Origin of the sequence: Megasphaera elsdenii DSM 20460 (genome assembly GCF_003010495.1) — a bacterium.
Taxonomy (GTDB): domain Bacteria; phylum Bacillota; class Negativicutes; order Veillonellales; family Megasphaeraceae; genus Megasphaera; species Megasphaera elsdenii.
The window spans coordinates 633502-691172 of record NZ_CP027570.1 but is presented as its reverse complement, the minus strand read 5'-3'; the positions used below and the strand labels follow the sequence as shown (position 1 = coordinate 691172).

Here is a 57671-nt window from a genome sequence, read left to right as displayed (position 1 = left end):
CGACAGCTGGCGTGGGGATTCTCGATAAATTGGCTGACTTGCTCAAGCATAATGACGATATGAATCTTCGCATGGAAATTGCGGATGCGGAAAAGCTGCTCCAGTCCCTGGACGATGGCGCCATTGATTTTGCCATTGTCGAAAGTTCTTTTGACCAGGGACGCTATGAATCGCTCTTATTTTCTAATGAACCGATTGTCGCTGTCTGCGGTACGGGCTATGAAGCTCCGGAAGAAATGACGCTGTCAGAACTCATGCGCTATCGGATCATCGTCCGCGAACGCCATGCCGGCGCCCGCCGGATCTTGGAACATAAGCTGGCAGAACAGGGCTACACACTGGACCATTTCCCGGCCCGCTATGAAGTGGGCAGCCTGTCGGCCGTCAAAGGACTGGCCTGCCGTGACTGCGGTATTGCATTTTTATATGAAACATCAGTTCAGAAAGAACTGGCAGACGGGACGCTGCGACGCATCGTCGTCAAGGATTTCTCCGTCATGCACGCATTTTCATTCTTGTGGCGCAAAGGCAGCATGTATCGCGCTTTATTCACACAGATATACGACCAGTTGAAGGACTGAGTCTTATACGTGCTGCTTTTTATTTCTCATACATTTTGAAAGGGTGAAGAGAACATGTTATATTCAACAGAAGTTAAGAATATGTGTCCCGTCACGAAAGGCGCATATCACGGACCGGCCCCGATTCCGGAAGAAGGCGAATGGGTACAGGTAAAGGAAATCAAAGATGTCAGCGGCTTGACCCATGGCGTAGGCTGGTGTGCTCCGCAGCAGGGTGCCTGCAAATTGACACTCAATGTCAAAGACGGCATCATTGAAGAAGCCCTCGTTGAAACCATCGGCTGTTCCGGCATGACTCATTCTGCTGCTATGGCTTCGGAAATCCTTCCGGGCAAAACGCTTCTTGAAGCCCTCAATACAGACTTGGTCTGCGATGCTATCAACGTGGCTATGCGCCAGCTCTTCCTCCAGATTGTATACGGCCGTACCCAGACAGCCTTCTCCGAAGGCGGCCTCCCCATCGGCGCCAGCCTGGACGACCTCGGCAAAGGCCTGCGCAGCCAGACCGGTACCATGTTCGGTACGAAAGCGAAAGGCACGCGGTATCTGGAAATGACCGAAGGCTATGTTACCCGCATGGCACTCGATGAAGATAACCAGGTCATCGGCTATGAATTCATCCACCTCGGCAAAATGATGGAAGCCATCAAGAAGGGCGTCGAACCGGCCAAAGCTATGGAAGACGCAAAAGGCCACTATGGCCGCTTTGAAGAAGCAGCTTCGTATATCGATCCGAGACAGCAATAGGAGGGCAAAACCATGGAATTATTTGAAAGCTACGACAGAAGAATTGATAAGATCCTCGGCGTACTGAAAGAATACGGTATCGGCAGCGTTGAAGAATGTCGCGATATCTGTGCAGCTGCCGGCCTGGATCCCTATAAAATCGTCAAAGACGTACAGCCGATTGCATTTGAAAATGCTGGCTGGGCCTACACCGTTGGCGCTGCCATCGCTATCAAGACCAATGCACGGACGGCTGTAGAAGCGGCTAAAGCCATCGGCATCGGCCTCCAGTCCTTCTGCATTCCCGGCTCCGTCGCTGAAGACCGCAAAGTCGGCCGCGGCCACGGCAACCTGGCAGCTATGCTCTTGCAGGACGAAACGAAATGCTTCTGCTTCCTGGCAGGTCACGAATCCTTCGCCGCTGCTGAAGGCGCTATCGGCATCGTCCGCAATGCCAACAAGGCTCGTAAAGTGCCTCTCCGCGTCATCCTCAATGGTCTCGGCAAAGACGCTGCCCAGATCATTTCCCGTATCAACGGCTTCACCTATGTTCAGACCCAGTTCGATTACAAAACGGGCGAATTGAACATTGTCCGTGAAATCCCCTACTCCAAGAGCGAACGGGCTAACGTTCGCTGCTTCGGTGCCGACGATGTCCGCGAAGGCGTCGCTATCATGCACCACGAAGGCGTCGACGTTTCCATTACGGGGAACTCCACCAACCCGACCCGTTTCCAGCACCCCGTTGCAGGTACATATAAGAAAGAATGCATCGAAATGGGCAAGAAATACTTCTCCGTTGCATCCGGCGGCGGCACAGGCCGTACACTCCATCCGGATAATATGGCTGCCGGCCCTGCTTCTTACGGCATGACCGATACCATGGGCCGTATGCACAGCGATGCTCAGTTCGCTGGCTCTTCGTCCGTACCGGCTCACGTAGAAATGATGGGCTTCCTCGGCATGGGCAACAACCCCATGGTTGGTGCATCCGTAGCCGTAGCTGTCGCCGTAGAAGGCGCTGCTAAAGCTGGCAAATTCTAATATTACGTATGTAAAAAAAGGCGCTGTCGCATGAAGACAGCGCCTTTTTGAGTGAAAGAAATCTCGTATGATGGCAGAAGCCTTTGTATGACAATGGCCCCATACCCTACAAATACAGTCGAAAAAATGATATAATAAAATAATATATTACGATTTTGTGAAAGGGGTATTTCATGGATACGACAAAGAAGATAGCTGTTATGCTGGGCTTGTGTCTGATGACTTCTATATCTTTTGCCGGTGCTACTTTTCATCCCGGTGACAAGGGAAATCAAATCACGACGATTCAGCAGGCCTTAGCCAATTATGGCTATGATATTTCCGTCGATGGCGATTACGGCGCTTCGACGCAGGCTGCAGTCCGCCAATTCCAGGAAGCACAGGGATTGGAAGCAGATGGCATCGTCGGAGCTGCGACATACGAAGCCTTGATGGGAGAAGCGATGCCGGAAAACCATACGGTCCAGGCCGGCGCTTCGGCAGCGATGCCGGCAGCGACGTCGCAAAATGAAATCACGCTCGTCCAGCAGGCTTTGGCTAACAATGGCTATGACGTTGCCGTAGACGGGGCTTTTGGACCCGGTACGGAACGGGCTATCCGCTCTTATCAGGTGGACCATGGACTGGAACCAGACGGCATCGTCGGTCAAGAGACGTTCTATTCCCTGACGGGGCAGTCCTTGCCGACCGGACCGATCCGCCGTTTCGGCAGTGGCGGTTATAACGGGGTATCCCGGGTCGAAAGCCCGGAAGCGACGCATATTCTCGATATTGCCAACCAATATATCGGTGTACCTTACGTCTTTGGTGGTTCTACGCCATCCGGCTTTGACTGCTCGGGCTTTACGCGTTACGTCTATTCGGCGGCCGGTATTGACTTGCCGCGCGGCGCCGATGAACAGTATGGCGTAGGTTATTCCGTTTCCATGGCCAATTTACAGCCTGGCGACCTGGTCTTCTTCTCTACTTATGAATCGGGAATTTCCCACGTCGGCATCTATATCGGCAACCACCAGTTCATCAATGCCGCCAGTGATGGCGTCAGCATCTCCGATATGGACAGCAACTACTGGTCTGCCCGCTACATCGGTGCCAAACGCGTCATGTAAGGCGAGGACGCATCCCTGCGATAAAAAGGGCTTGTCGCACGACGACAAGCCCTTTTTTTCAAAACGTTTTTTCAATAATCGCGATATCTTCGTCGGTGACGATGAGGTCCGGGCCCTTTCTCAAGGCTTCGATGGCCTTCGTATCGACGACCCACAGGGCCGGGGCAAGGTCGTTAGCATGGTCTTTCATCCACGTGGTGATGGCCCGGGCGCCCTGACTGTAGGGCAGGGCCGCTTTGACGTAACGGAAATGGGAGCGGGGAACGGCTTTCATGGGCTGTTTCCACACTTCTTCGATTTCCAGGGTATAGTCACATTCATGATATCCGTTGGATACGGCTTCGCGGCCGATGTCCTCGGTGTTCTTCTGGCCCATGTCGAGGAGCAGGTAGTCGTAGAGCAGGACCTGTTCCCATTTTTCCTTGAAGATATCCCGTTCCGGCAGGATCTGGCACGGGTCTTCGCTGTACAGGCGCAATAAGTCCAGGACGAAGCGGAAGCGATGGCGCTTGAAGGTGAAATTCACGGCGTCGACGTAGATTTCCCGCATGCGGATATATTGTTTCGTCTGATTGCGGAAATCGCTGTCAAAATAGCTGATCGGCGTTTCGTGGCGGATATAGTCGAAAAGCTTTTGTTCCAGGGCCATCCCCTTTTTGAGGGCTGCCCGGCGGTCCGCTGCAGCTGCCAGGGGATCGCGGAAGATGCGGTTCAACCGGTCCAGGTAGTTCAGGCAGGCCGTTTCCAGGGCCAGGGCGCTGAAGGGACCGTTATCGCGCTGATGTGAAAAAATTTCGTTTTTTTCTGCTGCCGATAGCAATGATTTAGACATCGTGATCTACTCCTCTGAAAGGTAAGGATGTTCGGAGGCGGCACTCTGGATGGCCGCATTGGCATCCTTGAAATAATCTTTGAACGACTGTACCCATGTCCGCGATGGGTGCGATAAATAGCCCTTGCTTTTCCATATCAGGGCCAGGGTCCAATAGAGATGGGGCTGGACGAGGGGGACGGAAACGGCAAGGTCCGGTGAAATCCGTTGACAGATGGTGTGCGGCATCAGGGAAATGCCCAGGCGGCCGGCGACCATCTGAGCCAGGAAGTCCCAGTTACTGGAACGGCAGACAATCTTCGGATGGGCCATGATTTCCTGGAAAGCCGAGCGCAGGTAGGGATTCAGGGAGAAGCCATTCGGATAGAAGACGAAGGTTTCATCTTTGATGTCCGACAAGGTCAGCGACGGCCGAGAGGCCAGGGGATGATCCGGCCAGAGAACGACGTCGAGAGGTTCTTCATGGAAAATGAAAAATTCATACGGTATTTCCGTCGTAATCGGCAGGGCGACGAAACCGACCTGGATGAGGCCGTCGTCGATGGCGGATACGACGTCCTGAGAACCGACTTCTTTCATTTCCAGCTCGATTTTAGGATATTTATTGATGAAATGGGCGATGAACGGTGCGATGACCGATGACCCGATCATAGGTGGTACGCCGACGGATAATTTGCCGGCATTGAGCAGCTGGGGCGATTCCATTTCTTCGTTCAGCTGGGTGAATCCCTTGATGAGCTCTTCGATTTTGGGGAGCAAATAGGACCCCGTTTCCGTGAGCTCTACATTTTTTCCCTTGCGGTCGAAGAGCTGGACGCCCCAGTGTTCTTCCAGGGCCTTGATTCCCTTGCTGATCGATGGCTGGCTGATATGCAGTGATTTAGAAGCTTTGGTGAAGCTTTTTTTATGAGCGACTTCGATGAAGTATGTCAATTGGAATAAATCCATAATGTGATATTTCACCTCTCTTTAGTATTCTTATAGTTTACCATATTATGGCATGAAAATCCAATGGTGTACACTTCTTTGTAAGCGGCACTACTAAGCCGTTTTATAGCAATTTGTGTTTCAGCGCATGGATGTATTGTTAACAATATTTTGTATGAAATGACACAAGCCCCTATATTTAGGGACGGCAATCGTTGTATAATATAGTATAGAATGGAGGAGGGATGGCTATGGCACGGCGATGGATCATGCATGTCGATATGGATGCGTTTTATGCGTCTGTAGAACAACGGGATAACCCGGCCCTGAAGGGGCTGCCGGTCATTGTCGGCGGTCTCATGGAACGGGGCGTCGTCGCGACGGCCTCTTATGAGGCGAGGGCTTGCGGTGTCCATTCGGCCATGAGCATGAAACTGGCCCGCCGTCTCTGTCCCAACGGCGTCTTCCTGCCCGTGCGCATGTCCCATTACCGGCGCATTTCCCACCAGATACGCCTGATCTTGTCCCACTACTCGCCGTTTATCGAACCACTGGCCTTAGATGAGGCTTTCCTCGATGTCTCCGGGATGGAACGCCATTATCCGGATATCGTCGACATAGGCAAGGCCGTCAAGGAAGAGATACGGCGGACGACGGGCCTTGTCGCCTCGGCCGGCATTGCGCCCAATAAGTTCCTGGCCAAATTGGCGTCGGACCTTCGCAAACCGGATGGCCTGGTCTGGATCCCCTATGGGACGGAACGTCAGATATTGGCGCCCCTGCCGCTGAGCCGCCTGTGGGGTGTCGGCAAGGTAACAGCCGAAGCCTTGCAAAAAGCGGGCTACCATACCATCGGTGATATTGCGGCAGCCAGTCCCGAAGTACTCCAGCCTGTCGTCGGCAATCAGGCCCGGCGGATTTACTGCCTGGCCCAGGGGCAGGATAACCGGCCGCTGGAAGTGCGGCGGCGGCCTCAGTCCGTCGGCAATGAGCATACGTACAGCCACGATCTGACACAGGAGGCCGAAGTGGATGAACAGTTCCGACTCCTGGCCAATGAAGTGTCCTGGCGGCTCCGGCAGAACCGGCTCATGGGACGGACCATCACTATCAAGATACGCTATGCCTCATTCAAGACCATTACCAGGTCTTTGACGTTGCAGAGCATGGGAACTTGTTCAGAAGAACAATTATATTTTTCGGCAAAAAGATTGTATAATAAGAGCAAAGGCCATGAACCCATCCGCCTCCTGGGACTGACGGTCAGCCAGCTCCAGGCCTATCAGGTGCAGGGCGATTTGTTCTCGGAAGACGAAGAGACGAAGGCCAAAGTGACAGAGGCCATCGACAAGCTGCAGAAGCGCTTTGGCCGGACGGCCATCATGAAGGGATTTCTCTGGGAAATGTCCCATGAAAAAGATACATAGAGAAGGAGTTTTTGTTATGGCAATTTTTAAAGTAGCGGCCCATACGGGTGACAACAACAACGGGTACATCGAATACGATACAGAAACGAAGGAACTCGGCGTCCACCTCAATGATGACGCCATGGATGAAAAGGCTCGTCAGTATTTGACGACAGAAAAGGCCTTGCATCAATATACGGATTTATCGAACTACAAGACCTTGAGTGTCGTGCCGACGTCGAGCCTGGAAGCTTTGAAGCTGGCCCTGTGCTACATCTGGCGGGCTACGGGCATCCACATTGACTGGAGCCGGCCTGTCGATTGAAGTACAACTATCCACAATTCAGGTATACACAATTTATCCACATTTTCTGTGTACAAGAGTGACAGAAATGTGGATATTTTTTTGCCAAGCGCATGGTTATGCCATTTTTTCCAGGTGCATACTTTTAGGAGATGGATGGCTGAAATGTGGATAACTTTCGTGGATAAATGTGTATCTCTAGTGAAAATGGACGAAAAACGGGATAGACAAGCCAATGATACCGGGCGAACAAATGGCACAGAGAATGTGCATAAGTCTTGTGAAAATGTGGATAACCTGTTGCGGCGAGTTTTCCACAATATGTGGATACATTGTGGAAAGGTATGCACAGGTGGACAAAGCATAAAATAGCCATTTTTTAAGGATGTGCACAACTTATCCACTTTACTTATCCACATTTTCACGTCTTGGCGTTTGTGGTATACTTTAAACAGTGAATACGATTAGGAGGAATTTAATATGAAAGCTATCATCGACGGACTCATTGTTCTGCCGAACGAAATCATTAATGGACATGTCATCATGTATGAAAAGGACATCTGGCGCATCGTACCGCGCAAGCAGTTCCGTGCCGGCATGTGTTCGGAATTTATCGACGCTAACGGCGGCTTCGTCGTACCAGGCTTCATCAATGAACACATCCACGGCTGTGCCGGTGCCGACACCATGGATGACGATGACCAGGCCTTGAAGACCATGCAGCAGGCCCTGCCGGCGACGGGCGTTACGTCTTTTGTCCCGACGACGATGACCATGGAACAAGGCCGCATCGAGAAAGCCCTGCAGCGGATACGCCAGGCCCGGAAAGACTATCAGGGCGGAGCCCAGGTATTGGGCGCCCACATGGAAGGCCCTTTCATCAGTCCGGCCTATAAAGGTTCCCAGGCCGAAGAAAATATCCAGACGGCTGATTTTTCCTGGCTCGAATCCTATGCCGATGTCATCAAGATCATCACGCTGGCACCGGAAACGCTGAAGAACAAGAAGTTCCTGAAAGACTGCCAGGACCACGGCATTACCGTATCCATTGGACATACAGCGGCTGATTTCGACCAGGCCATGGAATGTATGGACACCCTCGGCCACTGCCATGTCACCCATTTATATAATGCCATGACGCCCTTTCATCACCGTAAACCCGGCGTCGTCGGGGCGGCACTGCTCAATAAGCACGCCTGCTGCGAATTGATCTGCGACGACCTCCACGTCCATCCGGCAGCGCAGAAACTGGCTTATCAGATGAAAGGCCGCGATGGCCTCATCCTGGTCACTGATTCTTTGCGGGCCTGCCTGCAAGGCGATGGCGAGTCCAGCCTGGGCGGCCAGAAAGTCTTTGTCAAGAACGGCGAAGCCCGCTTGGCCGACGGAACTCTGGCTGCCAGCATTGCCCCCATGAACGAAGTGGCCCTCCACTTCCTGATCAATTCCGGCGCTTCCATTCCCGAAGTCGTCGCCATGGCTACGGTCAACCCGGCCAAGGCCCTCGGCGTCTACGACCGCATCGGTTCCTTAGAAGAAGGGAAACAGGCGGACATCACCATTCTGGACAGCAACGATTTCCACGTAAAACAGACAGTCATCGCCGGGGAGCTGGCATACAATGAAGAAGCGTAATGCCAAGAGCGGGATTTTCCTGGCCCTGGCCGTCCTGGTCCTCGTGCTAGCTGGGGCTTGGTTCTTCTGGAATCGGTCACCGGCAGTACCTTCGCCGTCTTCTCCTGGCGGGACCGTACAGGAAGACGAGGCGGCCAGATTGGTCCACAAGATGTCGCCAGAAGAAAAGATCGGCCAGCTCATGATGATCGGCCTGGCCGGGACGACCATCGACGACCAGGCCCAGCGCCAGCTGGAATACTGCCACGCCGGGAATGTCATCTTATTCGACCGCAATATGGACAGGCCCGACCAGGTCCAGCATCTGACCAAAAAAATAGACACGACGATCCGCAAGAAGAGCGGCGTCATGCCTTTTATTGCCCTCGATCAGGAAGGGGGCCAGGTCCTGCGCATGCGCAAGGCTTTCCCGCCGATTCCTTCGGAACAGGCCATCGGACAGAGCGGCCAGCCGGAGCAGGCCAAACAGTGGGCCCTTACGACGGGGACTGAGTTGAAGAAACTGGGTATCAATGTCAATTTCGCTCCTGTCGTCGACCTAGGCTCCCAGGCCGAACGGTCGTACAGCCTCGACCCCGGCGTCGTGACCCAGTTCGCCCATGAAGCCGTTGCCGGCTATGGACAGGCCGGTATCTGGTGCTCCTTGAAGCATTTCCCGGGCATTGGCAAAGTCAAGACGGATCCTCACATTGACGGGGACAGCGTCAACAGCTCTAAGGATGAACTCTTGAAACAGGATTTGAAGCCCTTTGAGAACCTCATCAAGCGCGAAGACAATCAGAAAATGTTCATCATGGTCTCGAACGTCACCTTCCCCGCTTTGGACCCCAATCTGCCGGCCTGCGTCTCCAAGCCGATCATGACCGACTTGTTGCGCCACACTTTCGGCTACCAGGGTCTCATCGTTTCCGACGATATGGAAATGGGGGCCATGGCCAAACACTATGCCTTTGCCGACATGGGCGTCATGGCTATCAAGGCCGGTGCTGATATAGTCCTGGTCTGCCATGAATATGCCCATGAACGGGAAACCTATGACGGCCTCTTGAAGGAATATAAGAACAATGCAGACTTCCGGGCCTTAGTCGATGAAAAAGTTACCCGCATCGTCCGCACCAAACTGAATCATTAAGGGCTTACTTTTTTTGTTGTAACAGGTACAAAGCGCCGAGCATGCCGGCATCATTCTGTCGCTGAGCGAAAGCCAGGCCTTTCGGCGGCAGCATCATTTTTGGCAATCGTGCCGCTAAGGCTTGTTCCAATCGGGGCCGCAGGATGGCTTCCTGGGCCATGATGCCGCCGCCGAGGACGATGCCGTCGGGATTGCACAGGCAGGCGATGTTGGCCAGGCCGTCAGCCAGATTCTGGCAGAAGGCATCGAGGGCGGCTAAAGCCGATGCATCGCCTTGACGGACGAATTGAAAGACCTTATGGCCGTCGACCTTTTCCGGGTCGGCGGCTTTTTGGCGTGCCGTTTTCCGGCAGAGGTACGTCGCCGAGGCGACATCGTGGAGACGGCCGGCGGGGACGCGCATATAGGCGATTTCTCCGGCCGCCCGGCTGGCACCGTGGAGAATATGACCGTTCTCGATGAAGGCTCCGCCGATACTGGTGCCGACCGTAACGGCAAAGAGGGACGCCATATCCCGACCGGCGCCGAGCCACCATTCCCCCAGGGCGGCGCAGTTGGTATCATTTTCGACGATACAGGGAAGGTGAAATTCCTTTTCCAGGATGCCTTTCCAGTCCGTCCCGGTATAGCCGGGGATGGACAAGGCGTAGTCGATACTTCCTCTTTCTGTATCGACGATGCCGGCTGTCGAGAGGCCGATGCCTTCTAGGGGATGGTCGGTCAGCTGGCGATGGATGAGCGAGCAGACCTTGTGGACGATGCCCGGCCCGCCTTCCGTCTGGGCTTCGGTCGGCAGGCTGCCTTTCTTGCGGAAGCGGCCCGTTTCGTCGATGAGGCCGAATTTGATGGCTGTGCCGCCAATGTCAAAGCAGCTATAAATCATGAGTATACACATCCTTCCTGGGATTATACAAAGATTATACATAGTTTTGACCGTTTCTATGTATAGGAATTTTATACTTACCATGTCGAATATGTTACGAAACTCAGGAGGTCATGATATGAAACGACAATGGTTGAAACGAGCAATTCTTTCTATGGTAGCCTGCGGCTCACTGGCAGGTTTCATTCCCGGTGTACAGGCGGCCGATGTCCGCATCCTTCCCGTCGATAATGCGAAATTCCTGGCAGGTGCCAAATTCGATTTCGACGTCGAAGTATCGAAAGCCAAAAATTTGAAGAATGTCGATATTACCGTCAATGGACAGAAAGCCGATAAATTCTTTGGCCAGGAATTAAAGGGGAAGGCTTTGGGCAACGGCGTCATTTCATATCGTGCCAATCAGGTCAATTTCCCTAAAACCGGTTCCTATACGGTAAAGGCGACGGCCACCGATGCTGACGGCGCTAACTCCGCCGATGCCCGCTATACCGTCGTCCAGGAAAAAGCCCAGCGCCAGGCCAAGAACGTCATCCTCTTCGTCGGCGACGGCATGTCCCTGCAAGCCCGCGAAATGGCCCGCATCATTTCCAAAGGCATGACCAACGGCAAGTACAATGACTTGCTGGCTATGGAAAAGATGCCCCATAACTGCCTGATTACGACCAGCGGTTACGATTCCCTGACGACAGACAGCGCCAACTCGGCGTCGGCTTATGCGACAGGCCATAAATCCGTCGTCAATGCCTTGGGGGTCTATGCAGATTCCACGAAAGATCCCTTCGATGATCCTCGTGTCGAAAATATTTCGGAAATCGTAAAACGCAGCCGCGGCATGTCCGTCGGTATCATCACCCAGGCTGAATCGACAGACGCTACGCCGGCTGCCATGGTCGGTCATACGCGCCGCCGTGCCAACCAGGATTACATCGCTTCGGAATATCTCGAAGATTATCATCGCCCGGACGTCATCATGGGTGGCGGCTCGCGCCGTTATATCCCGCAGTCCGAACAGGGATCGAAGCGCCACGACAACCAGAACGTCATCCAGGAATTTAAGGATAAAGGCTATACCTTCGTCACCAATTCTAAAGAAATGATGGCCGCACCGGACAACAAACCGCTCCTGGGCCTGTTCCATCCGGGGACGATGAACGTCTATATCGATCGGGAAATGCTCAAGAACCCGGAAGTCCTCGGTAAATATACGGATCAGCCGAACCTCATCAACATGACTAAGAAATCCCTGGACATCCTCAGCAAGAATCCGAAAGGCTTCTTTGCCATGATTGAAGGCGCTTCCATCGACAAGCAGCTCCATGCCATGGATTGGCAGCGCGCAACGTATGATACCATCGAGTTCGATAAGGCCATCGAATATGCTCAGAAATGGAATAAAGAACACGGGGACAACACGCTGATCATCGTCGTCGCCGACCACGCTCACGGCGCTTCCATTACCGGCACCTATCATGAACGGGACGGCAAGAAAGGCCTGGCCGCAGTCCGCACCTATGCCGACTCCATCTTCCCGACCTTTAAAGATGCCAACCACGACGGGTTCCCGGATAATCCCGATCCTGATGTCACCCTGGCCGTCCAGTATGCCAACCATCCGGAATATTACGAAAACTTCCACTTCCAGCAGAAACCGACGCTGCCGACTGTTTCCCAGACCGTTACCAAACAGGAAGCCCAGCAGGCTGGCGATAAGACCGAATACCATCAGGTATCGACAGTCGTCGAAAAAGCCAATCCGGCCCGCCATCACGACGGCGATCCTTGGGAACTCGTACCGGCTAATATCCCCGATACTATCGGTGATGAATGCCATGCTGCCGACGACGTACCGCTCAACGCCGAAGGTCCCGGCTCGGAATACTTCCAGGGCGTCATGGATAACACAGAAGTCTTCTTTGGCATCATGAGAGCCCTCGGCATCGACGCCACGAAGAATGTAAAATGATTAGTGGCTAGTGGCTAGTGGCTAGTGGCTAGTGGCTAGTGGCTAGTGGCTCGTCCCAAAGGGCGGCCCGCAAGCTGGTCGCCAAAACGGACATCAGAGGATGGGCGGCCCGCAGTGGCTCTCCTTATAGGAGAGCTGTCAGCGAAGCTGACTGAGAGGTTGCTCTTTCAATATAATTTGTAGTATGGAGTTTGTAGTTTGTAGAAGCTAGCTTTAAATTTAAAAAACTTCACTAAAAACTACGAACTGCAAACTTAATACTCAAAAAGGGCTTGTCGTCGTGCGACAAGCCCTTTTTATTATTTCCCTAACACGCCTTGCAGGAAGGAGGCTGTGTCCGCCATGTAGCTGGCTTCGTAGCCTTCGATGTCACCTTTATCGCAATGGGATGCAAATTCCGGGTCGATCGGCAGTTTTGCCGTATGGGGAATATCGTATTTCTGTGCCGATTCTTCGACATGGCTCTGACCGAAGATGGCTAATTTTTCGTGGCAGTGAGGACATTCGAAATAGCTCATGTTTTCGATGAGGCCCAGGACCGGGACGTGCATCATTTCCGACATGTTCAATGCTTTTTCGACAATCATGGAAACGAGTTCCTGCGGCGATGTGACGACCAGGATGCCGTCCATGGGTAGGGACTGGAAGACTGTCAGCGGAACGTCACCCGTTCCCGGCGGCATGTCGACGAACATGTAGTCGATGTCGCCCCAGATGACGTCAGTCCAGAACTGTTTTACAGCACCGGAAATGACCGGGCCGCGCCATACGACCGGAGCGGCAGCGTCTTCGAGCAAGAGGTTCATGGACATGACTTTGATGCCCGTCTTGGTCGTAACCGGATAGATACCGTTTTCGTCGCCTGTCGCATGGTCCGTCAGGCCGAAGACCTTAGGAATCGACGGGCCTGTGATATCGGCGTCGAGGATAGCCGTCTTGAAGCCGCGGCGCTGCATTTCAACAGCCATAAGGGACGTTACCAGGGATTTACCGACGCCGCCTTTGCCGCTGACAACAGCGATGACATGCTTGATGTGCGAGCCGGCATGGGGGGCAGCCTGCAGGCTCTGGGGCTGGGTGCGTTCAGCGCAGGAGCTGCCGCAGCTGGAACAATCGTGTGTACAATTTTCACTCATTGGGATCATTCTCCTTTGTATTCTTTTTTTCCGGCGTGACAGCAGGCATGACAGCACGTACCGGAACGTTCACAAACTTGGATATGGCCGCCTTCGATGACGAGACGTTTGCCATGGATGAGGGCATCGGCCAGTTTGCGTCGGGCCGAATCATAAATGCCGGTTACCGTCGTGCGCGCCACATTGATCTGAGCGGCGCACTGTTCCTGCGTCAAGCCGACCCAGTCGATGAGGCGGATGACTTCATACTCATCAATGCCCATGATAATGGCATCTGCTGATTGTCCTCCGTCTACAGGTCCAAAGACAGAAGCCGCCGGCAATGAACAAACCCGCCGGCACCGCGGTGGTCTCGGCATAATACCCCCTCCTTTACGCCTTTTATTATAGATATATAGATGACATATGTCAACATTAAAGGCACCACCGGAAATGCTTTTCGTTGAACCTCTCCCGCTTATAGAAGCGGGAGATTCTTGAGAAGATTGCAGTTTAAGTTTCCTCCTGAAATCAGGATAGCCTTATTCTCAAAGGGCTGTCCAAAAGCCCCTTACACAGTCCCTCGAAATCGAAGTTCTGCTTACTTTTGCGGAGTATGTTGGCGGCGCCGTTGATGTCGGCATTAGCTGTCCTGCCGTCGGCGAAACGGTACAGGCCGCGCCGGACTCGTTTCCCGCTGAACGTTCCTGTATAGGGGGCATCCGGCTGGTATACGGGAATATCGTCCAAATCCAGGCAGCTGGCCTGAGAAGTATACGATTCTTCTTGTTCCAGATAGGTTATCCCGTAGCGTTCACACAGGTGTTTCAAGGTATTGCGCAAATAGCTCAAATTGATTTGAGTGAAGTGCTGATTTGTCACTTTACCTAGTTTCAGTCCTCGTTTGAAATCGCGATTATAGCCGCAGACAATGGTCCCTATCTGATGACTGATGCAAAAATCGAGGATATAGCGGGCTGTCTTGCGAAGGATATCCTGCATCCGGCAATTGCGTTTTTTCGCTAACTGACAGAGCTGGTTCGTTGTCTTCTGGCCCTGCTTGGCGGCAATGCTTTGGAGTCTGGCTTTGCGTTTATTCCAATACTGGTTGATAGATTTGAGTTTACGACCGTCCATGAGGAACGACGTCCCTGTATTGGTAATGCAAGCGGCCAGATTGTCCAAGCCTAAATCGATAGCCAGAACCCGATCCAGCGAGGTTTTCACCAGTTCTGGATTCTCCAAGTAACAATACTGAATCTTGAAATACCGTCCGCCATACATGGGACAGATGCGGACTTCCTTGATTTTCTTCTCTTTCAGCCTGTCAGGAACAGGAATCCGAATCCGATGACCGTTATGGCGTTTCATATATTCACGGCTCATCGGCACGGTTAGGAAGCCATTCTTAATGGTAATGGCATTCGTCGACAAGATGAGATTGAAGAGACCCCCTTTTTCACGATAGTACGGCAGGCGGACAGCCTTTGAACCATAGTCACCTGACTTGACTTTCTGCAAAAGCCTGAAAAAAGAACGAAAACTGCGGTCGGCTACTTTCAATATCTGTTGAGAAACACCAGCCTGCAATAATCTGTAATTTTCATTTTCCTTGCAGACATGGCAATTTTTTTCATAGCGCAAGAATTGTTGGGTATCGAAGTAATGTTGCCGAATCGTATAGACCGCTACATTGTACAGGTTGTTGCTGTATTGGCACATTTCCCGGAGCATCGTATACTCTTGTTTCGACAAGCCACGAATGACATTCGATTGCGTCAAGTACATCTGGAATCCACCTCCTCTGTTATCTACCATTATACCGTAGACGAAGTGAAAAGGCTAAGACGGAAAAGACATAGGGTGAATTTCGCAGGCATCGAACCTGCGAAATCCATCGCCATTGATGCTCCTACCTAAGAGGAAGGAGTCTTCTGGCAAAACTACGATAAAAAACGTCGAGATACTTATTGAAAATCAATTATTATTGTGATAAAATTTTATTAGTGAAATAAAGTTATCTTACAGGAGGGTATTTCCATGAACGTAATTGTTTCCCAGAACGCACCGAAAGCTATCGGTCCTTATTCCCAGGCTATGGTATCCAATGGTATGCTGTACATTTCTGGTACGGCCGGCGTCGATCCGCAGACGGGCAAGCTCCAGGAAGGCATCGAAGCCCAGACGGAACAGGCTGTCAAGAACATTGCCGCTATCCTCGAAGCAGCTGGAACGGACTTTTCGAAAGTCGTCAAGACGACGTGCTTCCTCTATGACATGAAGGACTTTGCTGCGTTCAACGCTATTTACGAAAAAGCCTTCATCAGCAAACCGGCCCGCAGCTGCGTAGCCGTCAAAGAACTGCCGGCTCACTTCCTCTGCGAAATCGAAGTCATTGCGGAAGTGTAAGTATTAGTTTGTAGTATGGAGTTTGTAGTTTGCAGAAGCTGGCTTTAAATTTTCAGCCATCCGCTAACTGCTAACAACTAGCCACTAACCACTAAAAAGGGCTTGTCGTCGTGCGACAAGCCCTTTTTCCCTTGCCCTACACATTCTCATTGTGATAAACTTTTCTTATAACAGATAGGGAGAGTGACGTCGTGAGTATTTTAGAGATGTATAAACATATCGTTCCCTTTTTAGGGGCCGCGTTGGGAAAGGATTGTGAAGTCGTCCTTCATGATTTGCGCCATCCTGAAGAGTCGGTCATCGCCATTGCCAATGGTGACATCAGCAGCCGCAAGCTCGGTGCACCGGCGACGGATTTCATTCTGAAACTCATGCAGGTCGGTAAAAAACGGGATCAGGAGTACATGACCAATTACTACGGAAAGAGCATCAATGGCCATACCTTGCGGTCTTCGACGTTCTTCATTCATGATGAGGACGATAACATCATAGGGGCGCTCTGCCTGAACTACGACGTCCAGCACTATTTGGACGTGCGGAAACAGTTGGATGCCTTAATTCTCATGGATACGGAAAAAACGCTGGCCGACGTGGTTCCGCCAGCTTCGAAGAATGGCGATGATCATTTCCTGGGTGTCGAAATCTCAGAGAGCATGTATCCGACCGTAGACGATGCCATTCAGCACCTCATCCAGCGGTCGTTGCAGCCCTATGCCGCCGATGCCAAACGCCTTTCACAAAAAGAACGCCTGGCCGTCGTAGAAGACCTCTACAAGAATGGCCTCTTCGTCCTCAAAGGCAGCGTCTATGCCCTGGCCCAGGTCCTGGGCGTATCAGAACCGACGATTTACCGTTACTTGAACCGTATCAAGAAAGAAAATCAAAATGTACGGGGGTGAGAAACAGGGATTTAGGAAATTGGAGAGACTTCTTTTATGCGGACTATGTGAAAAAGGCCATGCCTGGACTGAATAGCCGCAATCAATATCGAGATTGCATCGTTTACCTGAAAAAAACTCAGCACCTATCCCGAAGGCCTGAACATAGCCCGTAAAATCGCCCAAGAATGGCGGGAAACTTATCGGAACCGCCGGGCCATGAGAGACGAATTGTCCAAAGCCGGCTTCTAAAAAGTGAGGCGAAAGGCTCTCTTCCTAGGAGAGCTGGCCGCCCAAAGGCGGTCTGAGAGGTTGATTTTTCTTTGAGGTTGTCCTTTTACAAGAAACTAAATATAACGAAAATATAAATATCCTGCTAAAATATTTTATTTTTGGCAGGATATTTTTTTGACTTTGTAAGTTCATTACAAAAGAACAATCCATAGTAATCGTTTATTACAAAAAGACAAAATAAGAAATATTGCAAAATAATTATTACTATGATAATATTTTATTGAAAAAAGAGGGGCATACAAGCGTATAGGCAATGACGGTATCTTGTGTGGAATGAAGGGATTACACTATAAAAGGAGATTGATAGAATGGAACAGACAGTTCAGTGTCCTGATAAAGGACAAACTTTGGGGAAAGAAAAGTTGACCCGATGGGAAAAAGCGGGTATGACCAAGGCCCAGTGGAAAGAAGCCGTCAAGTTTGACAGTACCGACTGGGGCTGGGTCATCATGAGTATCGGCATGGCTATCGGTGCAGGCATCGTATTTTTACCGGTACAGGTAGGCTTGGCAGGGATTTGGATTTATCTCTTGTCATCTATTATCGGTTATCCGGCTATGTACCTTTTCCAGCGATTATTCATTAATACTCTGGCAAAATCTGAAAGATGTGAAGATTATCCTAGTGTCATTGGCAACTACTTGGGCAAGAACTGGGGCCTGTTCTTAGGTCTTCTTTACTTCCTGATGCTCATTATCTGGGTATTCGTCTATTCGACGGCCATCAATAATGACAGTGCTTCCTTCTTAGTCACCTTTGGCGTGACGGACCATTCACTGGCTAAAAATCCGTTATACGGGTTGGTCATTATTTGTGCCCTCGTAGCCATTGCTTCTCGTGGCGAAAAAGTACTCTTCAAGATTTCTACGCTAATGGTCTTGACGAAGCTGTGCGTCGTAGCTGTTTTGGGTATGATTATGGTCCAGCATTGGAATTTAGCGAATATAGGTAGTTTTCCCGATTTTGGCTATCTCATCAAGCAGACTATCATCATGCTGCCTTTTACGCTGACATCTATTTTATTTTTACAGAGCTTGAGCCCGATGGTCATTTCCTATCGTTCTCATAATAAGTCGATTGAAGTTGCCCGGTACAAGGCTTTGCGGGCCATGAATATCGCCTTTGGCGTGCTCTTTGTCACCGTATTTTTCTATGCTATTTCGTTCAACTTGGCTATGGGCCATGACCAAGCTGTTATGGCTTATGAAAACAATATTTCTGCTTTAGCATTGGCTGCCCAGGGGATTCCCGGCACATCCATTAAGATCATGAGTTTGATTCTAAATATTTTTGCTGTCGTTACGGCCTTCTTCGGCGTCTTCCTGGGTTTCCGCGAAGCCTGCCGCGGCATTGCCATGAACTGCTTGAAACGCATTATGCCAGAAGATAAGATTAATGCACGTGCCGTTTCCTTGGGTATCCTGGTCTTTGCTGTTCTCGTGTCGTGGGGTGCCATTATCCTCAATGCTCCCGTTTTGAGCTTTACTTCAATTTGCAGCCCTGTCTTTGGCATGATTGGCTGCCTGATTCCGGCTTATCTCGTCTACCGGGTGCCGCGCTTGCATGACTTGAAAGGCGTTTCGTTATATCTCATCATTGCGACGGGCATCTTGTTAATTATCTCACCGTTCCTGGCTTTTTCGTAAGTCTATAACGGATTATTTTATAGATTGATTTTTTTTAGGAGTGATAATAATGGAAACATGTACTATGTGGAATAAAATGATTGAAATCATGAAGCAAGATATCAAACCGGCTACGGGATGTACGGAACCGATTTCCCTGGCTTTTGCAGCGGCTACGGCGGCGAAAGAATTGGGAGAACCCGTACAAGCTGTCAAAGCCTTTGTTTCCGCTAATTTGATGAAAAATGGGATGGGCGTTATGGTTCCAGGCACCGGCATGCCGGGATTGGCTATTGCTGCTGCTGTTGGTGCCCTGGGCGGCGATGCTAACGCAGGTCTCCAGGTCCTGAAATCCTTGACGCCTGATGTGGTAGCCCAAGGCAAACAAATGGTAGCTGACGGCAAAGTCACCGTTGGTGTCAATGAAACGACAAAGCATATCCTTTATTCGGAAGCCAATGTCTATGGAGAAAGCCATCATGTCCGCGCCGTCATCGTCGATAACCATACGAACGTTGTCTTAATCGAAAAAGATGGACAGGTTATTTTTGAAAAAAAAGCGAGCTGTAATGATAGTGAAGCCGATAAAATCACTTTTTTGCAGTCCCTTTCCATCAAAGATATTTTGGAATTTGCTGAAAATATTCCCCTTGCCAATATCCAATTCATCAAGAATGCAGAAAATTTAAATGATGCCTTGTCTAAAGAAGGTCTGACGGGGAAATATGGCCTGCGCATTGGCTGCACCATGGAAAAGAGCATCAAAGAGGGCCTGTTGGCAGGCGATTTGGCTCGTGAAATCCAAGTCCGTACAGTGGCCGCTTCAGACGCTCGCATGGGTGGCGCTGCCTGTCCGGCCATGACCAATTCTGGTTCCGGGAATCAGGGCATCACCGTATCTGAGCCAGTAACAGTTGTCGCTGACCATATCAAAGCCTCTGGCGAAGAACGCGTCCGGGCCCTGGCTTTGGCCAGTATGGTCGCTATCTATGCGCACAGCTATTTACCCAAGTTGTCTGCCTTTTGCGCGACCGTTACGGCTGCCATGGGAGCAGCGGCTGGCATGGCTTGGCTCCTCGACCGAAAGACACCGTATCAGACTATTTGCAAAGCTATTTCATCTATGAATGGCGGCATCGTCGGTATGGTCTGTGATGGTGCCGCCGATAGCTGTGCCATGAAAGTCGCTTCGGCAGCGGAAATCGCTTATCGTTCGGTCCTCATGGCCTTAGCCGGTATCCGCGTAGAAGGTACAGATGGGCTCGTCGCCGATACGGCAGATGAATGTATCCGAAACGTAGGCCTCTTGGCATCTAATGGTATGCAGCAGACAGATTGCGAAGTCTTGCACATCATGTTGAACAAAAATAAAGAAGTTGCCGGAGCATAGTTCCCTGATAAATAAAGAATCCCCTGATGCTGTCCACTATTTCGATAGCATCGGGGGAATTTTTTTAGTCAATGTGATATTCCTTGTATAACGCTTTTCGGGCCTCTTCGTCTTCTATGGCTAAATCCAAATCACGTAAGCGGCCATCAGCCTTCAACAATTTCAGCAGTTTTGCCAGATTATCTTCGCCCTTGCGCTGCCCTTCGACAAGACCTTCTTGACGCTCTTCCATGCTCCATTTCTCTAATTCTCTAATTCTCGGCACATTTTAGCCATCTCTATTACCTGGTTACATAAATCTTCTTCCCGCAGAATGAGATACCGTATTTCAGGACTGAGGGTATCTGCTTCTGCTTGAATTCAGCGATATATTGCTGCTTTTCGATTTGCTGAAGGGCTCTAAGTTGAGGATTTCGCTTTGGAAGACATGTGTCAATTCTTCATTGGGAATCCTGAGCTGGCAAAGACGTCCATTGGGGACAGTCGTATTCTGGACGGCTGTCAGATAGCCTGTCATCAGTAAAAGGGTATAGAGTCCATCTTTATTTTGGGTAATATCTTTATAAATCAAGCCTTCTCGGATGATGGCGGCGACAGTTCCGCCATGCAGGAGGGTCGGCAGGTTCTTTTCCTGGCTTTTTGCATTTCCCTGCATCATATGCTGGATGATGTCATTCGAGGACGTATTGACCCAATAATCGTCGGCTGTCCGTTCAGCAAAGAAGTTGATGATCGACCAGGGATTATATATGTCGATGTTCCCGAACCGATAACCATCATACCACTTCTTTAAGGTCGGCAGGGTCTGTTCTTCCCCCGTATCCTTAGCTATTTGAGTTACTTCTTCTTCCGTAAATCCCATGACATCGGCATAGGCATTATCAAGAATCGAGCAGACACGGAGATTGTTCAGGCCACTGAAGATGCTCTTTTTTGCAATGCGCAGGACACCGGTGAGAATAGCGAAATTCAGGAACTCATTCCCTTTTAAGGTGTTATTGTAAAAGGTACGGAAATAGGAGATAGCCGTATTATAGAAGTCATGGTTATAGGCGTTCTGGATGGGCGCGTCGTACTCATCAATCAGAATAATTGGCCGAATTTTATAGTACCGGTAGAGATATTCGCATAAGTAGAGCAGGCTGATTTGGTATTCTGCAAGCGTGGCCGTATTATCGAGGAAACGGCTATAGAGTTGTTTTTCTTCAGGAGCCAATTCCGGAGTGTCCAACAAATAACGATGCCGCTGGAATTCCTTTTGGATGACCAGCTGGAAGGCATTGAAAGCTAAATCCCAGGTATCATTCTGGATGCCTTTGAAGTTCATGAAGAGGACAGGGTACTGGCCTCGATGCTTCATATAATCGATTCCCGCTCTGGCAATCTGCAAACCATCAAACAGGTGAAGGCTTTCCGGCTCTCTTTCTAAGGAAAAGAAGTAATCGAGCATACTCATCGTCAGGGTTTTCCCAAAACGACGGGGCCGGGTCAATAAGGTCACTTTACTGTGGCCATCAATGAGGGATTGGATGAAATGGGTTTTATCGACAAAATAATAATTCTCCCGGACTTCCTTGAAGTCATCTACGCCGATGGGCATTTGAGTATTCATGGTTTCACCTGCTTTAGACAATAATTATGACGGACTACGGATTGACTCTATTGTAGCAAAACCAGCCGGATTGCACAAAGCATTTACGGTTGCTTTCCGATGTAGGCTAGGATACCGCCGTCGACGTATAAAATGTGTCCGTTTACGAAGTCCGAAGCATGGGAAGCTAAGAAAACAGCCGGGCCTTCGAGGTCTTCTGTCGTTCCCCAGCGGCCAGCTGGCGTCTTAGAGACGATGAACTGGTCGAAAGGATGGCGGGAGCCATCAGGCTGTTTCTCACGCAGCGGGGCCGTTTGGGGCGTTGCGATGTAGCCAGGGCCAATGCCATTGCACTGGATATTGGCGCCGCCGAATTCGGAACAGATATTACGGGTCAACATTTTCAGACCGCCTTTGGCTGCGGCGTAAGCCGACACGGTTTCACGTCCTAATTCGCTCATCATAGAGCAGATATTGATGATTTTGCCGTGGCCTTTTTTTATCATACCGGGAATGACTGCCTTGGATACGATGAACGAACCGACTAAGTCGATATCGACGACCTGGCGGAATTCTTCCGTCGTCATGTCACACATGGGGATACGTTTGATGATACCGGCGTTATTGACGAGGATGTCGATAGTCCCCAACGTCTTTTCTATTTCACTGACCAATTTTTGCACGTGGAGCTCATCAGTGACATCGCAAAGATAGCCGTGAGCTTCAATGTCTTCTTTTTCATAATCCTTCATGGCCTGATCCAGATGTTCCTGACTGCGGCAGTTGAAGGCAATCACGGCGCCAGCACGGGCTAACGCTTTGGCAATGGCAAAACCGATGCCGTAAGAACCGCCCGTAATGAGGGCGACATTACCTTTCAAAGAAAACATATTGCTTAAATAATCCATGATAAAACCTCCTAAAAGGGGAATGGCATACAAGGCAAAAAGTCAAATTGTATAGACTATTGATTGCCTTTATTTTAGCAAAATTGGGTAGATTTGCATATTTGAGGCAATATGTCGAGATAGTGTTTAAAGTTTCTTGGGATTGTTATTTTATTTTTTGTAAAATATTAGACGATATGTGTTGCAAATCAGGAATGCCTGTTATTGTCATAGCATCTTGTAATTCTTGCTTTAAGGTATCGAGGAGCAATGTAACGCCTTCTGCGTATCCACCTATATTTGCAATAGCAGCAGGTCGACCGATTAATACTGCGTCAGCTCCTAGGGCCAATGCTTTTAGGACGTCTTCACCGTGTCGGATTCCGCCATCTATGAAAATTGTTAATCTGTTTTTTACAACGGCAGAAATTTCGGGCAGGACAGATAAAGGACTAGCCATACCATCGAGTATGCGGCCTCCGTGATTGCTGATAACAATTCCTTTGGCGCCTGCTTCTAGGCAAAGCAAGGCTTCATCAGGGGACATAATGCCTTTTACAATGAAAGGGAGATGAATGGAACTAATAATGTATTTTAGATTTTTTAGCCGCTCTACTTCTAAGGGCTGGCCAAAAAATCGCATATTCGCGGAGGTTACGGCATCAACGTCGTTTGCCACTGCGAATGCGTCTGATTGTTCAGCTAGTCGTGCTTTCTCAATGATTTTTTGATTTTTTCGCGGCTTTATTGTCGGAATTACGTGTTTTGGATATTTCTTTGAAGCGGCAATCCCAGCTTCATACATATAAGCATGGCCACTATCGCCGGTAAATACCAGTGTTCCTGCTTTTGCAGCTCCTTCAGTCATAGAAAAGAGATATTCATATTCTTTTTCTTCCGGATTTCCTTCTATTTTTCCATTATGGACATAGCCGCTGACTGGGGCGATAAGAATGGGCATGGATAACGTTTTTCCAAAAATAGAACACGTCGTATCTGGGTTTTTGCTAGCCGATAAGAGATGAGATAGGAGACCATATTTTTGGAAGGACAATCGATTATTACGAAAAGATTGGCCTGTCCGCATACCGCCATAACCAGGAATCATCCCGGAACAGGCATTACCATCACAATCAGGACAGACATAACAACCTTTCATTTTAGCACGGGCTTTTTTACGGATTTCTTCCAGAGTTGTCATATTGCTCACATCCTTTCAGGGTCCGTATTGTTTTGCTGATATTGCTTGCGTTTCCGTACAAAGGTAGAAGGTGTGAGTCCCAAATTTTTGGCAGCATCGCGCACGTTGCCAAAGAATTTATAGGCTTGGACCATGTAGGTATACTCTATTTTTTCGAGAGTATTTTTTAAATTTATCGGAAATTCGGGGGAGGGCGGTAAAGAATTTTTTGTATTATCGCTAAAATCATTTTCTTTTATAATTACGATTGGTTTACTAGCAGAATGTATATGGAGATCTTCCGGCTTTATTGCATCTGAAGGACTTATAATAATTGCTCTTTCGACGATGTTCTTTAATTCGCGGATGTTACCAGGCCAGTCGTATTCGTGGAGAAGCTGCATGGATAAGTCGGTAAAATACTTTTTCAGTTGATATTTTTGATTCAGCTTTTCCAGGAAAGAGAGCGCCAAGGGGATGATATCCTTTTTTCGCATCCGCAATGGCGGAATGGAAATGGGAAAGACAGTGAGCCTGTAATATAAATCCTCACGGAAAGTACCGTCTTTTACCATTTCTTCTAAATTTCGGTTCGTAGCGGCAATGATGCGGACATCAATTTTTACGGGCTTCGTACCACCGACGCGCAAGATTTCTTGTTCTTGAAGAACACGTAGCAATTTTACTTGCATGTCTTTGGGAAGTTCCCCAATTTCATCGAGAAATAAGGTGCCTTTATTAGCCAATTCAAAGAGACCGATTTTTCCGTTTTTATTGGCGCCTGTAAAAGCGCCACCTTCATACCCGAAGAGTTCACTTTCAATCAGATTTTCTGGGATAGCCCCACAGTTTACTTTAATGAAACTATTTTTTGCGCGATGGCTGTGCTGGAAAATATATCGGGCCATCACTTCTTTCCCGACACCCGTTTCTCCTAGTAGAATAACCGTCGTGTCCATGGATGCTACGCGGTTGGCAAGCAGCATGGCTGCTAAGGTTGTTTCATCCTTAGCGATGATTTCCTGATTGTCTTCTGACGTTGTTTGTAAATGTTCCAGTTCCATAGCTAGGCGATCCATGGCAGCCGTTTTTTCTTGGACGACAGCTTTTAAATTATAAATTTCTGTCAAATCCCGAACATTGGTGACAATCATAATGAAATTGCCGTCGGCGTCAAAAATAGGAGAACTAGTTACTAACGCTTCCTTTCCTGAACGAAAGCATTGTTGCAGTGTTACTGGTTGTTTCGTTTTAATAACTTGCAGGGAGCCTGATTCTGAGATTAATTTATTGCGCACGAGATCAGCCATGTTTTTTCCGAGGACTTCTTCTTTCTTTAAGCCGGTAATGACTTCGTAGGCATGATTGATACGGATAACATTGGCCTTTGCATCGGTAATGAAAATGCCATCAAAAGAATGTTCAATAATGGCATTGAGCCGTTCGCTGGCCTCGGACAGTGTCGAAAAAATTTTTGTTACATTCGTCATAAAGATGGTCCTCCTTTACGACAAAGAAGCAATGAGGCCCTGACGGGCCTCTGCGAAATAAATATTACATATATGCATATGTAAAAAATTATAACAATTTTTAATTATGTAAACAAGAATATCGCAAGGTGTATGTTAAATATATAAAAAACACATGCTTTATCCGTAGCGTTCATAGGAGTTGGGAATATGCAATTGTATCCGATATTTCTGGATAAGACGACGGGAAAAACTTCGACCAAATTGGGTTGAAAGGATGTTTGTCAGTTGAGCATCACTATAGGGATGCTTCGTGTCTTCTGATTTTATCAGGCAACACAATTCTTTTTTTAATGCTTCTTTAGAAATATCTTTTCCCGTCTTGGGAAAAGGGCGTTGGAATAAATTTTTAAAAGAAAGTGTCGTGTATGGCGTTTGTAAATATTTGTTCTTTATAGACCGACTAATTGTTGAAGGATGCACTCCGATTTCCTTAGCAATATCTGCCAGTGTCATTGGAGCTAAAGGGCCATGATTTTGCAGGTAGGCTTGCTGATGATGGCAAATCACATCGGTCAGATTGTACAGTGTTTGGCGTCGGCGTTCTATATTATAAAATAACAAGCGACAGCGGGTGTATTTTGTCTTGAAATATTTTTTTACGCTTTCATCTGTTGTTGTATGCATCATGCGGACATAATAATCGCTCATGGAGTAAGAGGCAACCCAAGCGTCATTTAAAATGATTTCATGTCCTGTAGGCATGAACCTAATAATTACGTCAGGGACGATATAGGTTGAATTTGTTTCAAATAATCCTTCTAAAGGAGCTGGATTTAAGCGCTTAATCAGTCGGATAGCGGCCAAAATTTGTTTTTTGGGCGTTTTTAATGATTGACAGATGTGAGATATATCTTGTGCACCTATTTCATTTAAATGGTTTTCAATTAAGTTTTCTAATAAAGGGGTAAGCTGTTTTTTTCGTTGCAGTTGTAATTTTAAACAGTTTGTCAAAGATGTAGCTCCAATTCCGGCAGGATCTAAGTTTTGGAGTATTCGTAAACAAGAAGCAAAAAGGCCGTCGGGTAAAGGAATCTTTTTTTTGAGTTCTTCTTCTGTAATAGTTAAATAGCCCCGTGTATCGACATAATCGGTTAAATAGGAGAAAAGAGCCCACTGGGGAGTCGTGAAATTAGATAGATTTACTTGCTCTAAAATAAATTGCTTCACACTTCTTTCTTCAGGAGCAGCTATAAAGTTTAAAAACGAAGTAGAGCCATCAGAGGAAATATTATTGCTTGTGCTAGGGCTATAATCCATAAAAGGATTCTCTTCAGACTCTTTTTGCAATAAATCGCGTAGGGATTCAGCTGAGAGAGAAAGAATATGCAAGGATTGAATTTGATTTATGGAAAGTTTTTGTAATTGTTCTTGTGAAATGGTGATACCTGCATCCATTTTTATCACCCCTGTTTTTCGGCCAAGGCCTTTAATTCAGGATACTGTGTTTTGCCAGAAGTGTTTTTAGGAATTTGTTTAATGTGATGGATTGTAAAACAACGGAGATGCAAACCTGTCTTTTCTATAAGGAAGTCTTCAACTTCAGATTGATGGGTATTATTGGTCATAAATACGTGCAGATCATCATCTTGACCCACACAGGCGAAATCACTGAAATCAAAAGCACTTTTTAGCAGTTCTTCCATTTCATCCATATTCACACGCTTACCCATTACTTTGATGAAGCGCTTTTTGCGTCCCGCAATATAGTAGTATCCATCTTCATCGAAATAGGCCATATCACCCGTATATAATCGGCCATGACGCATGTCGCCTAAGGCCAAATCTTCAGCACAATGGGCATAACCTAATGTAACATTGGGTCCTTCATAGCAAAGTTCGCCCGTAACATGTGGCTGGGTGATTTCCGTTTTTTCATCTTCCATAATATGGAAGGTCCCGCCGGGAATGGCAATGCCGATACTGCCTATTTTTTTCAGTCCCATATCAAAGGGCAGATAAGACATGCGTGCAGTGGCTTCTGTTTGACCATACATGACGATAAAGCGTTTCTCTGTCTTATGGGCAAATTCCAGGTATTCTTTTTGCAGGCGTGTTGATAAATGGCCACCGGCTTGAATCATCAGCGTTAATTTCGGTAAATCCATGGCCATGAAGCCGATGCGCTTTAGACATTCATAAGTGAAGGGGACACCGGCAATAGAGGTGATTTCGTCATTTTGACAAATATTCCAAAATTCTTTATCGAATACAGTTGCTTCTGTCAGACATTCACAGGCTCCGCATAGTACATGACTATTGATGACAGAAAGGCCAAACGTGTAATGCATGGGCAAGGAAGAAATAGGATGGTCTTGTGCCGTAATTTTTAAATATTGTGCGATAGACGCTGCATTGGATTGAATATTTGTATAACTTTGACGGACCAATTTGGGACTGCCTGTACTGCCAGACGTTGTCAGAAGTAACGCCAAATCGGAATGAATATTATGAGCTATATCATTTGCTTGATATACGCCATATCCATTTAATGTATAAAGAGGTTCGACTTCATCGTCTACAGGCTTGAATATATAATTAGGCTTATAAATGGACAGCAGGCGTTGACGCAATTCTATGTCCATGTCGTGATCGATGAGTAAGGGGACGATTCGATTTTGCAAGCAACAGAGATAAGATAAGGCAGACCCTATGGTATTATGACAGATGATAGCTGCTAACTGTCTTGTTGGGGATGAAAGCTTTTCCTCTAAGTTTCTGCTATGGGTATACCAGTCTTTGTAGGTTAAAGAGTGGCCTGCCCCATTGGTGAATAATACGTGATTTTCATATGCCGGATTTTCATCAAAAAAGTTCAACATAAGTATCCCTCCTAACGAATGATACGGGTCAACGCGTCCAATAAATTACGGCCATCCCAGATTATATCCATATCCATAGCCTGTCCAAAGGGAACCACTCGATCGACACCGGTAATTCCCGCTTCGATTAACTGAGCACGAAACGCCTGTATATCTACATGTAAAGTTGTAATCGTCTGCACTTTAGCTGTCATATAAGGAATGATGTCTTTTAGATTTTTTATAGGATATTGAAAAAATTGTCCAAAGGAACCTGCTAGTTGAGTAATGTCTTTGGGAAGTGAATCAAGGGTGTATACATAAAGCCGGTTGCTTGCATATGAAAAGTCACTGATTTCAGGGGTGTGCATGGCAAACGTCCAAGCTTCTGCATATTTTCGACTTACTTTTATAGCTGCCAAGTCGTACTTTTGGATTTCAATCGTAACAGCCCGCCACCAGCGATCTTGAGCTATTGCAAAGAAGCCATATTTTTTTTCGAGCCAAAAGAGCAGGCGCGGTGAGGAACAAGCATTTTGATCGGCTTCGTAGGTATCCAGATAAAAGTGGTGGACTGCATTTTTTAATTCGTCTTCTGAGCAATTAGCGACATATTCGCTGTCGACGATTGCCAATGAATAACGGTCCGCGAAAGGAATATCGATGGCCATGGGAGATAGCGGTGACTTTCTGATTTCAAGAATTGTCTTATCGCCGCCCCAGATGATGCGGCTGTTGCACTGTTTGGAGAAGCAATCCGTTATTTTCCGGTCGTGACCATACGTTAGTATAACATTCATGTTTTTAATAGAACGATATGTCTGTGTATTCAATATAGTGTTGAGTAATTCGCAAACGGGCTGTACCTTGGGAAGCAACCGGGGGGATAACCGGACGATATTAGCATTTCCAGCTAATAAGGAAATGAATAAACTATATAAAAACATGGTAGGCATATTCGCTGGCGCTATATGAAAGGTCAATCCTCGGCCTAATCTTTTTTCAGGAAAAGTGAGTAGTTTTCTATAACTTTCTAATTTTCGCGGGCGCAGCCAAAAACTGAAAGCGGCCCAGTCAGGCTCTTCTTTGGCGATAGGCCGTTGTTGTAATTGGTGCGCGAAATCTTGGCAAAACTGCAAGGTTAGCGGAGAAAAAGGTTGTTGGGGCATAATTTTTTCTGGAATCGAACCGGCAAGTATCGTGAAGCTTTTAGTTGTGCGCATCACTACACCCCCTTATTTCGGCTTTTGCCATGCGGCCATCAATGCGGAAATATTTTCCTAAACGGCCACAAGGGCAGTCATCGATTCCTAACAGGGTGCCCATATCTTCTGTCAGGATAGAATGACCCGGATAGGACGTGGCCAGTGGAGTCAATACTTGGACAATGCCCGTTTCTCCTACGGGACAGACTGAAAAGTTTTCTGGATTGCGAATGATAATATCGGAGAATATGCTGGCATGAAGATGGCCTTGTTCACATTCCATATAAATACATCCTGTTTGTTCAGCCATGCCATAATAATTGTGGACTTTATGGATCTGGAACTGTTCATATAGCCGTTTCTTATACTCGTGAGGTGAAACCGCGCGGTCCTGCATTTTTTTCCAGCCTCCGCCGTGGATTAAAATTGCATTGGATAAATCAATTAAACCTGGATAGTTTGCCAGCGCTTCACAAAGATACTGCCAAATCATAAAAGTAAAGCCAAAGATTAAGACCGGTTGATTACGATATGTCTGAATGAATGTGCGGATGCTTTCCAAATCAACGGATAGATCTGGTTTTAATGCGTAATATTTTCGTTTAGCAAAGATGGAAAAGCCCAAGACCGCTGCCCCGCGGGCATTAAAGGCGTCTCGATTTTTTAATATATCCGGCGTATCGACAATCAACATGGGGAGTCGCGAGGAGCCAATAAAGTCTTTCACGATGTTATATAAGGCCAATTGTTGATTTTGTGCGTTAAAGGCGTCGAGGTATAAATGAGATGCCACTCCCGATGTTCCCGACGAAGTGATTACTTTAAAAATTTCGGAATCAGGGATGCTTTTTAGTTCTTCTGTTTTAAATAAAGAAATAGGAAGCATTGGGATTTGGTTGGAAGAGTCATATCTTTTATTTTTCTCATACAGCGTTTGTATCGCTTGACCATAAGGTTGACAGCAATGACAGTGGTGAGAAGTCAATTCGAATAAGAGAGGCACGTAATGGGCTTCTTTTTCGTCCTGTGTCCAATGGTAAGGCGGTTGCATCAACCAATTACTATAGTCCATATTTTTTTTTCACCTCCTGTGTCAATATAAATGGTTCACCATGGCCCGGATAAGTTAATATCGGTGTTGGCAGACAACGCAAAGTGGCTTTTCCTTGTTGCTCATAAGTTTCTTCGTCTCCACCAGGAAGACGGGTGATGACTTCTTCGCCAGGAATAAAGTAGTCGCCAGAAAATAACATCTTTTCATCTATGATGATGCAGGTGCTGCCTGGAGTATGGCCGGGTGCTGTAATACAAAAGATAGTATGGTTTTGCCAAGTAGCTAAGTAAGTATTGTCAAAAATGATATCGGCAGCTTGGCAAGTAAAAGGGGGATAGGAGACCTGGAGCTCCCCTTGGCTCTTAAAGTATAAATAGGTCTCCATGATACGGGTCATATTTAGTGTCGTGCTTTGAATCCCTTGACTGCATGCCGCACTACAAAGTACTTTTAAGCTATAATACTTACGCATATCATTGAGCGCTGCGATGTGATCGCAGTGCTCATGCGTCAAAATGATATACTCGGGAACAAGTTGATGAGTCGTAAGATAGGAATGGATTTCTTGGTAACAGTTTGGATCAATGATAAGTGTGCGGGATTTTTCTGAGAGAATGTAACAATTACTATGGGTCAGTGGATCTGTGATGCAGTGAAGGTGTATATCCACAGGCATATTAGATATCAACTCCGTATTTCCGCAAAATATCCATTCCTTTTTCATAAGAGCTGAATGCTAAGACATCAGGGGTATCAATAGAGATATCGAAAGTATCTTCCATTTCTTCCATCAAATTCATATGGCCCATTGAATCCCACAACTTTATGCTGCGATATTTTAAACCGGGAAGATCTTCTTTTTTCAATTTGAAGCTGTTCATAAAAAGGTTGTCGTATTTTTCTAAATTTGTCATGATAATACTCCTATTCTAATGATTGATTATTTTGAATGTTTCTACAGTATGTGAATAAGGTCTTCATCATTAATTGGTGAATCGTACCTTCTACAGCTACTGTTCCATCTGACTTTTTGCAGGTGCCTGTGAATTTTCCGATGTACCAGCGTTTTTTTTCTTCGACATGGACTAGTTTTATAGAAGCTGTGATGGTGTCACCTGCATAAACCGGGGCTGTAAATGTCAATTGTTCATCCATTAAAATGGTTCCGGCTCCTGGCAAAGTGGTGCCCATAATCGAAGATAGTAAACTTCCTGTCAAAATGCCGTGGACGACAGGACGACCAAATCCATATTTTGCAGCAAATGCGGCATCTGTATGTAGTTTTCCATAATCACCGGTTAGCTTTGCAAATTGTTGGATATCTTCTTCTGTGAAAGTCTTTTCCATGGTAGCAACAGCTCCCAAGTAAATAGACTTCTTCGTATCAGGCATTTCTTGAGGTGCGTCTTTTAATTCTTTGGCGAAAGCCGCAAATTGTTGTGGTGTACAAAGTTTTTTGAATTTTCGAGCGGCAAGCCCTGTTTCCTCGGCACAGGCCGTCATGCAGCCACAGACGAGGAGGCAGATGTCGCAAACTGTATTTTCTATTTCATAGGTAAACGTGTGTTGGGGGAATCTTTTTTTTAGTTTGTCTACTTCATGGCTGCGATCATAGCGTGGATTACAGCCGCCGCAGTATTTTATCCCTATTTTCATAGATTCACCTCTGTGTATGGCGTTCTCTTAAAATGGCTTTAGCCTGTGCAATCAGTGTATCGCTGACGCCACTGACGAGAATGACATCATGGACGTCTTCGATGGCTTCGCGGACTTTTGCACTGATTAATTCTTCTGTCGTCAGCTGTGCTGAAGGACAGCCGCTGCATTGACCGGTTAAACGGATTCGTAAAATGTGATCAGCATAATCGACAATGACGACGTCGCCTTGATGTTCTGCAAGCGAAGGGCGGACATCTTTTTCTAAGACTTTTTCGATTTGTTCTCGAATTGATAGAGTCATGGTAATTCACATCCTTACTTATAGTAGTTAATTATATATATGAAATTATCGTGCCAAAATTGGAAGAAATGCCTGAATTTATTTGTTCTGTTATTCACAAATTAAACTGTGATGAAAGACGAAAGTGCTACATAAACGTTTTAAATATAAAGAGTTGGGGTAAAAGGATAAATGAAATAATATTTTTAAATATATTGATTTACGAATATTTTTTATCAAGAAACGAGATGGAATAAAGAAAATATCCCCGAATATAAGGATGTATACTGTTTTAAAAATGAAACAAATGGTAATTTGTTTCATATATGGAACGAAAAACCAAAATATTTGAGCCAAAAATGGAACGGGAAAACGTTATAAACATAACAAAAATAACGTGAAATATAGCACAAAATAAGGGAGAAAATTTTTTTAAGTTTCAAAGATGGGATAGTTGCTATGCTTTTCACGGAAGAAATTAAAATAAAAATATTAAAGGCACTACTTGGCATGATTTTTGCTCTTACTATAGGCAAAACACACTAACGTGTGAACCTACTGTCAAAACTTTATTATATGATAAGAAGAAAGGATGATTCATTATGGCATTAATGACAGGCGAACAGTACATCGAAAGCATGAGAAAGAAAAATTTACAAGTCTACATGTTTGGTAAAAAAGTTCCGTGTCCGGCAGATGATCCGATTCTCCGTCCGTCCATGAACTCCGTCCGCATGACGTATGATCTGGCTCAGCAGCCTGAATATCAGGACCTGATGACAGCAATCTCTCCGTACACTGGCGAACGTGTTAACCGCTTCACCCATATTCATCAGAGCACGACGGACTTGATGAATAAAGTAAAAATGCAGCGTCTGTGTGGTCAGAAAACGGCTTCCTGCTTCCAGCGTTGCGTTGGCATGGATGCTTTTAATGCGGTATTCTCCACGACGTATGATACGGATAAAAAATATGGCACGAAATACCATGAAAACTTCATGAAATTCCTCAAACGGGTACAGATGGAAGACCTTACCGTTGACGGCGCTATGACAGACCCGAAAGGTGACCGTGGTTTGGCTCCGCATGCACAGGCAGATCCGGACCTCTATCTCCATGTTGTAGAACGTCGTCCGGACGGCATCGTAGTCCGTGGGGCAAAAGCTCACCAAACTGGTTTCATTAACTCTCATGAAGTCATCGTCATGCCGACCATCTCTATGGGCGAAGATGACAAAGACTACGCAGTCTGCTTCTCCTGCTCGACAGATGCTGAAGGTATTTTCATGATTGTTGGCCGTCAGTCTTGCGATACTCGTAAAATGGAAGGCGCTCCGATGGATACGGGCAACCCTGAATTTGGTGGTACGGAAGCTCTGGTTATCTTTGATAATGTCTTCATCCCGAACGAAAATATTTATCTGAATGGAGAATATGAATTTGCCGGCGTCCTCGTTGAACGCTTCGCGGGTTATCATCGTCAGTCCTATGGCGGCTGCAAAGTTGGCGTAGGTGACGTCCTTATCGGTGCTGCTGCGGTTGCTGCTGACTATAATGGCTGTCCGAAAGCTTCCCATATTAAAGATAAAATCATTGAAATGCAGCACCTCAACGAAACCCTGTATGCTTGCGGTATTGCTTGCTCGGCATTGGGTACGAAAACGGAATCAGGCAACTATCTCATCGATTTGCTCCTGGCAAACGTCTGCAAACAGAATGTTACGCGCTTCCCCTATGAAATCGTCCGTTTAGCCGAAGATATTGCTGGTGGCTTGATGGTTACAGCACCGTCTGAAAAAGACCTCCGTGATCCGAAGATTGGGCCGTACATTGATAAATACCTCCGCGGCGTTAATAATGTATCGACAGAAAATCGTCTCAAAATCTTACGCCTCATCGAAAACCTCAGCCTCGGCACGGCAGCTGTTGGTTATCGTACAGAATCCATGCACGGTGCAGGTTCGCCGCAGGCACAGCGTATCATGATTTCCCGTCAGGGCAACTTGCGTATGAAGAAAGCCTTGGCTAAAGCTATTGCACACATTGAAGAATAAGTTGATATTACACTGGGAATCACTATCCTTCACGTAATGAAATAGAGCAGAGTAAATATAGTATGAGTATATAGACGTGATTTTGACTGATGCCTGCAACTAGGCTGCTCCTCCTCCGTTGCAGGCCGTCAGTCAGTTATACGAAAGTAGGTGTGTGTAATGGATTGGAGAAAAGAATATGCAGAAAAAATTGTATCTGTTGAAGAAGCTGTAAGCCATGTCCAATCCGGCAATCGTATTGTTTTCACCCATGCTTGTGGTGAAGCGCAGGCTTTGACAGATGAATTAGTTCGCCAGGCAGATCGCCTTGAAAATGTTGAAATTGTTCATATGGTTGCTATGGGGAAAGCTCCTTATTGCCAACCGGGGATGGAAAAACATTTTCGCCATAATGCCCTGTTCGTAGGTGGCTCAACTCGCAAAGCCGTAGAAGAAGGCCGTGGAGATTATACACCGTGCTTCTTCCATGAAATTCCCAAGCTCTTTACAGATGGTACCTTACCTGTTGACGTCGCTTTTTTACAGCTCAGTGAACCCGATGAAAATGGCATTTGCTCTTATGGGGTTTCTGTTGACTATACACAGCCGGCTGCAGAAGCTGCCAAGCTGGTTATTGCACAGATTAACAAAAATATGCCCTATACCTATGGGAATGGCATTAATTTAAAAGATATCGATTATATCGTCGAAAAAGATGAACCCCTTATTGAATTGCAACCGCCTAAAATTGGGGAAACGGAACATAAAATTGGGGAATATGTAGCATCACTGATTCATGATGGTGATACGCTGCAGCTTGGTATCGGTGCTATTCCGGATGCTGTCTTGTCCTTCCTCGGAGATAAAAAGGATTTAGGGATTCATTCCGAAATGTTCTCTGATGGCGTTGTCGACTTGGCTCGTAAAGGCGTTATCACGAACAAGAAAAAGACGATTGACCAGGGGAAATTTGTCTCTTGCTTCCTTATGGGGACAAAGAAACTGTATGATTTTGTAAATAACAATCCCGATGTATTAATGGAACGTGTCGATTACACTAATGATCCCTTTGTCGTAGCTAAAATTGACAATATCATCTCTATCAACTCGGCTATGCAAGTCGATTTGATGGGACAGGTCAATGCCGAAATGATTGGCTATAAACAATTCAGCGGCGTCGGCGGTCAGGTTGACTTCGTTCGTGGTGCATCTCGTGCAAAGGGTGGTAAAGCCATTATTGCTATGCCTTCGACTGCTGGTCATGGTAAGATTTCTAAGATTGTGCCGCTCTTAGATGAAGGGGCTGCTGTTACGACCTCCCGCAATGATGTAGACTATATTATTACGGAATTTGGTATCGCTCCTCTTAAAGGACGTACTTTGCGGCAGCGTGCTATTGCTCTCATTAAGATTGCCCATCCTGATTTTAGAGAAGGATTGATTGCAGAATTTGAAAAACGCTTCCATTGTAAGTTTGAAGGATAAAAATAGCGGTTTTTAATACGCATGCGCCATGGCGGCTGTTCTATTCGTAGATAATTACATATCGAATAGCTTGGCCATGGCGCTATTTTTATCTAAATTTTCTGTTGATTTTTAAATTCATAAAGAAAGAGGGGACAAAATATGTTTGGTCCTGTTTATAAACGAAAAGAAGGCGAAATACAACCGGGGATTAATTTACACGTATTTAACTTAGTCCTGCGTTTACCTTTCATTCATTATCGCTTTGAATGGCCTGATTATGTTCAAGGGCTGCTGTTATGTGCCGTTTGTCTCGGCATCATCCCAGTATTGCAAGAATATTTAGGGATGCCTTTTGAAATCGCTATTACTATTGTTATCATGAACGGGTTCTTATATACTTGGCATGCTCACTTAGGGGACCCTGTTGTCCCTGGCTGGATCACTCCGGCTATTCCGCTGTTATTGCTGTGGTTGGGAGAATTTCCTAATGATACAGCAGAACGTATGCATGCACTTATCGCTTTTGAATTTGAACTCGGGTTACTCACGTTCTTATTAGGTGCTACGGGTCTTGCTAAACGCGTTGTCGATTTAGTTCCTGATGCTTTGAAATCCGGGATTCTTATCGGCGCCGGTATTGCTGCTGTACGCCTGGTATTCAATACGGGCGGTAACTTTGATAAATATCCATTTACCATCGCTATTGCTGTAGGCTTTGCTTTTTATTGCTCTTTTAGTAACCATTTCAAGAGTATCATGAATAAAAATAAAGTTTTTCAGGTTATTTCTGACTTGGGGTTATTGCCGGCGATGGTTCTGGCCGTCATTATTGCTCCGTTGGTGGGCGAATTGCCTTGGCCGACTATTGAAATGGGCTTTACTCATCCCCACTTCATTGAAGTCTTTACCCAGTGGAGTCCTTTTGCTGAACGCATTGGCTTCCCAGGTATGACTTATTATATCCAAGCTGCTCCGTTGGTCATTGCAACTTACGTTGTACTCTTTGGTGAATTGATTCAGGCCGACGCCTTGATCGATGAAGCTCGTGAATTCCGTCATGGTGATGAAAATATCCATTTCGATGCTAACAGAAATAACGTTATTGTTGGTGTCCGTAATATGGTTATGTCCTTGTTAGGCCCTGACCTTTCCATGTGCGGTCCGTTATGGGCAGCTATGCAGGTCGTTATTTGTGAACGTTATAAACATGGTCGTGAAGCGATGGATAGCCTGATTGGCGGCGTTGCATCTTTCCGTTTAGGTACATTCACTGGCTATTGGTTATCTCCTATCGTAAGCTTTGTTAAGCCGGTTCTGCCGATTGCTTTGGCATTGACCATGTTGATTCAAGGCTATGTTGCCGTTCGTGTCGGTGTACTCCGTTCCAAGACTTTTAATGACCTCGGCGTTGCCGGTGTTATTGGTGGCGTCCTCGTATCTCGTGGGGCTGCTATGGCTCTGGGTGTTGGCATTGTCCTTTGCCTGCTCGTATTTGGTAAAAACTTCTTTAAACGTAAAATGTCTCTGTACAATACGAAATCTGACCCGATTTTCAATGTTGCAGCTTTAAAAGAACTGAATGCTGAAAAGGAAGGCGCAGAAAAATAAACAGAGAAGACTCTTGACAACCGGAGGTTGAGCTATGCAGTATTATGGTGATTTATTGCGCAAACTGACAAAATCGAATACGACAGAGGTCTGCGAATTCTTCGTAAAAAAATGCTTGATGAATGCGAAAAGCAAGTCGACGAATGAATCAATGAAGCGTTTTTTCATGATTTGCGGGGTATCGGCCAATGATGGAATCAAAGAGTTTTTGGAAAAGAATGATTTGACTTTTGATGGCTATTGGTCGCATCGCCGGTATTTTGCTAAGGTTAAGGATCATATCCCACTGGTCGTAAAATCTTATTTATCATGCATGCTGCTTTTATTAGCTTCTCAAAAGACTTTGATTTCTCAAAAAACGGGTATGAATGAAGAAGAGTTGTTAAGCCGTTGGTGTACTATTTTTAAATATGATGATGAAGATAAACTCTACTTTAATGATCTTTTACGGATTGTCCGCAAAGGAGAAGAGGGCGTCATGGAAATTTTTGAAGACCTGAACAGTATTTGTCATGATAACCTGAATGGTGGGGAGGAATCGAATATTCCCTGTACCGACGAAAATCGTGATTTACTCGTTTATCGGGTCGGAGAAGATGTATACACATTGGTTTGCCGTCTTCAAGAAATGCCTGATTTCTGTTCATAGGTATTACTAATTGTGTGGAACCTCTCTTGGTAAGGGTAGCCTAGTACCCCGGCTGGGAGAGGTTTTTTTAGAAAGGTGGTATTGAGTCATGACGATTGGAATTAAAGCCCCGGGATATTATGTGCAAGGCAATGGAGAGTTGGATAAATTAGGGAAGTATGTTAAGAAAATGGGCAATAGCTTTTTAGTCTTGCTGTCACCTAATAATAAGCGAAGAATTGGTGAACGCATTGACAAGGCTCTGAATAGTGCGAATAAATCCGTATTTTATGCTGAATTTCAAGGTGAATGTTCTAAAAAGGCAATCGCTGATGCACAAGATATAGCTTATCAGCACGGCTGTGATGCTATCATTGGCGTAGGTGGAGGTAAAGCTCTGGATACGGCTAAAGCCGTGGCTACTAATTTAGGTGATTTGCCGACGATTATTATCCCTACTATTGCTTCTAATGATGCACCGTGCAGCAGTGTAGCTGTTATTTACAATGAACAGGGCGTCGTTATCAAGGCTTTAATGATGAAACATAATCCGGATCTCGTTTTAGTCGATACTGGGATTATCGCTCAAGCGCCTAAAAAATATTTGGTCTCTGGTATGGGGGATGCCTTATCTACCTATTTTGAAGCACGTGCTTGCCAACGTAGTGGGGCTAAAACCATGGCTCGTGGAGCTTGTTCAGCAACGGCATTAGCCTTGGCTGCATTATGTTATAAAACTTTATTAAATGATTCACTGGAAGCGCTCAATGCCGTTGAAAAACAGGAGGTAAATTCTGCTTTGGAACGGGTCATTGAAGCCTGCGTCTATCTTAGTGGTGTCGGGTTTGAGTCGGGAGGCCTTGCGGCAGCTCATGCTATCAATGATGGTTTTGCCCATGTCCCACAGGCCCACGGAGCTTCCCATGGTGAAAAAGTTGCTTTTGGATTACTCGCGCAGCTTATTTTAGAAAAAGCACCAAAAGATGAGTGGGACACAGTATTACACTATATAAAATCGGTAGGACTTCCTTCATGCTTAGCTGATTTAGGGATTAAGGATGTAAAAGAAGAAGAAATCCGTCTGGTTGCGGAAGCAGCTACTGTACCAACTCAGTTTACAAAAAATGTGCGTGCTGACATTACAGCAGATGAAGTGTATGATGCCATTATGAAGGCTGATGCATTAGGAAAATAAAGTGAGGGAAACAAGATGTTTACTATCACGGAACAAGCAAAACAATATATTCAGTCTCATGGTGGAAATGTCATCGTTACCTTGGCCTTTGAACCATCTGGAGGGAGTTGTTGAAAAGGTGATTTAATCTGGGGCAGTTACGTTCCAGAAATCGGCTTAGGTAAGCCGGGTCAACAAATGGAATATCCTTTTGAGCTAGTTGATGATATTATTATTTGGTATCATCCTAAATTACAGATTCAACAAGGATATCAATCTATTGTTATCCATGTGAAGCGATTTTTATTCCATCAATGGCTGACAATAGAAGGAGCTCAGGGAATGGCCATAACGCGTGAAAAAGGTTTTGAATAACAAAAGATAAGCTGTCTTATGAAGATACCCTTTGTAAGACAGCTTATCTTTTATATATTTCCTGTATACAATTTCGTTTTTTATGGACGGACGATAGATATATTATATTTTGGCGACATAATTTTCCTACCCGCGCGCCTTCATTGACAGCCTGCCTGGATAAGGGTATCATGAAGTCATGTAAGGAAGTAATGGTATTATAGGGGGAATGACGATGTTTGGCTTAGGTGCACCGGAATTACTGCTCATTTTAATTATTGCCCTAATTGTGTTTGGACCGGGGAAACTGCCGACGATCGGCCGGGCTTTGGGCAAGAGTCTCCGTGAATTCAAGGAAGCTGTCAATACCGATGAAACGAAGGAGATAGCAGACAAGACGGATGAAAAATCAAGTAAGAATGTTTGATGTATGATGTTTGAGACAATGGCTTTTAAATTTTTTCCCATCCACATCAAACTTTCAACTTCAAACTTAAAACTCAAAAAGGCGCTGTCTTCGTGTGACAGCGCCTTTTTTTGGCGGGGAAGTGTGGGAATCGAACCCACCTGAGAAGCTCTTAACCCCTCATGCTGGTTTTGAAGACCAGAGGGAACACCAGAACCCATCCTCCCCCAGGACAGGTTTATTATATCACGGTCAACCGGGCTCTTGCAAAAATGTTTCGGTCTTTGTTACACTAGAGGCGATGAATCCATTAACCAACAGAAAGGGGTATCTACATGATTGAATTACAGTTGAAACCGACGATTTACTCTTATGATACATGCCGGGAGTTTGTGGAAGATTTGCAGGTTGGGGCGGATGATTTGATTATTACCAATCAGTACATCTTCGACCCGAATTTTAAGGACTTAGGCCTTACGTGCCACGTCTTGTTCCAGGAAAAGTATGGTATGGGTGAACCGTCTGATGAAATGGCCGAAGCCATTTATAAAGATATGCCGAAAGATGTGAAGCGCATCATCGGTATCGGCGGCGGCACGGTCATGGACTTGTGCAAGTTGTTCGTCTTGAAGCAGGTCAGCCCGGTCCTCGATTTATTCGATGGCAAGATTCCTGTGGAAAAAGAAAAGGAACTCATCCTCATCCCGACGACATGCGGGACGGGCAGCGAAGTCACCAATGTATCGGTCATGGCCCTGGTCAGCCGCAATACGAAGAAGGGCCTTGCCGACAACGCCCTGTATGCCGACAAGGCTGTCCTCATTTCGCAGCTCTTGAAGACCCTGCCGTTCAAGGTCTTTGCGACCAGCTCCATCGACGCCCTGGTTCACGCTGTCGAATCGGCCTTGTCTCCGGATTCCAGCGCCAGCTTCCGCGTCTTCAGTTATAACGCCATCGAACTCATCCTCAAAGGGTACTTGCAGATCCGCGACCACGGTCCGGAAGCCCGTATTCCGCTCATGAAAGATTTTCTCCTGGCCAGCAACTGGGCCGGCATCGCCTTCAGCGTCCCGGGTTGCGCTGCGGTTCACGCCATGAGCTATCCCTTAGGGGCGAAATATCATGTTCCTCATGGGGAATCGAACTACGCCATGTTCACAGGCGTCATGAACTGCTACATGTCCATCAAATCAGATGGGGAAATCGCTAAGTTGAATCGCTTCATTGCCGATATCCTGGGCTGCGAACCGGAAAATGTCTATGCAGAACTGGAAAAACTGCTCAACGTCATCCTGCCCAAAAAAGCGCTCCATGAATACGGCGTCAAAGAAGAAGAATTGCCGGAATTTGCTAAGTCGGTCATCGAAAATCAGCAGCGTCTCATGAAGCACAGTTTTGTGCCCCTCGATTACGATAAGGTGTACGGCATTTATAAGAAGTTGTATTAGTGGCTCGTGGCTCGTCGTAGGGGCCGCACGTGGGCGGCCCGTCCCGGGCCATGCGGGAATCCCGGAGAGCCATTAGCCGCTAGCTGCTGCCTGCTAAAAAAAGCGCTGTCGCATCGCGACAGCGCTTTTTTTGTAAGGGTTCGTGGCTCACGGCCCGTTGGCTCTCCTATCAGGAGAGCTGTCAGCAAAGGTGACTGAGGGGTTCAACCTCTTCGGCCCTGCGGGGCACCTCTCCTATCAGGAGAGGCTTACCTGCGGTCTGCGGTTTTACCATTAGAACCAGACGGCCTGGTCGCCGGCTTTTACGTTGCCTTCGGCTGCCAGGTGTACTTCTTTGCCTTCTTCGAGGTCGGTGAAGATGCACAGGCAGGCGTCGGACGGGGCGTTGGCTTTGATGTATTCGTCGTCGAATTCCATCAGTTTATCGCCTTTCTTGACGTCCTGGCCGTTTTCGACAAAGACTTTGAAGCCCTTGCCTTCGAGCTTGACCGTATCGATGCCGATGTGCAGGAGGTATTCTACGCCGTCGGCTGTGGTCATGCCCATGGCATGTTTTGTGTCGAAGACGAAGGTGACCGTCCCGTCTTCCGGTGCATAGACCGTGCCGTCGGTCGGGGTGACGAAGAAGCCGTCGCCGGTCATCTTGCTGGCAAAAGCTTCGTCCGGGGCTTCCGTAATGGGATGGAGGCTGCCCGTGAAGGGAGAATTGAAGTAGTGTTTTTCTGCGGCTGTTTCCGGTTCAGCTGGCGTTTCCGAAGCGTTCAGGGTTTCAGCTGCTGGAGACGGTTCTGCAGCCGGTGCGGCTTCGATGGGGCCGTCTGCCGGGTTGGTTGCCAGATAGCTTTCCAGGTTGGCTTTGATGACGGCGACTTGCGGGCCATAGACGACCTGGACACCCTGGCCTTTCTTGATGACGCCGACAGCACCGGTCGCTTTCAAGGCGGCATCGTTGACTAAGGCCGAATCGGCTACGGAGCAGCGCAGGCGCGTAGCACAGCAGTCGACGGAGGTGATGTTCCGGGTACCGCCGAGGGCGCGGGTGATGGCCTGGCTGACGACGTCGGTAGTAGCTTCGCCGTCGCCGGCTTTGGCAGCGGCATCGCGGGCTTTGACGTCGGCTTTGGTGTAGAGTTTCGTTTCTACGTCATCGTCTTCACGGCCCGGTGTCTTGAGGTCGAACTTCTTGATGAGGAAGGTGAAGATGAAGTAGTAGAGGAAGAAATAGATGATGCCGACCGGGATGATGTACATCCAGTTGGTCTTGGCTTCCCCTTGCAGGATGCCGAAGATGAACAAGTCCAGGAGGCCGCCAGAGAAGGTCAGGCCGACGGCGATGTTCAGCATGTGGGCAATCATGTAAGCCGCACCGGCCAGGATGACCTGGACGTAGAAAAGCATCGGAGCGACGAAGAGGAAGGAAAATTCAATCGGTTCCGTGATTCCTGTGAACATGGAAGTCAGGGCTGCCGACAAGAGCAGGCCACCGGCGACTTTCCGTTTTTCCGGTTTAGCCGTGCGGTACATGGCCAGGGCAGCGCCGGGCAGGCCGAAGATCATGAAGATAAATTCACCCGAGAAATACCGGGTGGCATCGGCACTGAAGTGGGTGACGTTAGGCGATGCAAGCTGGGCGAAGAAGATGTTCTGGCCGCCCTGGACGAGGTTGCCGTCGATCATCATCGAGCCGCCGACGCCGGTCTGCCAGAATGGCAGGTAGAAGACGTGATGCAGGCCGAAGGGGATGAGGGCCCGCTTGATGATACCGAAAATCAACGTGCCGATATAGCCCGTCCCCGTGACCAGGCCGCCGAGGGCGAAGATACCATTCTGGACGACTGGCCAGACGAAGTACATGGCGATGCCGACGAACATGTAGACGACGGTGGAAATGATGGGGATGAAACGCGACCCGCCGAAGAAAGACAGGGCGTTGGGCAAGACGATTTTATGATAGCGGTTGTGCAGGTAGGCGACGCCGATGCCGACGATGATACCGCCGAAGACGCCTTCCTGAAGGGACATGATGCCGCAGACGTTGGCAATCGTACCTTCCAGGACATCGGGAGCTACGGTATTGTTGGCCAATACTTTGCCTGTCAATTTGAGGACGGCGTTGGTCGAGGCGTGCATGACGAAAAAGGCAATCATGGCCGATAAGGCAGCGACTTCTTTTTCCTGCTTGGCCATGCCGATAGCGACGCCGACGGCGAAGATAATCGGTAAGTTGCCGAAGATGATATTGCCGGCATCGCTCATGATGGTGAGCAGTGAATGGAGCATCGTGCCGCTTCCGAGGATGCTTTCCAGTCCATAGGTCTGGATGGTCGTCGCATTGGTGAAGGAAGCCCCGATGCCGAGGAGTAAGCCGGCAATCGGCAGAATGGCGACGGGCAGCATGAAACTGCGGCCGACAGCCTGCAAAATCGAAAAGACTTGGTCTTTCATACAAAATCCTCCTTTAGGATTAGAAAAAAAATAAGGATGAAATAGTACGTTCCTATTTTAACATACCCTAGGCAAATGAGAAGGATGAGAGTTATGCTTAATCGTGCCTATATAGCATATATACTTGATAGAAAGTAAACGCAGGTCGTTCATCGTCGAAATACGAGCCCTTTTAAGCCGTCAGCAGCTAGCCACTAGCTACTAACCACGTAAAAGGGCTTGTCGTCGTGCGACAAGCCCTTTTATTAAGAGGAGAATGAATGTGAAGTTGTTTTCTGATTTTTATGCTTTCGCAGCGGCTTCGCCCAATTCTTTGCATTCCGGGGCGTTATCCGGCATTTCGTTGACGATAGCCGTACCGATGACCGTGGCGCCGGTATCTTCCGTGCGCTGCTTCCAGGCATCCATCCATTCGCCGGAGCCCCAGCCGTATGAGCCGAAGAGGCCGACTTTTTTGCCCTTTAATTTCGGAGCCAGGTCGGTAAAGAACGGTTCGACGACGGAGTCTTCCAATTCTTCCGAACCCATAGCCGGGCAGCCGAGCAAGATGACGTCTTTGCTGGCTACGTCATCGACGTTAGTATCTTCAAAGCGGACTGATTCTACATCAGCACCGGCCGCTTTGACGGCGGCTTCGATTTCATTAGCCATTGCTTCTGTATTACCTGTACCACTCCAATAAACGATTTCTACCATGATAAATCCTCCTTATGCTACGATGAGCGAGTCTAATGTTGTCCCAACGGCAAAGCGGTCCAAATAGTCTTGCCGGCAGCACGTATAGCGATGGAAAGTGCGGGCGGCAGCATGAGCGTCGCCGTATACTTTCCATTCGCCACAGAGCTTGGCGTGGTTTCCCTTGTTGGCGATGAACCCGCACACGTCCTCCAGGGGATAGCCGAGGAAAATGCCCGATTCATGAGGGAAACAGCCGCCTTCTGCAAAGCGTGCGGCAAGACGGTCCAGCAGGGCCGATATGTCCTGGCAGTCTTGATAACCGAATTGCTGCAAAAATGAAGAAATGTCCCGTTGCTGTACATAAGTCCGAACCCTGGCCGGCCGGTATACATACAGCAGGGTGCGTTGGGGACAGGCATATAAGATGCGGAAATACAAGCCTTTAGGGTTGTATTTATGATTATATTTTTCAATTATTTTATCATAAGTGCAGCCGTTGCCTAAGCGGGGCAGACAGAGAAGGGATGCCTGTTTAAGCCCTGCAAGAGTAGGCGAACAATGGGTTATTAAGACGTAATCCAGGTTCATATCCAATTGCCGCTCCTTTCGCTTTGATACTGTAAGTATAGCTTATTTGATATTGATTGTCAATGATAATATGATAATTAATTTCAAATACATAGGAGGGCTTGCCAAGTATAGTATAATAAGGATAGAACGAAGAATATACGGAGGGTGATGTTATGGAAACTGCGTATGAAACCAATCATTGTTTTGGCTGCGGCCGCGATAACCCGATTGGCCTGAAGCTGGACATGAAGCTGGACGGCAATCGCTGCGTCGCTTATTTTACGCCGAAAGTCGAACATGAAAGTTACGGAGACCGCATGCATGGCGGCCTGACGAGTACCCTGTTAGATGAAGTCATGGGGGACTACGTGTTCCGCAAGGCTGGGAAACCGGCATATACGGCGCGGCTGGAAATCCGTTTCCGCAGTGCTATCCGCATCGGGGAAACGGTCAAAGTCGAAGGCTGGCCGGAAGTCCATCGCGGCCGCCTGTTCATCATGAAAGGGAAAATCACCCATGCCGATGGTACGCCGGCTGCCGAAGCGAAGGCAGAAATGATGCTGGCAAAGTAAAGGAGGAGTTATTATGGATAGAACAGATATGATGCACCGCATGTATGACATCAAGGGGCCCTTAGTGGCCAAGAAATTCGCAGCCCGCGGCTTTGAAGCCGTGTACTGTCCGACCAAGGAAGAAGCCTTGAAACAGGCCATTTCGTATATTCCCGAAACGGATGTCGTGTCCTGGGGCGGTTCCGTATCCATCAATGAAATCGGCTTGCGGCCCTACGTATTGGAACACAATCCGGTCATCGACCGCGATTCGGCCAAGACGCCGGAAGAACGGGTCGAACTGATGCGCAAGGCCCTGCTCTGCGATACGTTCCTCATGGGGACCAACGCCGCTGTCCAGGACGGGCAGCTCATCAATATCGATGGCAACGGCAACCGCGTCGCCGCCCTTTGCTATGGGCCGAAACAGGTCATCGCCATCGTCGGTATGAATAAAGTCGTCCCGACCGTCGAAGCGGGCATCGAACGGGCGCATACCGTCGCTTCGCCGCAGAATATCGGACGCTTCCCCGGCGTCGGCACGCCTTGTGCCAAAACCGGCATGTGTGGCCACTGCATCCGACCGGACAGCGTCTGTGCCCAAGTCGTCCGGACGCGGATCTGTAAGCCCCAGGGCCGTATCAAGGTCATCTTGGTTGGGGAAAATCTGGGCTTTTAGTCCTGAAAAAAGAGAGGTACTTTATTATGAGAACAGGAACGGGCGTCGTCGAAGAAGTATGCCCGAACGGGCTGGTCAAGATACAGACCAACCGCAATAATCTATATTCGCCCTGCAGCGACAGCATGTGTGCCGACAATGTCGTCATCGACGCTGTGAACCCCATCGGGGCCCAAAAAGGGCAATACGTACAGTTCAACATCCCCGATGCCGGCATGGGCGTCAAAGGTATCATCTGCTTCGGCGTGCCGCTGCTGCTGGTCATCGTCTGCGGCATCCTCGGCTACCTGCTGGGTGGTTCGTGGCAGGTAGCACCGGAAATGACGGCCTTCGCCGGCATGATCGTCGGCGGCATCCTGGGATGCCTGATTTTGAAAGGCTACGAAAAGAAAATCAACAATAACCAGACCAAAGCCGAAATCACAGGGATTATCAGTGGGTAGTAAAAAAGGGCTTGTCGCACATGCGACAAGCCCTTTTTTTCATAGGATATCGATTTGGCAGGCTTTCATGGCCTGTAATGCTTTTTCGTGGTTTTCTGGTGTCGAGCCGGCACAACAGGTGCTGTCGACGATGATTTCTTTTTCCGGATAAAAGGATTTTAGCATCATGGCATTGGCGATGACGCAAATGTCGGTGCACAAGCCCATGAGGACCAGCCGGTCGTAGTCACGGACTTCGTCGACCAGGGTCGGGCAGCCGAAGGATGGCTTTTCCAGTATCGTTGCCCACATGGTGTAGGGCAGGAGCTGTTTGCAGATGCGCCAGCCCCGCGTGTCTTTGATACAGTGCGGAATCGGGAGTTTTCGGCCTTCCTGGGTTTCGCTGTAATCTTCGCCGTGTGTATCTTGCGTGAAGATGAGGTCCGTTTCCTGGTCTTCATCTTTCTTGCTGGCGACGATCTTCGCTTCTACCTTCGGGACGATGGCCTGTGCCTGGGCGTTGCCGAGGGCGCCATCGATGAAATCATTCTGCATATCGATGATGATATAAGCCTGGGTCATTGCGGTCATCCCTCCTGCTTAGGCACGTAATTCCTTCAGGTATTCCGGTACGTCCGGGCAGGTCATGAGTCCTGACATGAGGGCTACGCCCTTGATGGGGACGTCCTGGAGCTGGGAGATGGTCTTAGGCGTGACGCCGCCTAAGGCGTAGACGGGAATCTTGACGGCCTTGCAGATGGCTTCGACCGTATCGACGCCGATGGGCGGGTCCGACGGCTTGCAGGCTGTCGGGAAGACATGGCTGGCCATGAGGTATGTAGCACCGAGCTGTTCGGCCTTGATGGCTTCTTCAACGGTGTGGACGGATACGCCCAGGGTCGTCATGTAGTAGAGCAGGGACGAATGGGTTTCCAGATAAGGCAGAGAGCACTGGAAACGGGGAATGTGGAGACGGATGGCAGCCTTGCCGAAATGTTGGAGGACACATGTTTTCTGGTGGATGCTGCAGAGGCGCAGCGCCCGTTTGGCATAATCTGTGTACTCTTCTTCGGTAAGGTTCTTTTCACGAAGGACGATGAAATCTACGTCGGAAGCGGCGATTTGTTCGAGCTGATCCCAGTAGTTCGTCGAGGCTAATTCGTGATTTGTAATTGCAGCTACTTTTAACACGATTTATCACCTGAATATTTAGAGTATTTTATACCTATAACTATACATGAATCTCATACTAACGTCAACAATTATACTAATAGAATATAATAGATGCTCTGTATGACTAAAACGCTGTAAAACATGAGGATTTATAACAAAAACGGTTCGGGGTGGATTGGGTCCCGGACCGTTTTTGTCGGTACTACATGTATAGGATTATAGTGATGGATAGCAAAGTTAGTGGTTACAAATAGATGTACTCACTCGTAAGCGGCTGCAGGCCCATGCTCTTGATGTCAGAATACATCTGGTCGAAGGAACGGCCGTCTGTGATTTCGAACTGTTCGTCGCCCATTTCGGAGCCATCGTTTTCCAAGTGGCCGCCGATGCCGACGCAGACACTGGCCGAGACTTTCGTAGCGGCAATCTTCATGATGGCGTTACGATAGCGGGCGCTTTCGCGGCTCGATACGACGATGCTGGCATAGGGCATGAACAAGCGGTAGGCACAGATAATCTGCGTCAATTTCCGTTCGTCTACGTCCTTCGGGTTGATCTTATCGTTGTTGATGATCGGGCACAGGCGCGGACAGGACAGGGAAATTTCGGCGTGCGGGTATTTGCGCTGCATGAGCCATGCGTGCATGCCCGTAGCCAAAGCGTCTTTCTGATAATCGTCCAGGCCTAAGAGGGCTGCGAAGCCGACGCCGCGCATGCCGCCGAGGATAGCCCGTTCCTGGGAATAGAAACGGTATGGGAAGATGCGCTTGTGGCCGGCCAGATGGAGGGTAGCATACTTGTCGGAATTGTATGTTTCCTGGAAGACCGTGACATAGTCGGCGCCACATTCGTGGAGATATTTATAGTCTTCCGAATTGACCGGATAGATTTCCATGTTGATGACCCGGAAGTACTGGCGGGCAATCTTGACGGCGTTGCCGATATATTTGATATCGCTCATCTTCGGGCTTTCACCGGTGAGCATGATGACTTCTTCGATGCCCGTGTCGGCGATGTTCTTACATTCGCGGTGGAGTTCTTCGTCGGTCAGGCGGGCGCGCTTGATCTTGTTGTGCGAATTGAAGCCGCAGTAGATGCAGTAGTTATCGCAGTAGTTGGCGAAGTAGATCGGCGTCAGGATGGTGATGTTGTTGCCGAAGTGGCGCCGTGTGACTAAATGGGCTTTCTGAGCCATTTCTTCCAGGAAAGGAGCGGCAGCTGTCGATAAGAGGGCCATGAAGTCCCGCGGGTCCAGATGTTCTTTGGACAAGGCCAGGCGGACATCTTTTTCGGTGAAATCGTCGTTGTTGAAGGAATCGTGGATAGCGACGACCTGGTCGAGCATGTCCGAATCGATGACTTCCATGCCCGGCAGATATTTCATATGATCGATGAGTTTGCTTTGGTCGATGGTTTTGGTTTCTTCCGTCATGTTCATTCCTCCTTAATCGCCTAAGAAGCCTGTCAGCGGATCCGATGCCGAAGCCGTTTCACGGACGCGGCCCAGGCCGGCGAGGTAGGCATTGCGGCCGGCGCGGATGGCTTCACCAAAGGCTTTGGCCATGAGCGGCAGGTCCCCGGCCGTAGCGATAGCCGTATTGGCCATGATGGCAGCGGCACCCATTTCCATGGCTTCGCAAGCCTGGGACGGACGGCCGATACCGGCGTCGACGATGACCGGCAGGTCGACTTCGTCGATGAGGATCTGGATGAAATCTTTTGTCGACAAGCCTTTGTTGGTGCCGATCGGCGAAGCTAAGGGCATGATGGCAGCGGCGCCGGCGTCAGCCAGGGCACGGGCTGCATAGAGGTCCGGATACATATAGGGCAGGACGACGAAGCCTTCTTTGGCCAGGATTTCCGTGGCTTTGATGGTTTCGTTGTTGTCCGGCAGGAGATATTTGGAGTCGCGCATGACTTCGATCTTGATGAAGTCGCCACAGCCGATTTCACGGGACAAGTGGGCGATGCGGACGGCTTCGTCTGCCGTGCGGGCGCTCGACGTGTTCGGGAGCAGGGTGACGTTTTTCGGGATATAATCGAGGATGTTATCTTTCTGACCGGCTTCGACGCGGCGCAGGGCCATGGTTACGATCTGGGCACCGCCTTGTTCGACAGCGGCCTTGATGAGGTCGACAGAAAACTTACCGGAACCTAAGATGAAGCGCGATGTAAATTCGTGGCCGCCGAGGACCAGGGTATCTTTTTTTTCCATTGGGAAAACACTCCTTTTATGATGATTGATAGGTCTGTCTGTTTCGCTTGGTCAGCAGGAATCAGCCCCCGCCGACGAAGTGGACGATTTCCATAGAATCGCCGTCTTTCAAGGTCACTTTGTCATAATCCCTGCGCGGTATGATGGTGCCGTTCAGTTCGATGGCAATGCGGTCTGTACGATATTCTTGATCGGTCAGGTAAGCGAGCAGGTTCTGGCCGGCTGCTGCGATGTCTTTGCCGTTGATCCGTACCATGGATGGCCCTCCTTTCTCTCTAAATGAAAAAAAGGGTCGCACGAAGAATTACACCCAAGGTGGTGTACCCCTTCGTGCGACCCTTATGATTCGGTCTCACTCTGCCTATGATTATAGCCTATTGTCACAAAAAGTCAACCGTTGACAATCGACGTATATCATAGAAATCATGGAGGAACGACGACAAAGGCTGGCAGATTATAGTATAATAGATTTACGATTTTACAAGAGGTGATCACTGCCATGAAAGAACGGATGGACTGGATGAATATTGCCCGCTATTTTTATTTGACCGACGAACGGCTGCAGCAGATTTCCCGTGATTTTGCTGCCGATATAGAGCGGGCCCTGGAGGGACAGGACGAGGCGACGGTATCGGCGGAAAAATCCTACGTGTCCCTGCCTGGCGGTGACGAAAGCGGCGTCTATCTGGCCCTGGATTTTGGCGGTACGAACGTGCGGGCTTCACGGGTCCGATTATTAGGCCGCCATTGCTATATCATCGAGAAGAAGGTGTGCCAGCCGCTGCGGCTGCCCGGGCAATACGACTACCTGTCTCCCGCGGCGACGGCTGAAGGGCTCTTCGATTTCCTGGCCCGCCTCGTCGGCCAGGTCGCCGGCAAGGATACGATTTATAAGCTGGGCCATACTTTTTCCTTTGCCATGCAGCAGGAATGCCTGAAAGATGCCCGGCTCCTGTCGTGGTCTAAAGAAATCGCCGTTCCCGGAGTCGAAGGGCAGCTCATCAATCAGCTGTTGGAACAAGCCTTGGCACGGCAGGGGTTGACAAATATCGAGCCGTCAGCCCTGGTCAATGATACGACGGCCCTCTTGCTGTCGGCGGCGTATACGATGGAACGCGTCCGTATGGGAGTCGTCTGCGGTACGGGCTTCAACGCCTGCTATTATGAACCGGCCTGGGATATGGTCGTCAATCTGGAAGCCGGTGATTATGGCGGCCTCGTGCGCAATCGCTGGGATAAAGCCGTTGATGCCTTATCGACCCAGCCGGGACAGCATTTGCTGGAAAAGACGGTCAGCGGGGCCTATGCGGCAGAAATTTTCCGGCAGACCTTGTTATCTTATTTCAAGGCTCAGGATTTGCCGCACTTTTCGACAGCCGTCATGAATGAACTCATCAGCCATGACGATGACCACCAGGGTCAGCTGGCGATGGGCCGGGTATGGGACCGCATCGTCCGCATCGATGAGGTGCGGCCTATCCGTAACATCGGTGCGGCCATCTTCGTCCGCGCTGCCCAGCTGGCCGGGGCCGTCAGCTGCGGCATCCTGCGCCATCTCTATGGCGAGGGGCCCGTCCCGGCCCAGTCTGTCGCCGTCGACGGCAGCCTTTTGGAACACGTCCGCGGTGCTCTGTTCATGATGGAAGACGCCATGCAGGCTTGTCAGAATGAAGGCGTGAGCCGGGACAATCAGATTCCCGTCGAACCGGTCCTGGTCCAAGACGGCCCCTTAGTCGGCGCTGCCATCGCAGCGGCCATGGCGCAGTAACCACTAGCCACTAGCCACGACGCCCTTTTTTCGGTACAATATAATATTGCAGAGATATTTCCACCATGTCTGTAGTTCAAGGAAAGGAGACGGCGCCAGGTCACGATGCTGCAACTCGATAAATCTATCAGCAAACCTTATTATGTACAAATCTATGAGTATTATCGCCGGGAAATCGAGGAACGCCGGATGGTAGCCGGTATGCGCCTCGATTCGGTCCGCGAACTGGCTCAGGCAGCGGGTATCAGCAAGATGACCGTCGAAAAGGCTTACTACCAGCTGGCCAGCGAAGGTTATATCCTGCGCCGTCATAAGGCTCGCTATGAAGTGGCTTCCCTGGGAGGCTTGGAGCCGCGGCCAGCGGATGCAGCGGCGCCGGTCTTGTGCGAGGCCAGCCGTCGTCCCGTCTATGCTTATGATTTTGCCAGCGGCGATATGGCCCTGGAACGCTTCCCCCTCGACATCTGGCGGAAATATATGAATCGGATTTTATCAGAACCAGACCGCCTGCTGGCGGCCAACGATGACCAGGGCGTCCCCGATTTGCGCCGGGCTTTGAGCCGCTACGTCTACGAAACGCGTGGCGTCCATGCCGATCCGTCGCAGATCATCATCGGCGCCGGGACGATTTCCCTCCTCGGAGTCCTGACCAACCTGCTCCATGATAAATATACCTGCATCGGCGTCGAAGACCCGGGCTTCCGCCTGGGACGGGAGATTTTCCGCAACAGCGGCTATTCCATCGTGCCCATTCCCATCAGCGGCGGCCTGCTCCACGTCGATGCCCTGGAAGCCAGCGGCGTCCGCCTGGTCTACGTCAGCCCGTCCCATCAGTTCCCGACGGGGACTGTCATGCCGGCCGGTATCCGCCACCGCCTGCTGCGCTGGGCGGAAAAGACGGACGGCCTGATCATCGAAGACGATTATGACAGCGAATTGCGCTACTATGGCCGGCCTGTCCCGGCCCTGCAAGGACTGGACCGTCAGGGCCGCGTCGTCTACATGGGCGCCTTGTCCAAGGTACTGCCCTTTTTTATCCGTCTCAGCTATATGGTCCTGCCGCCACCGCTCATGCCCCTCTATGAGCAGCGGCGCGGCCTGTTCCGCCAGGGCGCTTCGGTGCCGGAACAATGCGTACTGGCTGAATATATCGACAGCGGGGAACTCTCCCGCCAGGTCCGGCGATTGCGCAAGGAGTATCAGGAAAAAGGGGAACTGTTAGGGAAACTCCTGGTCGAAGCCTTTGGCAGCGACATCGTCGTAGGGCGCCTGGTTTCCGGCGTGTACTGCCATATCCGCCTGCACAGCCCTCTTCCGGAAGAAGAATTGCGCCGCCGGGCGGAACAGCAAGGCTGTCGTGTCTTATCCATGAAGTCTTTTTACGAAACACCGTCGCAGGAAACGGATAAAGAATTTCTCCTGTCATTTTCAAAAATTCCCAGCTGCAAGCTCCGCGATGCCGTTGCGGCATTGCATGGGGCATGGTCAGAGAAAGAAGGATACTAATGGCGAAAAGTTTGCGTTTTATTCAATGCGGTGATCTTCATTTAGGGAGTCCCTTCCATAACCTTGCCGCCATTGATGAACGGTGGCAGCGTATCGTCGGGAAAGCGCCTGTCCGGGCCTTCCAGAAAATCGTCCAGATGGCCATTGATAAACGAGTCCACGCTGTCCTCATCACGGGTGATGTCTACACCAGTGCCGATCACAACTTGACGGCACAGCTCGATTACGTGCGCCTCTTGCATAAATTGGCACAAAATAATATACAAGTCTTTGCCGTCCTGGGCAATCACGACCCTCTGGAAGCGTGGAAGGCGAAGATTCCCTTTCCGCCCAATGTCCATATCTTCCCGACGGAATCGGTTGAACGGGTGCCCCTCGTCGTCGATGGCGAAGAAGTGGCGGCTATTTATGGCCAGAGTTATGCTAAGAGCGAACAGCGGGAAAACCTGGCCTGGAAATTCAACCGTGCCGCTGGTGACCGTTTTTCTATCGGTATGCTCCATACTCAGGTCGGCAGCCGGGAATCGACGTATGCGCCATGTACCTTGGAAGATTTAAAGGAGTGCGGCATGGATTACTGGGCCTTGGGACACATCCATAAGCATGAAATCCTTTGTGAAAAGCCATATATCGTCTATGCCGGCAACCCGCAGGGCCTGGATTGTACCGAAACGGGGCCGCGGGGCTGCTATTACGTCGAAGTCGGCCCTTATGGGACGACGGACCTGGAATTTATCGATACGAGCATCGTCCGCTGGGAAAGCATTGACCTTGCTATCGACGGCATCGAATCGGTGTCGGAATTGCGCGAGTCTGTCCGCTTTGCCAAGGAAAAAGTGCGCCGCAATATCGGCAAGCCGACCTTCCTGACAGTCAATTTCACCGGCTCCGGCAGCATGTACCACGTCCTCAACAATCCCGAAGCGACGCAGTACTGGCTGGACAGCTGGCGCGAAGAAGAACAGGGGAAATACGCTTTTGTCATGGTCGAACGCCTGCGCAACCTGGCCCGGCCCAAGATGAACCTGGGTGAACGGAGCAAATTGCCAGACTCCGTCGGCGACTATCTGAACGTCTTCGACAAACTGGAAAAGCTGGCTCCTGAAGAGAAAGTCAGGGCTTTGCGGGATATCCTTATGAGCCGTCCGGAATTTGAGCGCCTCGGCACGTATGGCCGGGCATTGACGGATGAGCGACTGCTGGAAACGTTCGAGAAAGCCAAATGGCTTGGCGTACAGAAATTGCTGGAACATAGAAGAGGTTAAGCAGTATGAAGATTACAGAGATGCATTTGGATGATTTCGGGATTTACCATGGTGTGAGCTGGAATCCGCCGGAACACGGCCTGATCGTCATGCACGGCCGCAACGAAAGCGGCAAGACGACGCTCATGAAATATGTCCGGTCCATGTTCTTCGGTTATTTGCGCGGAGACTGGAAAGGCTATTTCGGCAGCATGGGTATCCGCCGGGAAGACGGGAAAGAATACCGGATCGTCCGCAATGAAAAAGAATATTTCCTGTCTGACGGCAGCCAGAAGGTTCAGGACGAACCGGCAGACCTGTGGTGGCACGGACTGGACCGCCAGACGTATGATAAAATTTTTGCCATGGGCCTGGAAGACTTGCAGGGCTTTAAAATCCTATCCAATGAAGCCGTGCGCAGCCATTTCTTCAGCATCGAAGGTGGCGTCAGCATGGGGATGGCCCGCAGTGAAGTGACCAAGCACATGGGGAATCTCCTGGTCGCTTCGCCGCAGGGCAAGAAGCCCATCAACTCCCTGCTCAATGAACAGAAAGATTTCGACCGCCGCATCAACGGCATGGCTTACGATGAAGATGAATTTGCCAGCTTGCAGGAAACGGAACAGACGACCCACGAAATCGAAAACCGCATCCGCCTGGACATCGAAGAATCGAAGCAGCAGATTGAACGGATTTCCATGCCCATTGCCGCCTGGGATGTCTATAAGCGCGGCCAGGATGCCTTGCAGCACATGCAGGCCCTGGCAGACGTTTCCCAGTTCCCCGCTGATGGCGCTCAAAAGTGGGCCGAACTGGAACAAAATATCAAAGCCATCGACGACCAGGTCCGCAAACTCAAGGCGACGAGCCGCAAAGGCCCGGCTTTCCAGAAATCGTGGAACCGCTGGCTGGCCTGCGGCCCCCAGCTCGATGAGATGTATCATCACGTCGGCGAATGGAAACAAGGCCTGGCCGAACTCTCGGACCATGAAGATAAGGAAATGGACTGGGAGTTTGAAGGCACGAAACAAGCCGATTTGCTCAAAACCTGGACCGATGGTAAGGATATTCCGACCGCCGTCAACTGGACCCAGGGGATTTCGGCAGCCGCCGCCCTCGACCACAGCCGGCAGGATCTAGAAAAATGGAAGGCCGATAAGCCGAAGAACGTCTCGTCCCAAGACGGGGAAGACGGAGCGGCTGAAAAGACTAAAGACGAATGGGAAGTCATCGGGACCGCTGTGGCGACAATCCAGAATGTCGTCATGGAACGCCAGAAGATACAGGAACAGCTGGAATGGCTGAAAACGGAACCGGCCAGTTCGTCGAAGGCCTTTACCTTCGTCGGCGTCGCCTTCCTGGTCTTGGCCGCCCTGTGCGTCGCTGCCGTCTACATGGGTCACTTCGATTCGACTGTAGGCCTCGGCGGAGCGGCAGCCTGCGTCGTCATCTCCGTCATTTCTTTAGTCCGCCAGAGTACGGGCGCCGACCGGATTCCCCGTAAAATCGCGGAAATCGAAGGCCGGCTGGCCAGCGTCAACGGGAAAATCGGCGACCTGGCCAAGGAAGCGGAAATTACCCTCAGCACGGATGAATCGAATGAACGCTGGCTCCAGGAACTGGATGCCGTCCGCAAACAGTACCTGGATTGGCAGACCCGGGAAACGAAGAACGCCTGGCAGAAAGAACAGAAAGTCATGTATGACGCCATCTATGAAAAATGGCAGGCCGATGGCAATACCTGCAAGAAACAGCTCCTGGCCTGTGAAAGTGCCTGGGACGGCTGGCGCCAAAAATCCAGTTTCAGCAAGCTCGATACGACGGATGTGGCCAAGGCGAAAGAAGCCTGGGATACGTGGCATGACGTGACGACGGCTGCATCGGACTGGAAACGGCGCAAGATGGAATTAAAAGGAGCCATTTCCCGCTGGAGCGATACGGCAGAACAGATTTTCCGCGAAGTCGGCGTCAAACAGACCGTGTCACCGGATGCCGTCGAAGCCATTTATAAACAGTGGCAGGATATCCGCGTCCAGGCCGAAGTGGCGAAAGAACAGGACCGCCAGCAGAAAGAACGGGAAAGCCAGATTGTCAGCCTTGGTGAAGAACGGCAGCAGCGCATCCAGCAGCAGCAGGAACTGCTCAAGGCGACGGGAGCCCAGTCGGAAGGGGAATTTCGCAGCAAAGTCCTGCGCTTCCGTCAGTTCCATCAGTATAAAGAAGTCTATGACCAGACCGAAGCCCATATCCGCCTCATCGCCAAGACGCCGAAGAACCTGTCCGAACTGCGCCATGAATTGAAGATACACACTTTGAAGACTTGGACGGACGAACGCGATTACTACCAGAAAAAGATTGCCGATGCCGAAAAGAAACTGGCTGAAGTCGCTGAAAAACGGGGCAGCATCATCGAACGCCTGAGCCAGATGGCCAAGACCGACGAATACGGTAAGCTCCTGCAGGCCAAACAGAACCGCAAGGCTGAACTGGATCGGGCTGTCGACGACTGGCTGACCAATATGTATACCCAGTACATGCTGGAACAAGCCCAGGAATATTACGAACGGGTCCGTCAGCCCGTCGTCATCCGCCAGGCCGGCGAATACCTGAACCTCATGACCCAGGGCCGCTATACGTTGCAGGCCAGCCTGGATGGCAAACAGCTCTTTGCCGTCGACGGCAGCCAGCGCCGCGTCCCGGAAAAACAGTGGAGCAGCGGCTTGGGCGACCAGATTTACCTGGCCATCCGCATCAGTCTGGCCATGGCCTTCTCCAAACAAATCGAGCCGATGCCGCTCATCCTCGACGACATCTTAGTCCGCTTCGACGAACAACGCCAGAAAGAAGCCATCCAGTTCCTGGC

Annotated in this window: 55 protein-coding genes and 1 tRNA gene (2 of these 56 only partly in view); 28 read left to right on the top strand and 28 right to left on the bottom strand. The window is 49.0% G+C overall.

Annotated elements, in window-relative coordinates; genetic code table 11:
- The 4 genes from C6362_RS03285 to C6362_RS03270 form a co-directional block, all read left to right on the top strand.
- A protein-coding gene (locus C6362_RS03285; RefSeq protein ID WP_014015342.1) for a LysR family transcriptional regulator crosses the window boundary here: on the top strand, positions 1-581 show its 3' portion. 289 nt of this gene lie to the left of the window's left edge; 581 of the gene's 870 nt are visible here — the last part of the coding sequence; its start codon lies off the left edge, out of view; its stop codon occupies positions 579-581.
- Between the two features lie 54 nt (positions 582-635).
- On the top strand, positions 636-1328 hold the full coding sequence (locus C6362_RS03280) for an iron-sulfur cluster assembly scaffold protein (protein WP_014015341.1): 693 nt from the start codon (positions 636-638) through the stop codon (positions 1326-1328).
- Between the two features lie 12 nt (positions 1329-1340).
- Positions 1341-2351: a GGGtGRT protein gene (locus C6362_RS03275; RefSeq protein WP_014015340.1), complete on the top strand. Its 1011-nt coding sequence runs from the start codon at positions 1341-1343 to the stop codon at positions 2349-2351.
- Between the two features lie 218 nt (positions 2352-2569).
- On the top strand, positions 2570-3460 hold the full coding sequence (locus C6362_RS03270; protein ID WP_232501476.1) for a C40 family peptidase: 891 nt from the start codon (positions 2570-2572) through the stop codon (positions 3458-3460).
- Positions 3461-3518: 58 nt separating this feature from the next.
- Here the strand turns inward: C6362_RS03270 and C6362_RS03265 are convergent, their stop codons facing one another.
- Both C6362_RS03265 and C6362_RS03260 read right to left on the bottom strand, forming a co-directional pair.
- Entirely contained in the window at positions 3519-4292 is a 774-nt protein-coding gene (locus tag C6362_RS03265) for a hypothetical protein (RefSeq protein WP_014015338.1), read from the bottom strand.
- 6 nt (positions 4293-4298) lie between these two features.
- On the bottom strand, positions 4299-5240 hold the full coding sequence (locus C6362_RS03260; protein ID WP_014015337.1) for a LysR substrate-binding domain-containing protein: 942 nt from the start codon (positions 5238-5240) through the stop codon (positions 4299-4301).
- A 230-nt stretch (positions 5241-5470) separates the two neighbouring features.
- On the opposite strand from C6362_RS03260, the gene C6362_RS03255 reads away from it, so the two are divergent.
- The 4 genes from C6362_RS03255 to nagZ all read left to right on the top strand — a co-directional run bounded on the left by C6362_RS03255 (position 5471) and on the right by nagZ (position 9696).
- Complete coding sequence (locus C6362_RS03255; RefSeq protein ID WP_014015336.1) at positions 5471-6646, top strand: DNA polymerase IV; 1176 nt, start codon at positions 5471-5473, stop codon at positions 6644-6646.
- Positions 6647-6662: 16 nt separating this feature from the next.
- Positions 6663-6950 carry a hypothetical protein gene (locus C6362_RS03250; RefSeq protein WP_014015335.1) on the top strand — a complete coding sequence of 96 codons (288 nt, stop codon included), beginning with the start codon at positions 6663-6665 and terminating at the stop codon, positions 6948-6950.
- Between the two features lie 459 nt (positions 6951-7409).
- Positions 7410-8564 carry an N-acetylglucosamine-6-phosphate deacetylase gene (gene nagA / locus C6362_RS03245; protein ID WP_014015334.1) on the top strand — a complete coding sequence of 385 codons (1155 nt, stop codon included), beginning with the start codon at positions 7410-7412 and terminating at the stop codon, positions 8562-8564.
- The gene (gene nagZ / locus C6362_RS03240; RefSeq protein ID WP_014015333.1) at positions 8551-9696 is read left to right on the top strand and encodes a beta-N-acetylhexosaminidase; all 1146 of its coding nucleotides are present in this window, start codon (positions 8551-8553) and stop codon (positions 9694-9696) included. The genes nagA and nagZ overlap by 14 nt, the downstream gene beginning before the upstream one ends.
- A gap of 4 nt (positions 9697-9700) precedes the next feature.
- Here nagZ and C6362_RS03235 read toward each other — a convergent pair whose 3' ends face one another.
- Positions 9701-10579, bottom strand: coding sequence for an ROK family protein (locus C6362_RS03235; protein ID WP_014015332.1), 879 nt, complete (start codon positions 10577-10579; stop codon positions 9701-9703).
- Between the two features lie 118 nt (positions 10580-10697).
- Here C6362_RS03235 and C6362_RS03230 point away from each other — a divergent pair, with 118 nt between their 5' ends.
- The gene (locus C6362_RS03230; RefSeq protein WP_014015331.1) at positions 10698-12542 is read left to right on the top strand and encodes an alkaline phosphatase; all 1845 of its coding nucleotides are present in this window, start codon (positions 10698-10700) and stop codon (positions 12540-12542) included.
- 299 nt (positions 12543-12841) lie between these two features.
- Here the strand turns inward: C6362_RS03230 and C6362_RS03225 are convergent, their stop codons facing one another.
- The 3 genes from C6362_RS03225 to C6362_RS03215 all read right to left on the bottom strand — a co-directional run bounded on the left by C6362_RS03225 (position 12842) and on the right by C6362_RS03215 (position 15445).
- Positions 12842-13678: an Mrp/NBP35 family ATP-binding protein gene (locus tag C6362_RS03225; RefSeq protein WP_014015330.1), complete on the bottom strand. Its 837-nt coding sequence runs from the start codon at positions 13676-13678 to the stop codon at positions 12842-12844.
- A 5-nt stretch (positions 13679-13683) separates the two neighbouring features.
- Complete coding sequence (locus C6362_RS03220) at positions 13684-14037, bottom strand: DUF134 domain-containing protein (protein WP_014015329.1); 354 nt, start codon at positions 14035-14037, stop codon at positions 13684-13686.
- Between the two features lie 151 nt (positions 14038-14188).
- Entirely contained in the window at positions 14189-15445 is a 1257-nt protein-coding gene (locus tag C6362_RS03215; protein WP_014015328.1) for an RNA-guided endonuclease InsQ/TnpB family protein, read from the bottom strand.
- Between the two features lie 252 nt (positions 15446-15697).
- Here C6362_RS03215 and C6362_RS03210 point away from each other — a divergent pair, with 252 nt between their 5' ends.
- The 4 genes from C6362_RS03210 to C6362_RS03190 all read left to right on the top strand — a co-directional run bounded on the left by C6362_RS03210 (position 15698) and on the right by C6362_RS03190 (position 20253).
- Positions 15698-16066, top strand: coding sequence for a Rid family detoxifying hydrolase (locus C6362_RS03210; protein ID WP_014015327.1), 369 nt, complete (start codon positions 15698-15700; stop codon positions 16064-16066).
- A 206-nt stretch (positions 16067-16272) separates the two neighbouring features.
- Positions 16273-16965 carry a helix-turn-helix transcriptional regulator gene (locus tag C6362_RS03205; protein WP_041647071.1) on the top strand — a complete coding sequence of 231 codons (693 nt, stop codon included), beginning with the start codon at positions 16273-16275 and terminating at the stop codon, positions 16963-16965.
- 659 nt (positions 16966-17624) lie between these two features.
- Positions 17625-18884, top strand: a complete 1260-nt coding sequence (locus C6362_RS03195; RefSeq protein ID WP_051014209.1) for an SLC5/6 family protein — start codon at positions 17625-17627, stop codon at positions 18882-18884.
- Between the two features lie 49 nt (positions 18885-18933).
- Positions 18934-20253 (top strand): L-cysteine desulfidase family protein, encoded by a 1320-nt coding sequence (locus C6362_RS03190; RefSeq protein ID WP_014015324.1) that lies wholly within the window; start codon positions 18934-18936, stop codon positions 20251-20253.
- 64 nt (positions 20254-20317) lie between these two features.
- Here the strand turns inward: C6362_RS03190 and C6362_RS11910 are convergent, their stop codons facing one another.
- From C6362_RS11910 to C6362_RS03130, 13 genes are all read right to left on the bottom strand, one after another.
- Positions 20318-20485, bottom strand: coding sequence for a hypothetical protein (locus C6362_RS11910; RefSeq protein WP_014015323.1), 168 nt, complete (start codon positions 20483-20485; stop codon positions 20318-20320).
- A gap of 96 nt (positions 20486-20581) precedes the next feature.
- Positions 20582-21865 carry an AAA family ATPase gene (locus C6362_RS03185; protein WP_014015322.1) on the bottom strand — a complete coding sequence of 428 codons (1284 nt, stop codon included), beginning with the start codon at positions 21863-21865 and terminating at the stop codon, positions 20582-20584.
- An 83-nt stretch (positions 21866-21948) separates the two neighbouring features.
- A complete protein-coding gene (locus tag C6362_RS03180; RefSeq protein ID WP_014015321.1) occupies positions 21949-22752 on the bottom strand; it encodes a gluconate 5-dehydrogenase in 804 nt (267 codons plus the stop codon).
- 145 nt (positions 22753-22897) lie between these two features.
- On the bottom strand, positions 22898-23932 hold the full coding sequence (locus C6362_RS03175; RefSeq protein WP_014015320.1) for an alpha-hydroxy-acid oxidizing protein: 1035 nt from the start codon (positions 23930-23932) through the stop codon (positions 22898-22900).
- 5 nt (positions 23933-23937) lie between these two features.
- Positions 23938-25401, bottom strand: coding sequence for a sigma-54 interaction domain-containing protein (locus C6362_RS03170; RefSeq protein ID WP_014015319.1), 1464 nt, complete (start codon positions 25399-25401; stop codon positions 23938-23940).
- Between the two features lie 159 nt (positions 25402-25560).
- Positions 25561-26838: an RNA polymerase factor sigma-54 gene (gene rpoN / locus C6362_RS03165; RefSeq protein WP_014015318.1), complete on the bottom strand. Its 1278-nt coding sequence runs from the start codon at positions 26836-26838 to the stop codon at positions 25561-25563.
- Between the two features lie 5 nt (positions 26839-26843).
- Positions 26844-28262, bottom strand: coding sequence for an AMP-binding protein (locus C6362_RS03160; protein ID WP_014015317.1), 1419 nt, complete (start codon positions 28260-28262; stop codon positions 26844-26846).
- An 11-nt stretch (positions 28263-28273) separates the two neighbouring features.
- A complete protein-coding gene (locus C6362_RS03155) occupies positions 28274-29464 on the bottom strand; it encodes an acyl-CoA reductase (RefSeq protein WP_014015316.1) in 1191 nt (396 codons plus the stop codon).
- Complete coding sequence (locus C6362_RS03150; protein ID WP_014015315.1) at positions 29451-30518, bottom strand: LuxE/PaaK family acyltransferase; 1068 nt, start codon at positions 30516-30518, stop codon at positions 29451-29453. Before C6362_RS03150 ends, C6362_RS03155 begins: the two co-directional genes overlap by 14 nt.
- Positions 30508-31224: an MBL fold metallo-hydrolase gene (locus C6362_RS03145; RefSeq protein WP_230579085.1), complete on the bottom strand. Its 717-nt coding sequence runs from the start codon at positions 31222-31224 to the stop codon at positions 30508-30510. Before C6362_RS03145 ends, C6362_RS03150 begins: the two co-directional genes overlap by 11 nt.
- Positions 31178-31414, bottom strand: coding sequence for a hypothetical protein (locus tag C6362_RS03140; RefSeq protein ID WP_014015313.1), 237 nt, complete (start codon positions 31412-31414; stop codon positions 31178-31180). The genes C6362_RS03145 and C6362_RS03140 overlap by 47 nt, the downstream gene beginning before the upstream one ends.
- Before the next feature lie 10 nt (positions 31415-31424).
- On the bottom strand, positions 31425-32156 hold the full coding sequence (locus tag C6362_RS03135; protein WP_014015312.1) for a MaoC family dehydratase: 732 nt from the start codon (positions 32154-32156) through the stop codon (positions 31425-31427).
- Between the two features lie 4 nt (positions 32157-32160).
- On the bottom strand, positions 32161-32460 hold the full coding sequence (locus C6362_RS03130; RefSeq protein WP_014015311.1) for a NifU family protein: 300 nt from the start codon (positions 32458-32460) through the stop codon (positions 32161-32163).
- A 581-nt stretch (positions 32461-33041) separates the two neighbouring features.
- On the opposite strand from C6362_RS03130, the gene C6362_RS03125 reads away from it, so the two are divergent.
- The 7 genes from C6362_RS03125 (at position 33042) to tatA (ending at position 40130) form a co-directional block, all read left to right on the top strand.
- Positions 33042-34493: a 4-hydroxyphenylacetate 3-hydroxylase family protein gene (locus tag C6362_RS03125; protein ID WP_014015310.1), complete on the top strand. Its 1452-nt coding sequence runs from the start codon at positions 33042-33044 to the stop codon at positions 34491-34493.
- Positions 34494-34652: 159 nt separating this feature from the next.
- A complete protein-coding gene (locus C6362_RS03120) occupies positions 34653-35957 on the top strand; it encodes an acetyl-CoA hydrolase/transferase family protein (protein ID WP_014015309.1) in 1305 nt (434 codons plus the stop codon).
- 141 nt (positions 35958-36098) lie between these two features.
- A complete protein-coding gene (locus tag C6362_RS03115) occupies positions 36099-37547 on the top strand; it encodes a hypothetical protein (protein ID WP_014015308.1) in 1449 nt (482 codons plus the stop codon).
- Between the two features lie 34 nt (positions 37548-37581).
- Positions 37582-38196: a hypothetical protein gene (locus C6362_RS03110; RefSeq protein ID WP_014015307.1), complete on the top strand. Its 615-nt coding sequence runs from the start codon at positions 37582-37584 to the stop codon at positions 38194-38196.
- Between the two features lie 88 nt (positions 38197-38284).
- Positions 38285-39370 carry a glycerol dehydrogenase gene (locus C6362_RS03105; RefSeq protein WP_014015306.1) on the top strand — a complete coding sequence of 362 codons (1086 nt, stop codon included), beginning with the start codon at positions 38285-38287 and terminating at the stop codon, positions 39368-39370.
- A gap of 177 nt (positions 39371-39547) precedes the next feature.
- Positions 39548-39724: a hypothetical protein gene (locus C6362_RS11905; RefSeq protein ID WP_170066467.1), complete on the top strand. Its 177-nt coding sequence runs from the start codon at positions 39548-39550 to the stop codon at positions 39722-39724.
- A 214-nt stretch (positions 39725-39938) separates the two neighbouring features.
- Complete coding sequence (gene tatA / locus C6362_RS03100; RefSeq protein WP_014015305.1) at positions 39939-40130, top strand: twin-arginine translocase TatA/TatE family subunit; 192 nt, start codon at positions 39939-39941, stop codon at positions 40128-40130.
- Between the two features lie 111 nt (positions 40131-40241).
- Here the strand turns inward: tatA and C6362_RS11775 are convergent.
- Positions 40242-40338 (bottom strand) — tRNA-Sec (locus C6362_RS11775).
- A 106-nt stretch (positions 40339-40444) separates the two neighbouring features.
- Between C6362_RS11775 and C6362_RS03095 the strand changes: the two genes are divergently transcribed.
- A complete protein-coding gene (locus C6362_RS03095; RefSeq protein ID WP_014015304.1) occupies positions 40445-41557 on the top strand; it encodes a 4-hydroxybutyrate dehydrogenase in 1113 nt (370 codons plus the stop codon).
- Between the two features lie 273 nt (positions 41558-41830).
- Here C6362_RS03095 and C6362_RS03090 read toward each other — a convergent pair whose 3' ends face one another.
- From C6362_RS03090 to C6362_RS03080, 3 genes are all read right to left on the bottom strand, one after another.
- Entirely contained in the window at positions 41831-44002 is a 2172-nt protein-coding gene (locus C6362_RS03090; protein ID WP_014015303.1) for a PTS transporter subunit IIABC, read from the bottom strand.
- A gap of 282 nt (positions 44003-44284) precedes the next feature.
- Positions 44285-44698 (bottom strand): flavodoxin, encoded by a 414-nt coding sequence (locus tag C6362_RS03085; RefSeq protein WP_014015302.1) that lies wholly within the window; start codon positions 44696-44698, stop codon positions 44285-44287.
- A 12-nt stretch (positions 44699-44710) separates the two neighbouring features.
- Complete coding sequence (locus C6362_RS03080) at positions 44711-45268, bottom strand: DUF3793 family protein (RefSeq protein WP_014015301.1); 558 nt, start codon at positions 45266-45268, stop codon at positions 44711-44713.
- Positions 45269-45423: 155 nt separating this feature from the next.
- Here C6362_RS03080 and C6362_RS03075 point away from each other — a divergent pair, with 155 nt between their 5' ends.
- Genes C6362_RS03075 through C6362_RS03065 form a run of 3 tightly spaced genes read left to right on the top strand, consistent with a single transcriptional unit; the run spans position 45424 to position 46923 of the window.
- A complete protein-coding gene (locus C6362_RS03075) occupies positions 45424-45822 on the top strand; it encodes a PaaI family thioesterase (RefSeq protein WP_014015300.1) in 399 nt (132 codons plus the stop codon).
- A gap of 13 nt (positions 45823-45835) precedes the next feature.
- Positions 45836-46480, top strand: coding sequence for a lactate utilization protein (locus tag C6362_RS03070; RefSeq protein ID WP_014015299.1), 645 nt, complete (start codon positions 45836-45838; stop codon positions 46478-46480).
- 26 nt (positions 46481-46506) lie between these two features.
- On the top strand, positions 46507-46923 hold the full coding sequence (locus C6362_RS03065) for a SoxR reducing system RseC family protein (RefSeq protein WP_014015298.1): 417 nt from the start codon (positions 46507-46509) through the stop codon (positions 46921-46923).
- Positions 46924-46962: 39 nt separating this feature from the next.
- Here the strand turns inward: C6362_RS03065 and C6362_RS03060 are convergent, their stop codons facing one another.
- The 5 genes from C6362_RS03060 to thiS form a co-directional block, all read right to left on the bottom strand.
- Entirely contained in the window at positions 46963-47484 is a 522-nt protein-coding gene (locus tag C6362_RS03060) for a cysteine hydrolase family protein (protein WP_014015297.1), read from the bottom strand.
- A gap of 18 nt (positions 47485-47502) precedes the next feature.
- Positions 47503-48093 (bottom strand): thiamine phosphate synthase, encoded by a 591-nt coding sequence (locus tag C6362_RS03055; RefSeq protein ID WP_014015296.1) that lies wholly within the window; start codon positions 48091-48093, stop codon positions 47503-47505.
- 226 nt (positions 48094-48319) lie between these two features.
- Positions 48320-49507 (bottom strand): 2-iminoacetate synthase ThiH, encoded by a 1188-nt coding sequence (gene thiH, locus C6362_RS03050; RefSeq protein WP_014015295.1) that lies wholly within the window; start codon positions 49505-49507, stop codon positions 48320-48322.
- A 12-nt stretch (positions 49508-49519) separates the two neighbouring features.
- Positions 49520-50290 (bottom strand): thiazole synthase, encoded by a 771-nt coding sequence (locus tag C6362_RS03045; protein WP_014015294.1) that lies wholly within the window; start codon positions 50288-50290, stop codon positions 49520-49522.
- Between the two features lie 61 nt (positions 50291-50351).
- A complete protein-coding gene (gene thiS / locus C6362_RS03040; RefSeq protein WP_014015293.1) occupies positions 50352-50546 on the bottom strand; it encodes a sulfur carrier protein ThiS in 195 nt (64 codons plus the stop codon).
- A gap of 243 nt (positions 50547-50789) precedes the next feature.
- On the opposite strand from thiS, the gene C6362_RS03035 reads away from it, so the two are divergent.
- From C6362_RS03035 to C6362_RS03020, 4 genes are all read left to right on the top strand, one after another.
- On the top strand, positions 50790-52058 hold the full coding sequence (locus C6362_RS03035) for a hexokinase family protein (RefSeq protein WP_014015292.1): 1269 nt from the start codon (positions 50790-50792) through the stop codon (positions 52056-52058).
- 105 nt (positions 52059-52163) lie between these two features.
- On the top strand, positions 52164-53564 hold the full coding sequence (pdxR, locus tag C6362_RS03030) for a MocR-like pyridoxine biosynthesis transcription factor PdxR (RefSeq protein ID WP_014015291.1): 1401 nt from the start codon (positions 52164-52166) through the stop codon (positions 53562-53564).
- Positions 53564-54829, top strand: a complete 1266-nt coding sequence (locus C6362_RS03025; protein WP_014015290.1) for a metallophosphoesterase family protein — start codon at positions 53564-53566, stop codon at positions 54827-54829. Before pdxR ends, C6362_RS03025 begins: the two co-directional genes overlap by 1 nt.
- A 5-nt stretch (positions 54830-54834) precedes the next feature.
- Positions 54835-57671, top strand: the 5' portion of a protein-coding gene (locus tag C6362_RS03020) for an ATP-binding protein (protein WP_014015289.1). It continues 160 nt past the right edge of the window; only the first 2837 of its 2997 coding nucleotides appear in the window; the start codon lies at positions 54835-54837; its stop codon lies off the right edge, out of view.

Excerpts from the sequence above, each read along its gene's own strand:
- C6362_RS03280 (WP_014015341.1), top strand. The coding sequence starts at position 636 with ATGTTATATTCAACAGAAGTTAAGAATATGTGTCCCGTCACGAAAGGC.
- C6362_RS03275 (WP_014015340.1), top strand. The coding sequence starts at position 1,341 with ATGGAATTATTTGAAAGCTACGACAGAAGAATTGATAAGATCCTCGGC.
- C6362_RS03270 (WP_232501476.1), top strand. The coding sequence starts at position 2,570 with ATGACTTCTATATCTTTTGCCGGTGCTACTTTTCATCCCGGTGACAAG.
- C6362_RS03265 (WP_014015338.1), bottom strand. The coding sequence starts at position 4,292 with ATGTCTAAATCATTGCTATCGGCAGCAGAAAAAAACGAAATTTTTTCA.
- C6362_RS03260 (WP_014015337.1), bottom strand. The coding sequence starts at position 5,240 with ATGGATTTATTCCAATTGACATACTTCATCGAAGTCGCTCATAAAAAA.
- C6362_RS03255 (WP_014015336.1), top strand. The coding sequence starts at position 5,471 with ATGGCACGGCGATGGATCATGCATGTCGATATGGATGCGTTTTATGCG.
- C6362_RS03250 (WP_014015335.1), top strand. The coding sequence starts at position 6,663 with ATGGCAATTTTTAAAGTAGCGGCCCATACGGGTGACAACAACAACGGG.
- nagA (WP_014015334.1), top strand. The coding sequence starts at position 7,410 with ATGAAAGCTATCATCGACGGACTCATTGTTCTGCCGAACGAAATCATT.
- nagZ (WP_014015333.1), top strand. The coding sequence starts at position 8,551 with ATGAAGAAGCGTAATGCCAAGAGCGGGATTTTCCTGGCCCTGGCCGTC.
- C6362_RS03235 (WP_014015332.1), bottom strand. The coding sequence starts at position 10,579 with ATGATTTATAGCTGCTTTGACATTGGCGGCACAGCCATCAAATTCGGC.
- C6362_RS03230 (WP_014015331.1), top strand. The coding sequence starts at position 10,698 with ATGAAACGACAATGGTTGAAACGAGCAATTCTTTCTATGGTAGCCTGC.
- C6362_RS03225 (WP_014015330.1), bottom strand. The coding sequence starts at position 13,678 with ATGAGTGAAAATTGTACACACGATTGTTCCAGCTGCGGCAGCTCCTGC.
- C6362_RS03220 (WP_014015329.1), bottom strand. The coding sequence starts at position 14,037 with ATGCCGAGACCACCGCGGTGCCGGCGGGTTTGTTCATTGCCGGCGGCT.
- C6362_RS03215 (WP_014015328.1), bottom strand. The coding sequence starts at position 15,445 with ATGTACTTGACGCAATCGAATGTCATTCGTGGCTTGTCGAAACAAGAG.
- C6362_RS03210 (WP_014015327.1), top strand. The coding sequence starts at position 15,698 with ATGAACGTAATTGTTTCCCAGAACGCACCGAAAGCTATCGGTCCTTAT.
- C6362_RS03205 (WP_041647071.1), top strand. The coding sequence starts at position 16,273 with ATGTATAAACATATCGTTCCCTTTTTAGGGGCCGCGTTGGGAAAGGAT.
- C6362_RS03195 (WP_051014209.1), top strand. The coding sequence starts at position 17,625 with ATGACCAAGGCCCAGTGGAAAGAAGCCGTCAAGTTTGACAGTACCGAC.
- C6362_RS03190 (WP_014015324.1), top strand. The coding sequence starts at position 18,934 with ATGGAAACATGTACTATGTGGAATAAAATGATTGAAATCATGAAGCAA.
- C6362_RS11910 (WP_014015323.1), bottom strand. The coding sequence starts at position 20,485 with ATGGAAGAGCGTCAAGAAGGTCTTGTCGAAGGGCAGCGCAAGGGCGAA.
- C6362_RS03185 (WP_014015322.1), bottom strand. The coding sequence starts at position 21,865 with ATGAATACTCAAATGCCCATCGGCGTAGATGACTTCAAGGAAGTCCGG.
- C6362_RS03180 (WP_014015321.1), bottom strand. The coding sequence starts at position 22,752 with ATGGATTATTTAAGCAATATGTTTTCTTTGAAAGGTAATGTCGCCCTC.
- C6362_RS03175 (WP_014015320.1), bottom strand. The coding sequence starts at position 23,932 with ATGACAACTCTGGAAGAAATCCGTAAAAAAGCCCGTGCTAAAATGAAA.
- C6362_RS03170 (WP_014015319.1), bottom strand. The coding sequence starts at position 25,401 with ATGACGAATGTAACAAAAATTTTTTCGACACTGTCCGAGGCCAGCGAA.
- rpoN (WP_014015318.1), bottom strand. The coding sequence starts at position 26,838 with ATGGATGCAGGTATCACCATTTCACAAGAACAATTACAAAAACTTTCC.
- C6362_RS03160 (WP_014015317.1), bottom strand. The coding sequence starts at position 28,262 with ATGTTGAACTTTTTTGATGAAAATCCGGCATATGAAAATCACGTATTA.
- C6362_RS03155 (WP_014015316.1), bottom strand. The coding sequence starts at position 29,464 with ATGCGCACAACTAAAAGCTTCACGATACTTGCCGGTTCGATTCCAGAA.
- C6362_RS03150 (WP_014015315.1), bottom strand. The coding sequence starts at position 30,518 with ATGGACTATAGTAATTGGTTGATGCAACCGCCTTACCATTGGACACAG.
- C6362_RS03145 (WP_230579085.1), bottom strand. The coding sequence starts at position 31,224 with ATGAAAAAGGAATGGATATTTTGCGGAAATACGGAGTTGATATCTAAT.
- C6362_RS03140 (WP_014015313.1), bottom strand. The coding sequence starts at position 31,414 with ATGACAAATTTAGAAAAATACGACAACCTTTTTATGAACAGCTTCAAA.
- C6362_RS03135 (WP_014015312.1), bottom strand. The coding sequence starts at position 32,156 with ATGAAAATAGGGATAAAATACTGCGGCGGCTGTAATCCACGCTATGAT.
- C6362_RS03130 (WP_014015311.1), bottom strand. The coding sequence starts at position 32,460 with ATGACTCTATCAATTCGAGAACAAATCGAAAAAGTCTTAGAAAAAGAT.
- C6362_RS03125 (WP_014015310.1), top strand. The coding sequence starts at position 33,042 with ATGGCATTAATGACAGGCGAACAGTACATCGAAAGCATGAGAAAGAAA.
- C6362_RS03120 (WP_014015309.1), top strand. The coding sequence starts at position 34,653 with ATGGATTGGAGAAAAGAATATGCAGAAAAAATTGTATCTGTTGAAGAA.
- C6362_RS03115 (WP_014015308.1), top strand. The coding sequence starts at position 36,099 with ATGTTTGGTCCTGTTTATAAACGAAAAGAAGGCGAAATACAACCGGGG.
- C6362_RS03110 (WP_014015307.1), top strand. The coding sequence starts at position 37,582 with ATGCAGTATTATGGTGATTTATTGCGCAAACTGACAAAATCGAATACG.
- C6362_RS03105 (WP_014015306.1), top strand. The coding sequence starts at position 38,285 with ATGACGATTGGAATTAAAGCCCCGGGATATTATGTGCAAGGCAATGGA.
- C6362_RS11905 (WP_170066467.1), top strand. The coding sequence starts at position 39,548 with ATGGAATATCCTTTTGAGCTAGTTGATGATATTATTATTTGGTATCAT.
- tatA (WP_014015305.1), top strand. The coding sequence starts at position 39,939 with ATGTTTGGCTTAGGTGCACCGGAATTACTGCTCATTTTAATTATTGCC.
- C6362_RS03095 (WP_014015304.1), top strand. The coding sequence starts at position 40,445 with ATGATTGAATTACAGTTGAAACCGACGATTTACTCTTATGATACATGC.
- C6362_RS03090 (WP_014015303.1), bottom strand. The coding sequence starts at position 44,002 with ATGAAAGACCAAGTCTTTTCGATTTTGCAGGCTGTCGGCCGCAGTTTC.
- C6362_RS03085 (WP_014015302.1), bottom strand. The coding sequence starts at position 44,698 with ATGGTAGAAATCGTTTATTGGAGTGGTACAGGTAATACAGAAGCAATG.
- C6362_RS03080 (WP_014015301.1), bottom strand. The coding sequence starts at position 45,268 with ATGAACCTGGATTACGTCTTAATAACCCATTGTTCGCCTACTCTTGCA.
- C6362_RS03075 (WP_014015300.1), top strand. The coding sequence starts at position 45,424 with ATGGAAACTGCGTATGAAACCAATCATTGTTTTGGCTGCGGCCGCGAT.
- C6362_RS03070 (WP_014015299.1), top strand. The coding sequence starts at position 45,836 with ATGGATAGAACAGATATGATGCACCGCATGTATGACATCAAGGGGCCC.
- C6362_RS03065 (WP_014015298.1), top strand. The coding sequence starts at position 46,507 with ATGAGAACAGGAACGGGCGTCGTCGAAGAAGTATGCCCGAACGGGCTG.
- C6362_RS03060 (WP_014015297.1), bottom strand. The coding sequence starts at position 47,484 with ATGACCCAGGCTTATATCATCATCGATATGCAGAATGATTTCATCGAT.
- thiH (WP_014015295.1), bottom strand. The coding sequence starts at position 49,507 with ATGACGGAAGAAACCAAAACCATCGACCAAAGCAAACTCATCGATCAT.
- C6362_RS03045 (WP_014015294.1), bottom strand. The coding sequence starts at position 50,290 with ATGGAAAAAAAAGATACCCTGGTCCTCGGCGGCCACGAATTTACATCG.
- thiS (WP_014015293.1), bottom strand. The coding sequence starts at position 50,546 with ATGGTACGGATCAACGGCAAAGACATCGCAGCAGCCGGCCAGAACCTG.
- C6362_RS03035 (WP_014015292.1), top strand. The coding sequence starts at position 50,790 with ATGAAAGAACGGATGGACTGGATGAATATTGCCCGCTATTTTTATTTG.
- pdxR (WP_014015291.1), top strand. The coding sequence starts at position 52,164 with ATGCTGCAACTCGATAAATCTATCAGCAAACCTTATTATGTACAAATC.
- C6362_RS03025 (WP_014015290.1), top strand. The coding sequence starts at position 53,564 with ATGGCGAAAAGTTTGCGTTTTATTCAATGCGGTGATCTTCATTTAGGG.